Below are 57,671 nucleotides of genomic sequence, written 5' to 3' on the forward strand. Positions count from 1 at the left end.
GCTGAATACCCGTCAGGTGAGAAGAATTTCGGAAATCTCTCGCAAGTATGACAAAGGGTATGTTCACTTTACGACCCGCCAGAATGTTCAGCTTAACTGGCCTCTGCTGGAACAGGTGCCCGATATTCTTGCTGATCTGGCAGAAGTCGAAATGCACGCGGTTCAAACCAGTGGTGCCTGTATTCGAAATACCACTACTGACCAGTTTGCGGGTGTAGCACGTGACGAGATTGTAGACCCAAGACCCTGGTGTGAAATTATTCGCCAGTGGTCAACCTTCCACCCTGAATTTGCTTTCTTACCCCGTAAATTCAAGATTGCCGTGTGTGGCTCTGAAGAAGACCGTGCTGCCTCCATGGTTCATGACATTGGCGTGCATGCTTTCCGTAATGACAGCGGTGAAGTCCGGTTTAAGATTTTGGCTGGTGGCGGTCTGGGCCGAACACCTATGGTGGCCAGTGTTATCAGGGAGTCCATTGAGCCTGAACATCTGCTAACGTATCTGGACGCCATTCTACGGGTCTATAACCGCTACGGCCGACGCGATAACAAATACAAAGCACGGATCAAAATCCTTGTAAAAGCCATGACACCAAAAGTGTTCAGTGAAAAGGTGGAAGCAGAGTGGGAAACCATCAAAGACAGTGCTTCCATACTGCCAGAAACTGAAATCCAACGTGTCAGTAAGCACTTTATCGAGCCTGAATATAAAAACCTGAATGATCAGGATTTCAATGACCTGGCTCTGAAAGCCCCTGCAGGTTTTCAATCCTGGCTTAAGCAGAATGTTTTCCCACATAAAAAGCCAGGTTATTGTGCAGTTACTCTGACACTTAAAGCTACAGGCGATGCTCCTGGCGATGTTTCAGCAGAACAGCTGGACACTATTGCTGACCTGGCTGATCAGTACAGTTTGGGTGAACTTAGAGTCAGTCACGAACAGAATCTAATCTTCGCTGATGTTGAGCAGAGTGTTCTGATTGAGCTCTGGGATAAACTCAATGCAATTGGTCTGGCAACCGCTAACCGTGGCCTGTTAACCGATATGATCTGCTGCCCGGGAGGTGACTTCTGTGCATTGGCTAATGCCCGCTCGATTCCCCTGGCTGAAGAAATACAGCGGAAGTTTGAAGATATCGACTACCTGCATGACGTGGGCGAGCTGGATCTGAACATTTCTGGCTGCATGAATGCCTGTGCCCACCACCACGTTGGACACATTGGTATTCTGGGTGTCGACCGTAAAGGTATTGAGTACTATCAGATTCAGGTGGGGGGCTCTGCTGCCAAAGCAGCTTCTCTGGGCAAGATTATTGGGCCTTCTTTCAAACGAGAAGAAGTCCCCAGTGTTCTTGAGAAAATTTTGAGCGTTTATATCGAGCAGCGTCATGAAGATGAACTATTTATTGATACCTGCCAGCGCATCGGCATAACCCCTTTCAAGGAGCGAGTGTATGGCCAGGCTGCTTAAGAATAACGAAGTCTTTCAGGAAGAGTACCAGCTATTGGGCGCTGAAAACTCTGAGAATGAAAGTGGTACTTTGTTGATTCAGGCTAAGCATCTGAACCAACATCAGACATTATTGCAGCAGAATCAGCCTATAGGTCTGTTTCTAGACAGTGACGATGAACTGGAAGATTACGAAGACCAATTGGAGAAGTTTGAGCTGATAGCCATTAACTTCCCTAAGTTTATGGATGGCAGAGGCTACTCGTTGAGCAGGCTTCTAAGGGATCGTTATCAGTTTAAAGGCGATATCCGTGCCGTCGGTGATGTTCTGGTTGACCAGATTTTCATGATGAAGCGTTGTGGTTTCTCCAGCTACTACCTGAGAGACGACCAGAAAGCAGAAGACGCCATAAAGGCACTGGATACTTTTACTCTGCGCTATCAGGGCAGCAGTGATGATCCGGAACCATTGTACAGAAAAAGAGCTTAAACACATTCATTCAGGGCTGTATTAAGCAGCCCTCCCCCCTCTTCTCATACTCAATCCTGAATAAATCCCATAAGAATAGAGCCCAGTGACACTTCGGGTTACCCGCATTCAATAGCTTGGGTATATACTTGGTCTTTTAGCTTCATCCAAAATGTGGGCTGGAAGAGCCCTATTTATAAACAATTATCTATTTGGCGCGTCTAATGGAAAGTGGTTCCCTGCTATTCTCTTTCTTTCTTATTTTCAGTGGTGCTGCGGTGCTCGCCACAGCCGCCCTGTTTACCCGTCAACCACTTCTGGTCGCTTATATTGTATTGGGTGCTTTCCTGGGCCCCTACGGTATGGAAATGGTTACGGACACAGGGCTTCTCAATGATATTGCCCATGTCGGTATTATCTTCCTGCTGTTTCTGCTGGGGCTCGATATGCAGCCCAGTCATCTTGGGCACTTACTTAAGAAAACAGCCACAGTAGGCATGATCAGTTCAGTCATATTTGCCCTCACCGGTTATGGGCTAGGTCTGGCGTTTGGTTTTAGCCAGAAAGAAGCCGTTATTACCGGCGCAACCATGATGTTTTCCAGTACCATTATTGGCATCAAGCTGTTGCCAACAACAGTACTGCATCACAAGCATACGGGTGAAATCCTGGTCAGCTTGCTGCTGTTGCAGGATTTACTGGCCATACTGGTTCTACTGTTGCTGTATAACTTTGATGGCGGTTTTGCCAACAGTAAAGCAGATGTACTCATGGCACTGGCCGCACTTCCCATGATTATTGCAGCGGCCTTCCTGGCGGTAAGGTATGCCCTCCTACCTTTAATGGCCCGATTTGATCGCTTCCATGAATATATGTTCCTGCTGGCCATTGGCTGGTGCCTTGGTTTTGCAGAGCTGGCTCATGCCCTCAACCTTTCTTACGAGATCGGGGCATTTATTGCCGGTGTCAGTATTGCAACCAGTCCAATATCACAATACATAGCCATTAACCTCAAACCGTTGAGGGACTTCTTTCTGGTTCTGTTTTTCTTCTCAATCGGGGCCAGCTTCAATCTCAGTCTGCTTGATGATGTCTGGTTCCCAGCTCTCATCATGACGGTGGTCTGTCTGCTGCTCAAACCCACAACATTCGGCGTTCTGCTTAGAGCTAATGAAAAGAAATCAACGGCTTGGGAGGTGGGTTTCAGACTGGGACAAACCAGTGAATTCTCAATTCTGATTGCAGTATTGGCAGCGGGACAGATGTTGATGGGCGAAATTGCGGCTCATGTGGTACAAGCAACCGCCATTATGACCCTGATCATCTCTTCCTATGTAGTCGTGTTTAATTACGAGTCGCCCATAGCGGTTTCTGAGAAACTCAGAAGAGATTAAGAAGAAGTTTTGATTTCATATAAAAATCCCCCGAATCAAAGAGATCCGGGGGATTTTTTACTTTCTACAGACTTGTCCGAACTTGAAACCCTCTCAAAACCCGTTCGGGCTGAGCCTGTCGAAGCCTAATAACACAACCCTTCGACAAGCTCAGGGTGAACGGTATTTATATGAATATACGAGACAAATTCATACCGTTGTCCGCGAATAACCTCTTATGAGAAATAACGGGTTTGAGTAGCTCTTTCCCAGATTTTTCCAAAGGTATTATCCAGAGTGGTTTCAGCTGCCAGCCCCAGCTTGCTGGCAAGGCCTTTTTTAACCTCATAGCTGACCTGGACAATGTCAACTTCATCCACCTTGCTGTAGATGTATTCATCACTGGTCATGACTTTATCAATCAGGTTTTTATCAATGGCCTGACGTCCATACCAGATTTCTCCGGTAGCCACGTCTTCAACATTCACCTGGTCACGCTCTTCCTTGATAAAGTCTTTAAACAGTTGATGTGTGTCCTGAATGTCCTGCTTGAACTTGTCACGGCCTTTATCCGTGTTTTCACCCAGAACCGTCAATGTTCTTTTGAACTCACCAGCCGTGTGAAGCTCAATATCCACATCATGCTTTTTGAGAAGCTTGTTGATGTTAGGCAGTTGAGCCATAACACCAATGGAACCGATGATGGCAAAGGGGGCTGCAACAATCTGGTTAGCGGTACAGGCCATCATATAGCCACCACTGGCAGCCACCTTGTCGACAGCAATGGTGAATTTGACACCGCGATCTCTGATCCGTTGCAACTGGGAAGCGGCCAGACCATAGGCATGAACCATGCCCCCTGCACTCTCAAGTTTGAGAAGAACCTCGTCCTTTTCTGTAATCACAGAAAGTACAGCGGTTATTTCTTCCCTGAGGGATTTGACCGCCGAAGCTTTCATATCACCATCAAACTCAAGTACATAGAGTCGTGATTTGGACTCTTGCTTTTTGTCTTTGTCCTTCTTTTTCTCTTTCTCAGCTTTTTTCTTATCTTTAGCCAGCTGTTTCAAACCTTCTTTGTCCAGAATGGCATGCTGAAGATCATCTTTCAGGTGCTGATAATGTTCATTGAGTTTCTTGATTTCAAGATGCCCTTTACTGATCTTTTTCGATTTTTGCCCCATTGCTGCTGCAGCAACAATGACGATCAGCAGTGCCACGACAAAAGTGACCACTTTGGCAAGGAATAAACCGTATTCCGCCAGATACTCCAAGAGAGCCTCCCAACATTCATTACTATGTGACTGACTAAGAATACCTGAAAAAACCAATAACTTTTATTGTGTCACCGTTTTTTGCCATGCTCTTTTTCTGTTTTTAACTTCTACATGGAGGTATGAAAGCCACTGATGCGGACTGATTACAATCAGTCCTTCATTATTCAATACTCTAGAGTTTGCACAGTGTGTATTTTGATTAAACCAACTAGATATATGATTGTATAATATTAATAATCTATTAAATGTCTGGAAATAGTAAACTTAGGGGGCAAGTCAGGGAGTTCCTTACGATTAAACCATTCAGCACTGGCTATTTCTTCCTCCTCTAACAGAATTTCTCCTGATGAATATTCAGCTCGAAAACCTAGCATGAGTGCATGGGGAAATGGCCAGCTTTGACTGAAACAGTATTCAACCCCTTTAACTTCAAGACCCACCTCTTCCCTGATCTCTCTTACCACAGCTTCTTCAGCTGTTTCTCCCGGCTCTATAAACCCAGCCACAACAGTATGCATGGTGGTTTTTCTAAGGTGTCTCTTGTGTTGCACCAACAATATTTCATCACCTCTATGAATCAATACAATGATGCAGGGTGATATTCTTGGGTAATAAGGCATTTCGCAGTTTGAACATGTCATAGCCCACTCCCCTGCTCCGGGCTTACATGCACTACCACACCGACCGCAGAACTTATGGTCTTTTCTTGATCTAAGAATCTGGGACGCATGGCTATACAATCCAACCAGTGACTCTGACTGACTTGCCATAAATTGTCTGGGATCTATAACCGAAGCTCCTGCAGGAGGCTCCTGAAGCTGTATCACTGCAACACTTTGTTTCCCTATATGACCTGTTTGAACAGCTTCAACACTCTGCATCCAGGACTGTTTTTCCCATAAACAGTGTCCGTCAGGGTTTAATGCAATATCACGTCCAGAAAGGACAAAGAAACAGTCAGACAGATTTCCCTCGGGATTCCATCCCGCCGCAGGTGTATAAGCACTCATAAAATTCTCTGCTCACGTGAGTCGCACTGAAAAATAAAGGTATGAAAATATAATGTTGCCACTCATGGAAATAGAAAGGCAATCTGCACACTCTGTATCTGGAGCGGATTGAAGGAATCCAGGTAGTGGATATTCAGCAAATCAGTAAGAGAGTCGGAGCACCATCTGTGCTCCGGAAAAAGTCATTTACCAGTCTTCCTGACCAATTTTCTCAAGCTTTTCCTTGTGCAGTTTCAGCTCTTCGTCAGAAGGACTGATGACTCTCAAGGCAGGACGATCAGAGGACAAACGTCTGATTTTGGTTACGTCCTCCCCGTCTCCATCTCCTGCTCCGCCAAGCAGCAATGATGTCTGGCCACCGGTCATGGCCAGATAAACTTCAGCCAGAATCTCGGAGTCAAGCAAAGCCCCGTGGAAGGTTCGGGCTGAATTATCGATAAAATAACGTTTGCACAAAGCATCAAGGTTGTTTTTCTGACCTGGATGCTTTTTCCTGGCAATCGCCAGAGAGTCGGTGATCTTGCTGTAATCTTCGACCTTACCCAGTGCCGGATCCAGCCACTTGAGCTCATGATTCAGGAAGTTCACATCGAAAGGTGCGTTATGAGCAATCAGCTCAGCATCCTTGATGAACTCAATGAAGTCTTTGGCTACCGCTGCGAACAGAGGCTTATCTTTTACAAATTCATTGGTTATACCATGGACCTGGATAACCTCATCATCCATATGACGTTCAGGGTTGATGTAGACATGGTAGGTATTCCCTGTCAGCTTACGGTCTATCATTTCGACACAACCGATCTCGACAATCCTATGTCCTTGTGAAGGATCAATACCGGTGGTTTCGGTATCCATTATGATCTGACGGGTCATTGTTTTTTACCCTTTATAATCTCTTCAGCACCACGACAGGCCAACTCGTCGGCCATTTCATTCTCACGATGCCCTGCATGGCCTTTCACCCAACACCATTCGACATTATGACGAGCATTCTGGGTATCCAGACGTACCCACAAATCCTGGTTCTTAACGGGTTTACCCGCGGCAGTTTTCCAACCCTTACGCTTCCAGCCAGTCATCCACTCAGTGATGCCCTTTCTGACATATTGGGAGTCAGTGGTAAGGCGAACCTGACAGGATCGTGTTAACGTCTCGAGTCCAACAATGGCTGCCATCAGCTCCATACGGTTATTAGTGGTTTCATCTTCACCACCGTACAAACCCTTCTCTGCAGTGCCGTAGCGCATCACTACGCCCCAGCCTCCAGGCCCCGGGTTTCCTTTACAGGCACCATCTGTAAACAGCTCTACGAGCTTACTCAACGATTCTCTCCCACACGGCTCGAACCGGTTATTGGTCCGCCAACCAGCGGTTGACCCACAGAAGACCAGCTGGGCTTGATCGGAGTCATGCCAGCCACTTCCCGGGTAGCAACAATGATGTAAAAACTGCCAAAAGGCAGCATCCAGTTATGACAGCGCTGTTCCACCAATTCTGATCCCAGCCCTTTTGTCGGGTGATTCGAAGGAAACAGATACGCGCCGTGAATCACTTTTTCAACGCTAAATCCTAACAATGTCAGCCAGTCCCTCATCCGGTTAGGGCTTATAAACTGCACGCCATTAAACAGTCTGCGATAACTGGGCAATACCATACGGGTCAGACTGCACAAGCTCAGTGGATTAAATCCAACTACCAGCATCTTGCCGCCTGGTATAATGGTATTTCCCGCCTCACTCAGCAGACGATGAGGACGATCAGATACCTCCACAATATGGTGCAAAAGCACCAGATCCAGACTGCCTGGTGATACTGGCCAATGATAGGGATCAAGCAGCAGTGAAGAGGCCGGCTCAGTGTTTAAAGGATGAAACTGGAAATTGCGACTCACTTGTGAGCTTGCCAGCAGGTCTGCTGATGGAGACACTGACAATTCGGCGGCATGATAACCGAAGATAAAATTTAACTCATGCTCTATGTGACAGCGCTCAGCCCTGAGTACATACTCTCCAGCACCAGAGGTCATCCAGTTTTGCAGAGCCTGCAGTCTGCAAGGCATCGCAGGCCTGGTCGATTTTTTGAACCTTTGCATCAGGCTTTTTCCATGAATGCTGTTGTCATTTCAGCAAAAATCTCGAGCCAGAATGTTGTCCTGGTCAACTACACATCTTATCTGGCACAACAGGATTCGACCAGCACCAGAGTGTTCTTCAGATAACAATCGTAAAGAAAATAGTACCGACTTTACACGTAAAGTCTGTAAAAAATGATGTTTCTAACAGTTCTTGACGTTAGAATGTCAGTGACCATTATCAGATTTATAGACCCATGATCCAGATTCAGGCTATCCCGGCTTTTCAAGATAACTACATCTGGTTGCTCTCCGAAGACAGCAGCCAGCATTGTCTTGTGGTTGATCCAGGAGACGCGGTAGTCGTTAAAGAAGCCCTGCAAAAACAGGGTCTGGAATTGTCAGGCATTCTCATTACTCACCATCACTGGGATCACACCAACGGTATAGAAGCCTTGACAAAAGACCGTAACATTCCCGTCTATGGTCCTGATAATCCAGATATTTTGGGTGTAACACACATACTTAAAGAATCTGATGCACTCAACATTCTTAACACTCAATTCGAGATTATAACTACTCCGGGACATACACTCGATCATATTGCCTTCTTTGCCAGGCCCAAACAGTCAGACCCCATACTTTTTTGTGGTGACACCCTTTTCTCTGCAGGCTGTGGCCGATTGTTTGAAGGCTCTGCAGAGCAGATGCAAAACTCGTTTTATAAGTTGCGCGCTCTGCCCGAAAACACCCGGATATACTGTACACACGAATACACACTGGCCAACTTGGCTTTTGCCCAGGTGGTTGAGCCAGAGAACCACTCTATCGAAGACTACCGAAACAGAGTGAACCAGCTTCGCGAGCAGAACAGGCCCAGCCTGCCTTCATCACTCAAGCTGGAAATGACCATCAATCCATTTTTGCGTACTGACCAGAACAGTGTCATTACTGCAGTTAAGGAGCACGCCCCGGAAACTGTCTTGTCTAACGATGCAGACGTGTTTGGTGCATTACGTCAGTGGAAGGATCACTTCTAATGACGATAAAAACTGTGTTCCTTCTAGATAAACAATGCTTTTATGTCTGAACCTTTGATCACAGAACAAACGCCTGCACGTATTCCCGCTGTCGAGGTGAAATCCCTGGTCCGCGTTGTCGGTGCTGCCACCCTGATGCTTACATTGGCTGGCTGCCAGTCACTGCCGACTGAAGAAGTGGGAACCACTCCGCCTTCCAAGGCCGAGCAGAAAGTTGCCAAGGGCAAAACCGCTAAAAAGCCGACCAAAAAACGGGTAGCTGAAAAGCCGGCTACCGACCTCTGGGAAAGAACCCGTCGAGGTCTTGCCATGGATCTGACCAGCAATCATCCCAGAGTGCTGGCTGAGCTTCGCTGGTACAAGAAGAACCAGGGCTACTTTAATCGTGTTTCTGATCGTGCCAGCCCTTATTTCTACTTTATTTTGATGGAAGCCGAAAAGCGTGGTGTTCCTCTTGAACTGGCATTGATGCCCATTGTAGAAAGCGCTTTCGATCCATTCGCTTATTCCCATGCAGGAGCATCCGGTCTCTGGCAATTCATGCCTGCGACCGGAGAACACTACGGCCTTAAGCAAAACTGGTGGTATGACGGTCGAAGAGATGTAGTAGCCGCTACCCGGGCTGCACTGGACTATATGGTCAGCCTTCACAAAATGTTCGGAGACTGGGAACTCGCACTGGCAGCCTTTAACTCAGGTCCGGGCCGGGTACTCAATGCCGTTAACAAGAATAAAAAGCTGGGTAAATCCACACGCTTCTGGCATCTTGACCTACCCAGAGAAACCACAGCTTATGTACCCAAGCTGATTGCATTGGGCAAGATTGTTCAGAATCCGTCCAAGTACGGCATCAAACTTAAGCCCATCCCCAATAAACCTCATTTTGCCAAGGTAAAGACCGGTGGCCAGCTCGATATGGCTAAAGCAGCCAAACTGTCCGGCGTACCTCTGAATGAACTTTATCGCCTGAACCCGGGTGTGAATCGATGGTCTACACCGCCATCAGGTCCGCATTATCTGCTGGTACCCATTGCTAAGGCCGAGTCCTTCCGAACAGAAGTGGCCCGTTTGCCTGCAGAAAAACGGATGCAGTGGCGCCGTTACACCGTCAAATCCGGTGACAGTCTGATCAAGGTTGCCAATACGTTCCGGACTGAGCCCAAGCTCATCAAGGAAGTGAATAAGATGAGTGGCAATATGATTCGTATAGGACAGAGTCTATTGATTCCTGTTCCAGCCAAAGATCGCGAAGAGTATTCCCTGACCGCAGGACAACGTCGTATTACCAAGCAGAACACCCAGCGTTCCGGTCGTCACCGCCTTAACTACCAGGTTCAATCAGGCGATAGTTTCTGGAGTATTGCCAAGCAGTACAATACCGGAGTCAAAGAGCTGGCCCGTTGGAACAACCTCTCACCCAGAGATACCTTGCATATAGGCCAGAAACTCGTAGTCTGGACCAAGACCAATGCGTCCCAGGACAGCGTGGTTCGAAAGGTAAACTATAAGGTGCGCAATGGAGATTCTCTGTCCCGCATTGCTGACAAATTTAATGTCGCTGTTGCCCAGATTCGTAACTGGAATACCTTTGACAGCAAATACCTTCAGCCTGGCCAACTGTTAACTCTCTACGTCGACGTAACCCGCGCTTACGATTAGAGTCCTCTATCGCCAGATCCGATAATCCGGATCTGGCCTCTTCTGGTAAACCACTTCCCTGCCCTGTCGATGCTATAGTGTATCGGTTTACTTTTGGCGGGAAGCATCTTTGAAACGGTTGATTCTCACAATTCTCTGGGCATGGATCCCGATAATTTCCTATGGATCAGGGGAAAACTGGCAACATTATTTATCCGTCATGGATGCGCCATTGTACGGAAAAAGCTTCCAGCACTTCCAATACGTTAACAAAGATGCACCTAAAGGGGGTCACCTGCGTCTTGCAGCCCTGGGAACATTCAACACGTTAAATCCATACAGTGCCAAGGGGATTCCCCCCACTCAGGCCAATAATACTTTCCGGTACGGTTTTACTGAATTGAATGAGCCATTGATGGTGGGTACCGGGGCGTATGCTCCGTCCATGGATCATAAGAACACAGTTTATGGTCTCATTGCAGAATCTGTTGCCTACGACCCAGAACGGAGCAAACTCTCTTTCAAGTTAAGAAAAAACGCCCGATTTCATGATCAACATCCCATAACTACTGAAGATGTGGCATTTTCGTATAGAACACTGCTTGAGCGTGGTCACCCTAACTTCAAGCTAACGCTTCAACAAGTTTCGGACGTAGAGATTGAGAGCCCCTATATTATTCATTTCTATCTCAAACCGTCATCCTCAAAAGCGTTACCCATCAAACTCAGTGAGCTGCCGGTGTTACCCAAACACTACTGGCAAGATCGTGATTTCACCAAAACGACATTAACCCCACCACTGTTAAGTGGGCCCTATAAGATTACCCAGGTTAAACCAGGCTCTGTGATCGTCTATGAGCGGGTTAAGGATTACTGGGCTGCCGATCTTCCCGTCAACCGGGGTTTGTATAATTTCGACAGGATTACGCTTAACTTCTATCGAGATCGTCACGTTAGCTTTCAGGCTTTCAAGAACGGTGAAATAGATATTCACTATGAAGGTGAGGCAAAGAACTGGGAGACTGGCTATAACTTTCCAGCCATTCAGCAAGGTAAAATCTCCAAGATCAATATTCCGGATAAAATGCACTACGGCAGACGCTTCTATGTTTTTAATTTGAGGTCGCCATTATTCAAGGATCGAAGGGTCCGACAGGCTGTCAGTATGCTGTTCGATTGGGAGTGGTCTTCAAAGGTGCTGTTTCATAATGCTTATACCCGAGCGGTCAGTTTCTTCCCTGCTCACAACAGTCAGTCAACCAAAGTGCCTGTTAGCGATGAACTGGCTTTACTGACACCTTTCCATAGCATGCTTCCCGCTGATCTTTATTCAAAACCTTTCCAGCACTCAAAAACAAAAGGTGATGGCAATATTACCACGCAAAGAAGACAGGCTTTAAAGCTGTTGAAAGAAGCCGGTTGGCATTATGAACAAGGTAAACTGCTTAACGATCAAAACGAACCATTCCAGTTTACATTTCTGCACTATTCAAAGCTGGCTGACCGTTTCATACTCCCCTTTGCAAACAATCTTGCCAGCGTCGGGATCAAAATGGATTTCAGAGCCATCGATCTTAGCCAGTATCAACGCCGAATAAGACAAAGAGATTTTGATATGGCGCCCGCTGTCTTTGCAGTCCCTTTCTTACCTGGTGAACAACTTAAAGGATTGTTTCACTCCGAGTCTGCTGAACTTGATGGCAGTCATAATATAGTTGGCATTAGTAATCCAGCGGTGGATGCGCTGATTGAAATGGCTTTATCCGCTTCAACAGATAATCAACTCAACACAGCCATGTCAGCTCTAGACCGTGTTCTGCTCTGGGAGCATTACACTATTCCTAACTGGCAAGGCCGTTTTATCCGGATTGCGTACTGGAAACATATCCAGCCACCTGAAACCTTTCCACCCTTTGGCATACGTTTGACTTCATGGTGGATGAATCCGGCGTCTACAAAAGACAGTCAATAAGGAAAATAATGATTATGAAAAAATGGGCATGCTGTTTTCTGAATATGAAGATTGCCTTATTTTCGATTTCTTTGCAGGCTAATAGCCAGAATGTTTACGAAACCAGTCATGTTTTGAGCTTGCACGGTCAACCAAAATATTCATCAGACTTTAAACACTTCTCTTACGTTAATCCTGACGCCCCCCGACAGGGAAAAGTCAGACTGGCAGTGCTGGGCACTTATGACACCTTTGACCTGTTTACTTCTAAAGGCGTTCCTGCTGCTGTGGGCCCTTATATTTATGACAGTCTGATGATCGCCAGTAGAGATGAACCAGGCAGCTTGTACCCACTTATTGCCGAGCAAATCGAATTTCCCAGCGATAACCGCTGGGTGCGTTTTGTCATCAACCCTAAGGCAAAATTTTCTGATGGCAGTCGAATCACTGCCAAACTCATTAAAGAAACCTTCCAGAACTATAAAAATGGGGAATTCTCCAGCTTTAAACTCATCATGCAGGATGTAGAAAAAATCGAAGTTGAAGCAGATAACCGGGTTAAATTAACCCTGAATGTTCCGGAAGATAAAAAGCTACCCTTTCGTTTGGCTCAACTACCCATTATTCACCCCAGTTACTGGCATGAAAACCATAAGGATGAGAGTAAAGTTCAGCTTCCAGTCAGCTCCGGACCTTACACCATCAAAAGCTATGAACTGGGCCAGAAAGTCTCTCTGGTTAGAAACGATCAATACTGGGCTGAAAATTTACCTGTGAATGTCGGTCGAAATAACTTCAAACAGGTCAAGCTGGAGTATTTCCGTAATTCAACCATTTCATTAGAAGCCTTTCTTTCAGGCAATTATGACATTCGTGTTGAAAACCTGGCGAAGAACTGGACCTTTGCCTACAAAGGTAGAGATATTGAAAGCGGTAGAATCATCAAGAAAGACTACCCACGAAGAAGTTTTCAGGTACAGTCATTTATATTTAATACCCGTAAGGCTCCTTTCACAGACCAGCGGGTTCGTGAAGCAGTAAGTCAGGGTTACGATCTCGCCTGGACAAACTCAAATCTGCTGTACGGCATATACTCTGCTCCCAAAAGCCTGTTCGCCACCTCAAAGTTTGCCCATAGAGATGCCCCCAGTAATTCCGAGCTGAAACTACTTAATCCCTACAGAGACCGCTTACCAGAAAAACTGTTTAAAGAACCCTGGACAGGTGTACAAACTGATGGCAGTGGCAATATTCGCAGACAGCTCAGTTACGCCAACAAGCTCCTGAAGCAGGCTGGTTGGGAACTCAGAAACGGCAAAATGGTCAATAAAAAGACCGGTGAGCCACTCAAGTTTGAGTTGATGCTCGCTGTTCCTGAGCAGGAACGCATTGCTATACCCTTTAAAACCAACCTGGAATTTCTGGGTATTGAAATGAACATCGTGTCCATAGATGTCTCTCAATACGTTAGAAGAATACGCAATCATGATTACGACATGGTTCTGCGAACCTTCCAGCAGCCCGACCTTCCTGGCAATGAACAGCGTGAATACTGGAGCAGCACAACAGCAGACGATCATGGTACCCAGAATCTCGCAGGCGTTAAAAACCCTGCTGTCGACGATATGATTAACCACATCATAAAAGCCAACTCTCTGGAACAGCTTGAGACCGCAACGCGGGCTCTTGATCGTATTTTGCTCTGGGAGAACTACACGATACCCCAGATTTATCAGCCATACTGGCGTGTGGCCCATAGAAACAATTACAGCTACCCGGATCATGCAGGTCTTTTTGGTCCTATAGACCTCAGCATCTGGTGGGAGAATCAAAAAGAATGAAACGCCTTTTGACAGGACTCCATCTACTGCTGTTGACCACCCTGGTTATTGCAGAGGATAAAATCCCCCTTAAGCATGCTATCAGCCTTTATGGTGAGCCAAAGTACAGTGCCGGTTTCGAGCATTTTGATTATGCCAAACCTGATGCACCTAAAGGGGGTGAGTTCCGTCAAGCAGCAGTCGGTCAATTTGATACCATCACACCTTACGTAGACCGGGGTTCTGCAGCTGCAGGCAGTCATTTGCTCTATGATACTCTTTTACAAAGATCATGGGATGAACCTCTGAGCAAGTACGGACTGATTGCTGAATTGATTGAACTGGATCCTGATAACAAATGGGTGGCCTTTCACGTCAATCCAAAGGCTCGCTTCAACGATGGCCAACCCGTTACCGCCAGCGATGTTAAATTCAGTTTTGACCTGTTACGAGAAAAAGGTTCAACCTTTTACCGCCACTTTTATTCTGAGATCGATAAAGCTGAAGTGACTGCCCCAATGAGGGTTTTATTTACCTTCAAACACAACAAAAACCGGGAGTTGCCACTGATATTGGGCCAGATGCCAATACTGCCTGAACATTATTGGAAAACCCGGGACTTCACTGCTTCAGGATTCGATGTTCCGGTCAGCAGCGGTCCTTATCAAGTAGAAAAAATAAATGCTGGACGCTCCATCAGCTTTATCAGAAATAAAAACTATTGGGGCAAAGATCTTGCCGTTAACAAAGGCCGTCATAACTTTGATCGTATGATTTATGAATATTATGGCAATCAGTCGGTTTTGTTACAGGCTCTGTTCAATGGTGAATATGATTTCAAAATGGTGACCGAGCCGTCGACCTGGAATTCTCTGTTAACCACCAGCCGTCTTGAGAAAAACAGACTCAAGCAGGAAACCATTCAAAATCATAACCCTCAAACCCTGACCCTGACTTACAACACCCGTCACAAATTTCTAAAAGATCCTCAGGTTCGGGAAAGCATAGGTTACGCTTTCAACTTCCAGCAGCTCAATAAAAACCTGTTTTATGGAATGTACCGTCGCGCCAACAGCTTCTTTGCAGGCACAGAGCTGGCAGCCAGAGGATTACCCACAAAAGAAGAACTGAAATGGCTCACGCCATGGAAAACAGAGTTACCTGCCGCCCTGTTTGAGATGCCCTTTTCTGTTCCTGACAGTCAGCTGGGTTCAGGAGACAGGGTTCACAAAGTAAAAGCGCTCAAACTGCTCAAAGAAGCTGGCTGGCAGATTAAAGGCAATCAACAAATCAACAAGCAAGGAGAGCCACTGGTTCTCAGTGCACTGGTATCCAATGCGGAACATGAAAAAGTATTACTGTCTCTCAAAGACGGTCTGAATCATCTGGGAATTACGCTGAACGTTCAGAGAGTCGATGCTCTTCAAATGGTTGCACGAATCCGTGAACTGGACTTTGAACTGGTTCTGCATGTATACCCTCATACCGCCTCTCCAGGCACTGAACAAGCATCGCTCTGGGGTTCAGATACTTTCATGAAGCACGGAACAAAAAACCTTTCCGGGGCTCACTCTCCTGTTGTTGATCAAATCGCTCAGCTCATACCCTCAGCCACCAGCCGACAAGAACTGCTCTCAATGGTTCATGCATTGGATCGGGTTCTGCTCTGGGGTCACTATGCTCTGCCTCTCTGGTACATGCCTTCATGGCCCGTTGTCTACAGAGACACACTAAAACATCCAGAAAATACTTCAATCTATGCTCTGGATTTGAGTACTTGGTGGTATGAAGCAAAATAATGCTTTCGTTTTAGCCGGGTTGTTAATTGCTATAGCATTTAGTGCTTTAAATACTGTTGCTCAGACTCAAGGAAAAAACGTCTCTCATGCAGTGACTATTTTTGGTACAGCCAAATACCCTGCTGAATTCAAGCACTTTGATTATGTGAACCGTGATGCTCCAAAAGGGGGTGAAATACGCAGGGAGGTTCTGGGCACCTTTGACACCCTCAACCCCTTCTCCGGGAAAGGTGTAGCCGGGTTTGGCATCTATCGCTACACCTTTGACAGTCTCATGGAATTGTCACTGGATGAGGCATACACCAGCTATGGACTGCTGGCCTCATCCATAGAAATCGGTCCCGATATTGAATGGGTTGCCTTCAATATGAACCCTGATGCCCGCTTTCATAACAACCAGCCAGTTACTGCTCATGATGTAGCTTTCACATTCAAACTCTTAACCCGGTATGGCGACATTTCTTTTAGAAACTATTACCGGGAAGTAGAGTCGGTTGAAGCCAGATCTTCATCAAGAGTGGTCTTTAAAGCTCGCAAGAGCGGCATAAAGGAACTTCCAGCCATCCTGTCTGAAATGATTGTCCTGCCGAGATCACAATGGCAAGGGCGTGAGCAGGATTTCAATAAATCTACGATGATCCCTCTCACAGGCTCTGGCCCATATAAAGTCAGCAATACCAAAGCGGGTAAACAACTGACACTGACTCGTGATGATCAGTACTGGGCCAAAAATCATCCAGTGAACCGGGGCCGATTTAACTTCAAGAGCATGACATTCGATTACTATCGAGATGAATCTGCTGCACTCCAGGCATTCAATGCCGGTCACTATGATCTACGATATGAATTTGATATTCAGGCTTGGGAGTATGGCTATAACAAGAAGGAAGTCGATTCAGGGACTATTAAGAAGCTTGAAGTCCCTCTTCTGGGATATTTTGATCAGTATTACTTCTTTTTCAATACCAGAAACCCATTCCTACAAGATATACTTGTCAGACAAGCCATCGATAAAGCCTTTGATTTTACTCGGGTGAATTACACTCTTTTGCATAACAGCTTTACTGAGACTCGCAGTCTCTTCAGTGGCCAGCCTTTTGCCAGCCCTGACCTGCCTGGGCATGATGAAATCGCTTTGCTTAAACCCTTTGAGGAAAGCCTTCCTGAACATTTTTTTACCCCGCTGTCTGATTTGAAAAGTAACAGGAATACCCGTCAACGCCTGTCAGAATCGCTTGAACTTCTGAAAGAAGCGGGTTGGACATTATCCAGGGGCGTTTTGAGAAATCAGCAGGGACAGCCCATGAAGTTAAAATTGCTGATGCAGGATGATGAGAGGAAAAAAATTGCTATCACATTCAAAAAAGCACTTTCCCCATTAGGTATTGAGATTGCCATTCAAACCGTAGACAGCAGTCAGTATCTGAGCAGACTTAGAAAACATGATTATGACATGCTGCTTGAAGTGCTCGTTGCACTGGTTTCACCCGGCAATGAACAAAGAACCTATTGGAGCAGTGACTCATCGAATGAGTCAGAAGGATATAATTATTCGGGGGTTAACGACCCTGCCATTGATTACCTGATTGAAAAACTGGTACAGGCAGAAAATGAAGCGTCAATGATTTCAGTTGCCAGAGCCCTGGATAGGCTTCTGGTCACCCGCTTTTACTTCACTAAAGGCTGGTACAAACCTACCTTCAGAATTGTCTACAGAAATCCTCATCTAAGAAGACCTGTGCATGGCGAGCTTTATGGCAGTGATCTTGATGCCTGGTGGTATCAGCCAGAAGACGAGCATGAAAATGCAAGCGCCCATCATAAAAAGCCGCCAGCAGAATAATCTACTGGCGGCCCCACACAATCATTAAGAGCTTATGCTCTTCCCTTTACAGGGTGAATGGCATCATGAACATCAGCTTGATGTCTTTCTCGTCCTGGAAAGCATTCGGGAATGCAGTGGTGTAGCTGCCTACATCGGTTTTCAGGTCAAAGTAGGTAGCATGCAGAGCCACAGTGGCGCCTTTCAGGTTACCTGTCTGGAAGGTGTAACCCAGATCAACACTGTAGCCAATTTCCTCAAGTTCTTCAGTGGTTACGCTGGTATCCTGAGATTCTGCACCCCAGCCATAGCCAACAGAGAAGCCTGCGGTCCAACCGGCATAACCCATTTCAGTAAAGTCATACCAGGCACCGGCGAATACAGCCTTTTCTCCATCATGGTTAAAGTCAGAACGCTGATCCCACCATACTTCATATGAACCGTTAGACTCGCCGGAAGCGTAAGTTGGACGGAATACGAACGCACCTTTCTGACCTTTTGCACGTGTGTACGTAGCTTCTGCACGATATGTCCAGTTGCCCTTAGCCAGACTGGATGTAATGGCGTGCTGGTAGCCCAGTCCGTCATACAAATCGTTAGCTGTGCCATCGTCAGCTTTGTCATCAATTCCGTAGAACTGGTAGCTCAGACCCAGACCTTTGTTGTTGTAACCCAGCTTGAACTTGTACATATCGACATAGTCTTCACCCTGACCAAAGGCACCCAGTACGCTGACACCATTGTCAAAGTCATAACTGGCGCCCATGCTGTGAACGTAGCTCATGCGTGTACCGTCTTCACGCATCATACCTTCCATGTCATAGGTCCACGGGCTCTTGTATTCATTTGCCCAGAAATAAGCCAGATTCAAACCACCTTTACTGTAAGTGATCTCGCTACCGCTGTAAGTGCCTGGTGCAAAGCTCCAGTTAACACCGAGAACACCTGGACCACTTGGCTGCAGGTAACCTGTACGGGCTTTAACAGCACCAAAATCAAACTTGACGTTAGCTTTGTATACACTGAAGCCGTTGTGGATTTCGCCCTTGTCATTGATCAGGGAGAATTCACTGTACTGTGAGGTACCGGAGTTCCAAAGATCATAGGTGCCAAACACACCCATATCGACACCGAACCAGCCGTTATAGAGACCGGAGTTAAACTCCAGGTTTGCCATCGCTGTGGAGTGATGGATGTTCTCTTCGTAATCTCCGCCCGGGGCGTCTTTACGGTCACGAATTCGTGTGAAGTTGTAGATACCGCCGGAAATGGTGGCATCATCAAAGAAAGGGTTACCAGTCTCTTCTGCTTGTGCACCGGTGGAGACAAAAGCAGCGGCCATTACAGCACTGGCCAGCATGGTCTTCTTGAACATTAATGTTTCCCTGTGTGTACTCGGGCGTGTTATGTGATCGGTTGTGTTTTTGCCCTTCAGATGTAACCGGTTACATTCTGAGGACAAAAATTAGGAACTCTCTGGTTCCCTGTCTTGTGTTTGCGTAAATTCTATATAGGAATCGGTATTTTTAATTGCTCCAGATCAACTTTTACTGATGATTAAAGATATTAATGATTTTCTTTGTCATGAATTGTTCATAATTCAAACAACTGAGTAAGATAAATCGTGTTATTGAGTGATAAAAGCTTGAAATGTGCACTCCTCACCCAAGAATCCTGACAATCAGTCGATGTAAATGGCATTCGATAAGATCAGGCACTGAACAATGCTCGGCAAGACATTTCTTCTCTGGACAATGCTCTTTGCTTTGGGATCACATAAAGGCTGGACTCAGGACACTATTCGCTCCCATGCCCTGAGCATCCATGATGCCCCAAAATACACGGAAGGTTTCAGTCATTTTGACTATGCCAACCCGGATGCTCCCAAAGGAGGGATGCTACGAAAAGCTGCAACAGGCACATTTGACACCTTTAACACGTTTGCTCCCAAAGGAAACTGGGCCGATGGCAGTTATTTCTTATATGACACATTGATGGCAAGAGCCGGAGATGAACCCTACAGCGTTTATGGCCTCATTGCTGAGAGCATTGAGTACCCGAAAAATTTCTCATGGGTCATTTATCATCTAAACCCGGATGCGGAATTTCATGATGGTGAAAGAATAAAACCATCCGATGTCGTATACACATTTAATGAATTGCAACAAAATGGTCCTCCCCATTACCGCCATCTTTACTCCGACGTTTCATCCGTTACAGCGCTCAACCAATATTCTGTAAAGTTCACATTTTCAAGCCCACCCAGTAAAAGCCTGGTCCTTAGATTGTCGCAACTGAGAGTATTACCCGCTCATTTCTGGCAGAGGGAAGAAAACGATTTAACTCAGGCTGACCTGAAACCACCGCTATCTAGTGGTCCCTATAAAATCAAAGAGTTAGAAGCAGGACGTTATGTAACTTATGAGCGCGTGAAACACTATTGGGCGGTGAATTTACCCGTCAATAAGGGGCGCCATAATTTTGATCTTGTTCGCACGGATTATTATCGGGATGAATCGGTTGCCTTGGAAGCTTTCAAGCAAGGCAGTTATGATTTGCGCGTGGATGGTAACCCGAAAAATTGGGCCCAGGGCTATAAAGGAAAAGCGCTAAGTCAGGGTGAAATCATCCAGGAAAAAATTCCGAATAAAACTCTGGGTATGAGAGCCTATGTTTTCAACCTCAGAAAGCCTCTCTTCAATGACCGCCGTGTCCGCAAGGCTATCAGTCAGGCACAGGACTTCAACTGGATCAATAAACATCTGTTCTTTGGTATCTACGAACAAGCCTACAGCCTGTTTTCCAACTCTGAACTGGCAGCAACAGGGCTTCCTTCTGAAAAAGAAATAAAGCTGTTATCACCCTGGAAAAGTGAACTCCCGGAAGCAGTCTTTAACCAGGCTTATGAGCCCGTAAAAACCAATGGCACCGGAGATTGGAGAGCAAACAGGGTCAAGGCTCTGAAACTGTTATTACAGGCAGGCTGGAAACTTGAAAATGGCGTACTTAAGGAAGAAAAGACCGGCAAACCCATGGTTTTCGAGATCCTTCTTTCCCAGCCTGAGTTTGAACGTTTTGTCCTGCCTTTTGCCAATAATCTGTCCATGCTCGGGATCAAAGTGAAAGTCACCACCATTGACACCTCACAGTACATAAACCGTTTGAGGAAGTTTGACTTTGACATGGTGATCCATGGTTTTTATCCAAGTATTGCCCCCGGGACCGAACTCAAGAATTTTTGGGGAAGTGCCAGTGGCAAGAGTCATGCTGGTAAAAACATTTCGGGAATTTCGCTACCTGTCCTGGATACTCTGGTAGAAAAAGCCATTGCAGCACAAAGCCGGGATGAATTAATAATGATCTGCCGGGCCATTGACCGGGTAGTACTTTGGCAATACGCGGTCATTCCACAATGGTACCTCCCGTATTGGCCCATGATTTATCGAAAGGGACTGGCTCATCCAGACAAGGCTCCTCCTTATGAAAACGGCTTATCCACCTGGTGGAAAGTAGCTCAGGAGCCTTAACATGGATGGCCCATCACCACCGGATCGACCTGTACAGACTGACCCTTCAAAAGGCAGTTCTTCAGGGAAAAAGAAGAGGAAAAAAAAGAAAGAACAGTCTGACAACCCGGTTGCAGCTCCTCCTACAGATATGCCCGGAAGGCTTTCTCTAAGCCAGAGACAGAAAGTAGTACTTGAAAAACAATTACATGCCGGAAAGAAGCTTCCAGCAAAGATGGAGACAAAGATAGAACTGAGGACGAGAGCCCCGGCAAGAACCCTTGAAGAATCAGATGACTACTATAAAACCTCGCTAAGGCAAGGTCTCACACTGCTAAAATCGCCCGACAGATTACCTGAAGCTCATTATCTTCTGGCTACCAGTTATTACGGCATGGGAAAGTACAAGTTGGCAGTCCAGAACGCCAGAGAATTACTTGCCAAGCTACCTGAAGATCATTACTTGAGAACCAGTGCTTTTATCATTATGGGGAGAAGCCAGTTAAGTCTCCAAAGACGCTTTGATGAATTTATAGTTAGCTGCTTTCAAAAAGCCTGGGAGGCGGACCACCCAGATGCTGCAAAGTATCTCGTGCTGGCAAGAAGCGGTTTACTGGGCAGTATCAGCCTTCTCAAATGGTGTAACCCTGAGGAAGGCGTTCGAATTCTCGAGCAATACAAAGATAAAAAGTGCCGCTTTGAAGATAAGCAGGCAAAAATGAGAACCCAGACCAGAAGTCTATCGGATGATGACCCTATGAAGCAGGTTTGTCTCCAAATGCTGGCTACAGAAGGCAGAAATGTTGCTGACGCAGCCCCCATAGCACTTACCTACTTTACAGGCGGATTATGTGACTATATGGATGAAGGGGCCACTGAACATTCAACCTCAAAGATTGAACCCTATTTAAAGACTCAAGATCCCCAATCCACCGCAGCTGTGATCTATCTGTATGTCCAGTATTTGAAAACGGGGAATCCAAAAGTCCGAACACGTTTACTTTCAGAAATAGAAAAAAGCCCACAACCTACCGCCAGACTGTTTTGTGCCAGAGCAATGGCTGCAATGGATCCCGTAAAACATCATGATGCCATCGTAGCTCATCTTGATAACATCTACTGCAAGATGACAATACAAGGTTATGAAAATCTCTGTGAGTTCTATATTGCCAGACAGCAACCCGAAAGAGCCATTGAACAACTGACTGAAGGCGAAGCACACCTGCAGGCATTTCTTGATAAGAAGCGACCGTTATATGCTCATGTTCTGGGTCAGCAGTCAAAGCATTCATTTACGGACGGCAAACAAGGAGAAGCCCAGGAACTGGAGTTTGAAGAGCTGGCTGCCGTGAGCAGACACCTGGATCACTGGCATACTAAAAAAGCGTTGCTACTGGATACATTCAAACCGCCTTCCCCAACTCAGGTCGATAAAGAATTACTGGAATCACAATCTGATTCAACGACGGATACATCCACTGCATCAGGAAGTAACAGTGATGACGAGAGTTCAGACGAGAGTACTCCAACACCACAAACCCCTGATTCAACTCAAACAACCAGAGATACATCTGAAAAAGAAGACGTTACAGCCACCTCTGATAAGCCAGTTCTGTCTCCCTCAGCCATGCAGAGGCAAATCAATGAAGCCATGAATTTGATACATTATCAGGCTGAATTTGATCAGGCCCGAGAGCTACTGAGTGAATTACAACCTCCCAAACACACAGTAATCTGGTACCGGCTTCAGCAAGCCAAAGCCTGGTTACTTCTCGAATCATCAAGCCATTACGATTACCTCTCATCTAAATTGGAACCCGGAGAAACGACTGCACAACGGGGTAAGAGATATCTAAAACTGGCTGAGAAAAAAGTCCGACACCTACTCCATAAAATTGAATCTGATATTTCAAAAAGCCTGCCAGAATCAGAGCAACTATCCTCAGCGGCAAGCTTCAGCCAATCAATAGACGAGGCAATACAATATGCCCAGCATCTGAGAAGCCAGGGTCATGAAGCGCTCTTGCGCCAGTACGGAGGTTTATTCTCTATGTTGGGCCATATTCACAAGGCTTATAGAGACAACCCTCTAACCCGACCTGACCACGATATCAGTGTTGGCATTCATTACTACAAAATCGCCAATAGAATTCGGGGCCGTGCTCTATGACCCAGTCATTAAAACTGGGGGTTATTGACTGTGGCCAACGGACTTGTATCGAATAACTTGCCTATCTCCTTCCAGTAGTGTTTTGAACAGATTTTGTAAATGCCTTGCCTGCCTGGCTCCTGGAGTGTTTAAAATATTGTCAGGAATCGAAATAACTCCCCAAGAAGTAATACCTGTAGTCAAGGGGCCGACTATAGTTATAGAGGCAATAGTTATAACAATGCGATCCAGGCGAACCATGAATCATACAATGATGATAAAGAATTCGTTGAAGACAACGTTTTCCCCTGCCCTCCCTATTGCGACTCTTTTTCTCTCACTGACAATCACGCCTGTATCTGTCATTGCGGAAGACGCAATTAACAAGACGCCTTCCCTGTCACTTCATGGTGACACGAAATATTCGAAGGGCTTCAAACACTTTGATTACGTAAACCCTGACGCATCCAAGGGTGGAAGCCTTCGGATGGCTGGCATGGGTACCTTTGACAGCCTGAACCCCTATATTGAGAAAGGTACTCCGGCCTCTGGTATCGGTTTGATTTATGACACACTGATGACCAGCAGCGCCGACGAACCCTTTTCCATGTATGCGTTGGTAGCCCAGTATGCTGAGCCAGCCATTGATAACAGTGGGATTACTTTTCACCTGAATCCCGCTGCCCGCTTTCATGATGGTCAACCGATCACAGCACAAGATGTAGTCTTCAGTTTTGAAACACTCAGGGATAAAGGCTCTCCATTCTACAAGGCTTATTATGGCGATATCGCCAAGGCTGAAGCACTTTCAAAGCGCAGTGTCCGTTTTGTATTCAAGGATAACCGAAACCCTGAGCTGCCCCTGATTATTTCCCAGCTACCGGTCCTTCCCAAACATTTCTGGGAGCAGGAAACAAATAATTTTGAGCTGGCCAACCTGAACAAGCCACTGGGCAGCGGTCCTTATAAAGTTCGATCTGCAGAACCGGGACGAAGTGTTGTTTATGAACGGGTTGAAGATTACTGGGGTAAAGATCTACCGGTTAATAAGGGTCGCTATAACTTTGATACCCGTCGTTATGATTATTACCGGGATAGCAATGTCTCGCTTCAGGCGTTGAAAGCGGGCGAGTACGATATTCGATATGAAAATATAGCCCGCAACTGGGCAACGGCCTATGACACACCTGCCGTAACCAAAGGTAACCTTGTTCTTGAAGCGATTCCAACGAAGGCGCCACAGGGTATGCAAGGTTTCGCCTTCAATCTCCGTCGGGACCTGTTCAAGGATGTTAATGTCCGCAGAGCACTGAATTATGCCATGGACTTTGAATGGCTAAATAAAAACCTGTTTTACAACAGCTATACCCGAACCCAAAGTTACTTTGCCAATTCAGATATGGAAGCCACTGGTATTCCTCAAGGAAAAGAGCTTGCCTATCTGGAACCATACCGCGATCAGCTACCGGATAAGCTCTTCACTGAACCTCATAAACTTCCGGTCACAGATGGCAGTGGCAGAATCCGAAACCAGCTGAATGAAGCCCTCGCCCTGATGGAACAGGCAGACTGGAAACTGGAAAGTGGATCATTAAGAAAAAACGGGAAGCCATTCGAATTTGAGATACTTCTCTATGACTCTTCCATGGAAAAGGTAGCCCTGCCCCTTAAAAAGAACCTTGAAGCTATGGGGGTTAAGGCCACCATCCGAATCGTTGATATCTCCCAGTACATCAATCGCATTCGAAGCTTTGATTACGACATGCTGGTCACTCGCTTTCCACAATCCAGTTCTCCCGGCAACGAGCAGAGAGATTTCTGGGGTAGCGAATCAGCAGACCTTCCCGGTAGCCGCAACATGATGGGCATCAAGAACCCTGTTATTGATGGCCTGATAAAGAATGTCATCAATGCAGAGTCCAGGGCCGATCTGGTAGCCGCCGTTAAAGCCCTCGACCGGGTACTGCTCTGGAATGAATACATGATTCCTCAGTGGTATCTGTCCAGTAACCGTGTTGCTTACTGGAAGCCACTTAACCATCCTCTAAGCAAACCTGATCAGCAACCGCTCTACCAGTTTGATCTCGATAGTTGGTGGAAAGAGCCTGATAACACCAAAGCCACGGGGCCAGCCGCCGATAGCACAGACAAGGAAGAAGCCGAGAAAGGTATGCCTCTCTGGCCTGCCGGAATCTTGCTGGCGATCCTGATCCTGGGCTGGTTCATTCGTCAGTCCAAACGTCAGAAATAATATTTTCCCATGTGAAAAAGATCACATGATTCAGGGAAGCGTTCTCTCAGTTTCACTCCTCGGAGTGAAACCTTAATTTCATTGCTCAGGCTGTATAGCCGTTGGAAATGATCCGACCATGAAGAGCTATATTTTGCGCCGGCTGGCGCTGATGATTCCCACTCTGTTCGGTATTCTATTACTGAACTTTGTCATTATTCAGGCTGCACCGGGTGGCCCGGTTGAACAGATGATTGCCAAGCTGGAAGGCTTTGAAATCAACGCAATCAGTCGTATTGGCGGTTCAAGCAGTGCAGAAATACAACAATTCAGCATGGATGAATCCGGAGAATACCGTGGCCGACGGGGACTGGACCCTGAACTGATCAAAGATATAGAGAAACTCTATGGTTTTGATAAGCCTGCCCATGAACGTTTCTTTCAAATGGTTAGCAACTATGTTCAGTTCGAGTTTGGTGATTCCTTTTTCAGGGATGCCAAAGTCATAGATCTGATCAAGGAAAAGCTGCCCGTTTCTATCTCCCTGGGATTATGGAGCACTCTGCTGATCTACCTGATCTCAATTCCCATGGGTATCCGTAAAGCACTGAAACACGGCAGTCAGTTTGATGTCTGGACCAGTGCCGTGATTACCACCGGCTATGCTATTCCCAGCTTTCTGTTAGCCATTCTTCTGATTGTCCTGTTTGCCGGCGGCAGTTACTGGAACATTTTCCCCCTGAGAGGGTTAACCTCTGAGAACTTTGATCAGTTCAGTATGCTGGGTAAATTAGCCGATTATGCATGGCATATGGTGTTACCTGTGTTCTGTATTGTCATCGGTGGATTTGCCACCCTGACCATGCTCACCAAAAACTCATTTCTGGACGAGATTCACAGACAATACGTTCAAACGGCCAGGGCAAAAGGGCTGGATGACAATCAGGTGTTGTATGGTCACGTGTTCAGAAACGCCATGTTATTGGTGATTTCAGGCTTTCCCGCCGCCCTGATCGGGATTCTCTTTACCAATTCTCTTTTGATAGAAATCATTTTCTCTCTCGATGGTCTTGGCCTGCTCGGTTATGAAGCGGCTATCAATCGAGATTACCCCGTAGTGTTTGGTTCACTCTTTATCTTCACCCTCATTGGCATGGTGGTAAAACTGCTGGGCGACCTGACTTACATGCTGGTTGATCCACGCATTGATTTTGAGGCGAGAGGGTGACATGGATACGAATCAGACGATGAAACCTTCCCGTTTGAGCCCTCTCAACCAGCGTCGCTGGAAAAACTTCAAGAGCAACCGCAGAGGCTTTTATGCGCTGTGGATTTTCGGTTTTCTGTTTTTTACAACCTTATTTGCCGAATTGATAGCCAACGACAAACCTCTGCTGGTCTATTTCAAAGGTGAGCTCTATACCCCTGTCTTCCATACCTATCCGGAAACCACCTTTGACGGTGAGTTTGAACTGGAGATGGACTACCGACAGGAATATGCCCGAGAGTTGATTGACCCCTATGGCTGGATGCTATGGCCACCCGTTCATTACAGTTATGACACCATTAACTACGCCAGAGTAGCGCCTGCCCCCCCTACTCTGGAAAACCTGCTAGGCACCGATGATCAGGGTCGAGATGTTCTGGCCAGGGTTATTTACGGTTTCAGAATTTCAGTTCTGTTCGGCCTGATTCTCACACTCTTCAGTTCACTGGTTGGCGTCGGAGTGGGCGCCATGCAGGGATTCTATGGCGGAAGAATCGATCTCTTTGGACAACGATTTATTGAAGTCTGGTCCGGTATGCCCAGTCTCTATCTATTAATTATCCTTTCCAGCTTTGTGGAGCCCGGCTTTTGGTGGCTGCTTGGCATCATGTTGTTGTTTTCATGGATGGCCCTGGTGGATGTAGTCAGGGCAGAGTTTCTAAGAGGACGAAACCTCGAGTACGTGCGTGCAGCCAGAGCTTTAGGTATGACCGATGGACGATTGATGTTCCGACATATTCTACCCAACGCCATGATTGCCACTGTAACCTTTATGCCCTTTATCCTGACCGGTGCCATTACCACCCTGACTTCACTGGATTTTCTCGGTTTTGGATTACCTGCCGGATCACCTTCACTGGGAGAATTAATTGCCCAGGGCAAGAACAATCTTCAGGCACCCTGGCTGGGTATTACCGCCTTCCTGGTTATGTCCATCATGCTGACACTTCTGGTGTTTATCGGAGAAGCCACCCGTGACGCTCTTGATCCACGCAAATACGTAACAGGTCAATAACAATGGCTACTTCTCTACTCGAAATACAAGATCTTGAAGTCGTCTTTAACCAGGGCGACAGCAGCAATCATGCTGTTAAAAAAGTAAGCTTCCAATTAAACGCCGGTGAAACACTGGGACTGGTAGGTGAGTCCGGTTCAGGGAAATCCATTTCAGCACTGAGTATTCTGCAACTGCTGCCTGAAAACGCCCAGCATCAAGGGCGGATAATGTTCGAGGGCAATAACCTTCTGGATGCTTCCGTTAAGCAGATCCGTCAAGTTCGCGGCAATCAGATCGGTATGATCTTCCAGGAACCCATGACCGCACTGAACCCTCTTCACACCATTGAAAAACAAATCTGTGAAGTCTTGGCCCTGCATTTGGGGATGCGACCACAGCAAGCCAGCCACCGGGCTCTGGAATTATTGGAACTGGTTGGTATTCAGGAGCCTGCAAAAAAACTTTCTGCCTATCCCCATGAGTTGTCCGGAGGACAAAGGCAAAGAGCGATGATTGCCATGGCTCTGGCTTGTGAGCCCAAAATACTGATTGCTGATGAACCCACCACTGCACTGGATGTCACAGTTCAACGACAGATCCTGTCTCTGCTGGCTGAATTACAGAAGAAACTCGGTATGGCCATTTTGTTCATCAGCCATGACCTGAATCTGATTCGTCACGTCTCACATCGTATCTGTGTCATGAAAGATGGTGAACTCGTTGAATCAGGGCAAACAGAAGACGTATTCAGCCAACCCAAACACCCCTACACGATTGAACTGTTAAACGCGGAACCTTCCGGTGCTCCTGAGGAGATAGCCCGATCAGAGCATAAAATCATCGAAGGCCGGGATATCAGGGTCTGGTTCCCGGTCAAGGCCGGCTTTTTCCGCAAAACGGTTGACCATATCAAAGCAGTGACTGATCTTTCCATTGCCGTTGCTGAAGGAGAAACCCTCGGCATTGTAGGTGAGTCTGGCTCAGGTAAAACGACGCTGGGTATGGCTCTGCTGAAGCTTCAGGATTCAGAGGGTGAAATTTATTTTGAAGGCGACGCCCTCCATACAATGTCTCAAAAACAGTGTCGCCCTTATCGACGACAGATGCAGGTTGTTTTTCAGGACCCTTATGGCAGTCTCAGCCCAAGAATGACCATTGCCGACATTATTGGTGAGGGGTTAGATATTCATGAGCTAGCCACCAACAGTGACCGTGATGGTCTGATCATTAAAGCGATGGAAGAAGTAGGCTTGAATCCGCTATGGCGCCACCGATATCCTCACGAATTTTCCGGTGGCCAACGGCAAAGAATCGCCATAGCCCGGGCATTGGTTCTCAAACCCAAGCTGATTATTCTTGATGAACCTACATCAGCCCTTGATCGTACTGTTCAGTCTCAGGTGATCGAGCTGATGCGAAATCTGCAGAAGAAATACAATCTCAGCTATATCTTTATCAGCCATGATCTGGCCGTCGTTAAAGCCATGAGTCATCGTATTCTGGTCATGAAAGACGGTGAAGTTGTTGAACAGGGCTCAACCGATAAGATTTTTCACCAACCTCAAACCGCTTACACCCGTGAGCTGCTTGAAGCAGCCTTCGAGAGCCACCAGTAATAATTGACCTTCCCGGACATCCGGGAAGGTTTTTCCTGACCCATTTCAATGCATTTCCAGTTACTTATTCTCGCCCTTTTCAACTATCTTCACTTCACCTGCAGACGAATCCCGTCGGAGTGAGCAGCATGTCCCTGTTTGAACATTACCAGCAAAGATATGACTCAACCCAGGAAGAAGAGATGAGCCTTCAGGCTTTCCTGGATCTGTGCAAGAAAGAACCCAGCTGTTATGCCAGCGCCGCTGAGCGCATTCTTGAAGCGATAGGCGAGCCTGAAATTGTTGATACCTCACGAGACCCGAGACTGAGTCGTATATTTTCCAACAAACTGATCAAAAGATACCCGGCATTTGACGAGTTCTATGGCATGGAAGAAGCCATTGAGCAGATTGTTTCCTACTTTCAATACGCTGCCCAGGGACTGGAAGAAAAGAAACAGATCCTCTATCTGCTGGGGCCGGTGGGCGGCGGTAAGTCGTCGCTGGCAGAAAAGCTTAAAGAACTGGTTGAAAAAGTACCCTTCTATGCCATCAAAGGGTCCCCTGTCTTTGAATCCCCTCTGGGGCTTTTTAATCCTGAGAAAGACGGTGAACTGATTCTAAAGGAATACGGCATTCCTGGCCGCTGCCTGCGATACATCATGTCCCCCTGGGCGGTTAAACGACTGCAGGAATACAATGGCGACATTACTCAGTTCAAGGTGGTTAAGCTGTACCCGAACCGTCTTAAACAGATTGGCGTGGCCAAAACAGAACCCGGTGACGAAAATAATCAGGATATCTCCAGTCTGGTCGGCAAGGTCGATATACGACAGTTGGAAGAATACTCCCAGGATGATCCCGATGCCTACAGCTTCTCTGGGGCACTTTGTCGCGCCAACCAGGGTATCATGGAATTTGTCGAGATGTTCAAGGCACCCATCAAAGTCTTGCATCCTCTGCTGACCGCTACTCAGGAAGGTAACTACAACAGTACGGAAGGATTGGGCTCCATCCCCTATGAAGGCATTATTCTGGCTCACTCCAATGAGTCCGAATGGCAGGCTTTCAGAAACAACAAAACCAATGAGGCCTTTATTGATCGGGTCAATATCATCAAGGTGCCCTACTGCACCCGAATGAGTGAAGAAATCCGGATTTATGAAAAGCTTCTGGAGCACAGTTCTCTGTATCATTCGCCCTGTGCCCCCGATACCCTGAGAATGCTGGCCCAGTTCAGTGTTCTTTCAAGAATCGTTGAACCAGAAAACTCCTCCATCTATTCAAAAATGCGGGTTTATGACGGTGAAAACCTCAAGGATACAGACCCCAATGCCAAATCCATGCAAGAGTACAAGAATTTAGCAGGTGTCGATGAAGGTATGGAAGGACTTTCTACTCGTTTTGCCTTCAAGATTTTGTCAAAAGTCTTCAACTTTGATCCAACGGAGATCGCCGCCAACCCTGTTCACCTGCTCTATGTCCTGGAACAGCAAATTGAGCAGCAACAGTTCCCTGAAGAACAGGAAGAACGCTACATCGGCTTTATCAAGGCGTATCTGACCCCTCGATACGTTGAATTTCTGGGGAAAGAAATCCAGACAGCCTATCTCGAGTCCTACTCCGAATACGGTCAGAACATTTTTGATCGCTACATTACCTACGCTGACTTCTGGATTCAGGATCAGGAGTTCAGAGATCCTGATACCGGACAAATTCTTAATCGAAGTGCGTTGAATGAAGAGCTGGAAAAAATCGAGAAACCGGCGGGCATTGCCAATCCGAAAGACTTCCGAAATGAAGTGGTCAACTTTGTACTCAGAGCCAGAGCTGACCTGCAGGGTAAAAACCCCAGCTGGCTCAGTTATGAGAAAATGAGAGCCGTGATTGAGAAGAAAATGTTCTCCAATACCGAAGACCTGCTGCCCGTAATCTCATTCAATGCCAAGGCTTCCCATGACGACCAGAAGAAACACGCCGACTTTGTAGATCGCATGGTCCAGCATGGTTACACCGAAAAGCAGGTCAGGTTGCTCTCTGAATGGTACATCAGGGTCAGAAAATCCCAGTAGTCCAGCAAGGGAACGCCATGAGTATCATTATTGATCGACGCCTTAACAGCGGCAAAAAGAGTACGGTCAACCGTCAACGTTTTCTGCGACGGTACAAGAACACCATCAAAGAGTCTGTTCAGGAGCAGATCAACAACCGCTCGATTACCGATATGGAACACGGTACGGACATCACTATTCCCAGAAAGGATGTCTCAGAACCGGTTTTTCATCATGGAGATGACGGTCAAAGACAGCGCGTTCACCCGGGTAACAAAGAGTTCCATTCCGGAGATCGATTCAAGCGACCTGAGGGAGGAGAGGGTCAGGGGTCAGGTGAAGGCGAAGCCAGTAACCAGGGCTCCGGCATTGATGACTTTGTCTTCCAGATCAATCGGGATGAGTTTCTCCAGTATCTTTTTGAAGATCTGGAGCTTCCTAACCTGATCAAAAAAGAGCTGATGAACTCTACAGAATACTCCCTCAAAAGAGCGGGATTCACTACAGCGGGTTCACCAGACAGACTCAATGTCATACGTTCACTGAGAGCGGCACATGCCAGAAGGATTGCCCTTTCCGGCAAGGAGCGATTAGCTATCCGGGAACTCAAGCGTGAACTCAGAGAGCTGGAGGTTCAACCGGATCAGGATAACAAGGAGAAAGAAGAACAGCTGCGTGTGCAGATTGCCGAGTTAAATAAAAAGCTCCGCCGGTTACCGTTTATTGACGACTTTGATCTGCGATTCAATAGCCTCGTCAAAGTGCCTCAACCCTCCAGTAAAGCCGTTATGATTTGCGTCATGGATGTATCCGGCTCCATGACCCGTGAAATCAAGGATATTGCCAAGCGATTCTTTCTCCTGTTGTACCTGTTTCTGGAAAGAAACTATGAAGCCACTGAAGTCGTTTTCATCCGGCATCATACTGAAGCCAGAGAGTGCAATGAACACGACTTTTTCTACGCCAGAGAAACAGGCGGCACCATTGTCTCTTCCGCACTGGTGCTTGCCAGTCAGATCATTCAAGATCGTTACCCCCCTTCAAAATGGAATGTGTACATTGCCCAGGCTTCCGACGGTGATAACTGGGACAGTGATAACAAACTGTGTCATGACGCAATAACCCAGAAGATTCTGCCTCTGGTTCAGTACTTTGCTTATGTTGAAATTGCCAATCGGCATCAGAATCTGTGGCACACCTACAAAGACATTGAAAAAAACTACAGTGAACAGTTTTCGCAGCAACAGATTCATGATCAGAGCGGCATCTACCCGGTCTTCCGGCGTCTTTTTGAAAAGAAAGTGGAATAATCATGACTCGCCAGTACCTTTCAACCGGCTCCGAATGGACCTTTGAGTTACTCGATACCTATGACAGGGCCATTGGCCAGCTGGCAGAAAAATTTGAATTGGATACTTACCCCAATCAGATTGAAGTCATCAACTCGGAACAGATGATTGATGCATATGCTTCTGTGGGCATGCCTCTGATGTATCACCATTGGAGTTTTGGTAAAAAATTTCTGACCAACCAGCAAAGCTACCAACGTGGCCGTATGGGTCTGGCCTATGAAATCGTCATCAACTCAAACCCCTGTATCGCCTACCTGATGGAGGAAAATACCATGACGATGCAGGCACTGGTGATTGCTCATGCCTGCTATGGCCATAACTCTTTTTTCAAGGGCAACTATCTGTTTCGCCAGTGGACCAATGCAGACTCCATTGTCGATTATTTACTGTTTGCCAGAAATTACATCTATCAGTGCGAAGAGAAATACGGTGTGGATGCCGTCGAAGAACTGCTTGATGCCTGTCACGCACTGATGAACCAGGGCGTCAATCGATACATGCGCCCTTCCGCAATTTCAGCAGAAATGGAGAAGAACCAGGCACGGGAAAGAGAAGAATATATCCAGAGAAACATTAATGATCTCTGGCGGACCGTTCCAACCCGAAAGGAAGATCCGGCCAAAGTCAGAAAGCGATTCCCAGCCGAGCCGGAAGAAAACATTCTCTACTTTGTTGAAAAAAACGCACCGCTTTTAAAAACCTGGCAACGGGAACTGATCCGAATTGTCCGGAAAATAGCCCAGTATTTCTATCCTCAGCGTCAGACACAGGTTATGAATGAAGGTTGGGCAAGCTTCTGGCATTTCACCCTCATGCATCAACTCTACCGCGAAGGTCTGATTAACGAGGGTTATATCCTTGAGTTCCTCCACTCACACAGCAGTGTCGTGTTCCAGCCCGATTTTGATGATCCACGCTATTCAGGCATTAATCCTTACACACTGGGTTTCAATATATTCAGGGATATTCGCCGGATTTGTGAACACCCGACCCAAGAAGACAAAGTCTGGTTTCCGGATATAGCAGGCAGTGACTGGCTCAAAACCCTTCATCACGCCATGGCTCAGTACAAGGATGAAAGTTTCATTCTGCAGTTTCTTTCACCCAAAGTAATGCGTGATATGAGGCTGTTCTGCATTGATGACGACGACCGACAATCCTTCCTTGAAGTCAGCGCGATTCATGATGAAACTGGCTACCGGGCTTTAAGGGAGTCTCTCTCCAACCAATACAATCTGGGAAACCTTGAACCCAACATTCAGGTCTATGATGTTGATGTCAGGGGGGATCGCTCTCTGACTCTGATTCATACCATGCATAAAGGGCAGAATCTTCACTCCGATACAGCCATGGAAATTCTCAAACATCTGCATTTGTTGTGGGGATTTGATGTGAAACTGAATTCAGTGAATTCAAAAGGCGAGATAGAGCACAGTTACTGTACGTCAGAAACAAAATCAGTAGCTTGAAAAAGGAAAAGCCCTCAGAAATTAGCTGAGGGCTTCAGAAGAGACGAAAAGTTCTTCTTTTACTGAACAGGCAGAGTGTTGTGATGGTTGCCAGTCATGTGCTGCAGGATACGATTTACCTGGCAGCTGTAACCGAACTCATTATCGTACCAGACGTACAGTACACAGCGGTTGCCATCAACGATAGTTGCCTGACTGTCGACGATACCGGCATTGCGATTGCCTACGAAGTCACTGGATACCACTTCCAGAGAGTTTACGTAGTCAATCTGCTTCTTCAGATCTGAGTACAGAGCCATATCACGGAGGTATGCGTTCAGTTCTTCAACTGTTGTGTCCTTGGACAGGTTCAGGTTAAGAATGGCCATGGAAACATTCGGCGTTGGAACACGAATCGCGTTACCCGTCAGCTTGCCTTTCAGTTGCGGCAGTGCTTTTGAAACGGCCTTGGCAGCGCCGGTTTCGGTAATAACCATGTTCAGCGCAGCACTACGCCCACGACGGGAACCTTTGTGATAGTTATCAATCAGGTTCTGGTCATTGGTGTAGGAATGGACTGTTTCAACATGACCGTTTTCAACACCGAACTTGTCACAGATTGCTTTCAGTACCGGGGTAATAGCATTAGTGGTACAGGAAGCGGCAGAAATAATCTGGTCTTCGTCGTTAATAATGTCGTGGTTAACACCAAATACGACATTCTTCAGATCGCCCTTGCCAGGAGCTGTCAGCAGAACTCTGGAGGAACCTTTGGACTGCAGGTGCAGGCTCAGACCTTCCTGATCACGCCATACACCTGTGTTATCAACGATGATGGCATCATTAATACCGTAATCGGTATAATCTATGGAATCCGGAGAGTTGGCATAGATAAACTGAATAGCTACACCGTTGGCATAAATGATGTTGCTTTCTTCATCAACGGTAATGGTGCCATTGAAAGAACCGTGCACAGAATCACGTCTCAGCAGGCTGGCACGCTTTTGCAGATCATTCTCAGCCTTACCTTTACGCACTACGACAGCTCTCAGGTTCAGACCAGAACCACCTGCTCTTTCAACCAGGATGCGAGCCATCAGACGACCGATACGACCAAAGCCATACAGAACAACGTCTTTTTCTTCGTCGGCATGGCCATTCTTGCCATCCACCAGCTCGGAAACCTGACCACGAACGTACTCTTCCAGAGACTGATTTCCGCCGTCTTTTTCGTAGCCTGAAGCCAGCTTACCGATATCAATACGACCAGGGGCCAGATTCAGTTTGCTGAGCAATTCGATCACAGGAAAAGTTTCACGCACACACAGTGCAGAACCTTCTACCTGACGTACATATTTGTGAGACTTGAGGATATCAATCACGGAACGATTGATGATTGAACGACCATAGATCGAGGTGATGACATTATTTTCCCGATACAAGCGGCCGATCAGAGGAATCATGGATTCGGCTAAGGCTTCTCGTTCTTTCCAGTCCTGAAAATGGTCTTTTCCCACGGTTCCAATCCTGTATTTTTATGCGCTCAAGGCTGTTAATTAGCTCAAGGCTGTTTACTTCTGGTAGACTGCCGTCTGTAGCACGACGGTACCCAAGACGACAAATGTCTGTGGCTGGTCTGCCCTTCGGCTTCAGGGGTATTATCCAGAGTTCAGCCCCACTTGGCAACAAAGTACAACAAACATTAACATCAACTTCTCCGACCAACATGACAAAAGCCATTTAACCTTTTGTTTTTTCAGTCTTTAAAGCTCGTTAATGTTTGGTAACTCGTGGTGAAAAATCATCCAAAACCAGTCCAATTCTCTTTTTCTCTCCGCTGTAATCGACTGCCAGAGTGACTCTGCGTTTCTTCATTGCACTTTTAAGCAAACGATTCACTGCAAACCTTCTGATGGCCCCGGCTTTTTTGAGACGTACAATGGGGTTTCCCAGTTCCACACCACGCTTTGTCTTGGGCACCATAACTTCCAGATCTGCCGATGACCCCATTAGAAATTTCCAAAACCAGGATAATTTGCCAAACAACTGATCAAGATTAGTTTTAAGCTCGAAGACTGCTTTTGCTGTATTGTCAGTATCAAGAATAAAGCTGGGGTTATCGCTGAGACCCTCTGCAGATCTGAGTTCTTCAACAGTCAGGGCTTCCATAACTTCAGTTGTGACATGAACAGCCTCTTCTTCAAACAAGGTTGCTGTTTCATCAACACGAACTTCCGGCTCTTTCTCAATAGGAGCCTTTACTGTTGAGGCAATACTTTCATGCTCTTGAAGCGTTATTTCCGATACCTTAACCGGCTCAACCAGTACTTCTGAAGGCTCATCCAATAAGGTTTCAATGGACACCAATTCTTCTACTACTGAAACCTCACTGATGGGTAACGTCTCCACATGGGTTGTTTCCAATTCAGAGTCACTGTCAAAGTCACTCACTACTCCTGAATCCCCGCTGGATGAAGACACAGACAACGCATCCTCTTCAGGTTCGAGAACAATTTCCGATGTGTCTGGAGCTCGTTGCTCACCTTGAACGCCAAGCACACTCATGGCCAGAAAATGCATCAGTTTCCTGAACTCTAGTGTTTCAGGCTTGAACAGTTTTCCTATGACTTCTTCAAAACTACCTGCTTTAACCTCTCCCCCTAACAGCTGGGTCGAGGTTTTGGCCAGTTCTTCCGGATCAACCTCATAGCTCTCACTGCAATACTCTTCACCATCACGAACCAGCATGACGTCACCAAAATTAAGCTGTAACAGTTCATCAATCCTGGGATCTTTTCCTTTTGTTGTGGCAGCTGATCTGGCTTTTGTCTGATCTTCGGCAGGCCACAAATCACTAAGCATTGCACTGAGTTTTTGCACTCTGCGAACATCCAATGGAAAATCCAGCTTGAGCGTGTCCCTGATAAATGTTCCAAGAGGAGACATCACTCTTATCTGCCCTCCCTTTAATGAGACCGGGAAGACGCGACTGTCTCCAGAAACATCATTTTCAAACAACAATCGTCCCTTCATCTCTGGTATCGAGATGGTTAAATTCCCGGACTCATCAAGCTCAACACCGGTAATAGCGGCCTCCATTCCTTCTACATCAAGATGAGCAAAACGGCCTATGGGGATTCTTTGCATGGGGCATTTTAAAACGACAGGGTCAGCTTCAGTGGCATGGCTTTCTGCATCCCTCAGAGTCAGGAAAGCATTAGCAAGGTTGGTATAGCCTTCGACCCATTCATTTCGGTCACTTTTTCGCCACTTATCATTAACCGCGATGAGACTTTTGTAGATTTTATTAACTTCATCATTTTCATTCTGTTTTGTAGAAGCTAACTGTTTTTCCTGCTTTAGCTCCTCCAGTGTTTTGATCAGTTCTGCCTTCAAAGCAGAATGACTGTCATCACTGCTAACATGCGCAATGTCATCCTCTAGCTGATGAATAACTTCCTCAAATCTACCGATCTGATTTCTACGTTTTTCAGCTTCAAAAGTCAGGGTGGCACTCTGGGTACTCATCCTTGTTTGCAACTGATCATCAGCCATACCTTTAAAACTGCTCACCACAGGATTGAGCAACTCCAGGATAATATTCACGCCCTGACGACTGAGAATACTGTTCACCTGTTGTGTTTCTTCATCATCGATATTCAGTGCCGACACTTCAAAGTCGATGTAATCCTGCATTTCCGGCTTCTTGCCATTGAGATCCTGAATGACTTTTTTTGCTCTTTTATCAAACTCCTCTGTCATGCCTTGAACTCGAAACGGCAGCTTTAACAGTGAGCACTTCATTAATTGATCCACCAGCTCCGCCAATGGCTCTTTAATGACCACTTTCATGCCGCCATTAAGTCTTACCGGGCCAGTAACATCACCATTTTTGTTCAAAGCGGTGCAACGACCACTGCATTCAGCGATATGCAGTGTCACTGTTCCGTCTTCATTTCTGTGAAATGTCTCTATGGCTACCCCTAAATCCTGCACTGAAACCTCATAGTGATCCTGATCTGCCATTTTCAGGTCACCCAACTTCATAAGTCGTACTTTTTCTGAAGCCTTTTCTGAAGGGTCACTTTGATAGACCTGTCTCAGACCACCAATAAACTTGGCACCCGCATACGCAGCAGCTTCAGTTAACTGCCTTGTTTGATCCGTTTTGTGATTAAACTGCTCCAGATCCTTTTGCAAAAGCTGCTGTCGTGTTGTAGACCACGAATCCCGCGCTTCTAGCTCGGCAATCTCCCTGTTCAATCCGATGGATGCTTTTAAGGCTGTCTGATAATTTTGCATCTGTTTTGCAGACATAGCCCCAAGAGAAACTCTGAGTCTGACAAGTTGCGAATTAACTTTTGTCAGCTCTTTTCTGGCGGCATTGAGTCTTTTTGAATCTCTGGACTGACCTGCCTTTGAATCTTCAAGATTCTTTTTGATCAGTTTTCTGGTTTTCTTGGATGACGAGTCCATCCCCATTAATGCCAGGGGTGTCAAAACATTGGCTATGGTACTGACAGAACCACCAGACAATGACTTTGGCGTAATACCTCGTTGCTTAAGGGTTTGAAAAGTTGTTTCTGGAGGCGTATGAGTCAGCTGTTTTTCAAGGTCCTGCTGTTCACTGACCTGCCTGAGGTTGTGACTGCCCTGCTTCCTGATCGACTCAGTTAATGATGACGTTACTTGTCCTGATTGACCTGTCGGTTCCGTCTGCATGGGAATTATTTTTTTAGTGGGTCTTGCTATTAACTATAGGAAAGAGAACAGCGTCAGGCTTCACTCCCAGGCAGATAACCGGGCAAGAATGATTCGAGAAGCTTCATTAAATTTTCTGCACCTTCTCCATCCGGATTCATCACCTCCCCATTGACTTCCATTGATGAAACACCCATTTCCTTAACACCCAGCACCTCGACCGTTCTATCCAATGAACCGGCTTCGTTCATCAATTTCTCTTCATATTCTTTAGAGAGGGCCATCATCTTTCCAGGCAATTTATGGAAGCCACAAGTCATCATTTCACTGATCTGTTCACTCAGAGGGGGGTTAACGGTCAGCCGAACACCACTGAGTTTGACTGAACCCAGAGGCTTATCGCCAATAACGACATCACTGGCTGAGCATTCGTCCAATGCCAAAGTCAAACTGCCATCCGAGTTTTTAGCAAAATCACTGATCACCACTTTCATATCTTTTGCAGAGAGCTCAGTATGACCATTGGCAGACATTTTGAGATCGCCCAGATCCAGCTCAAAATCTCGACCCGCGCTACCATGATCACGGGTTTCCTGATAGACCTTTCTTAACCCCCCCAATAGCTTGGAGCCTGCTGTAATACCCGAGCGCAATGATTCAGCGTATTCCTGCTGAAGATCAGCCTCCATTTCAGCCTTGCCCAAAGCCTCTTTCATACTGGCCAGACCTTGCTCAACCTGAGGCTTTTTGACCCTTAAACCGTCGAGCTGCTCCTTTTTTGATGCTACTTTGGCCTGCATCTCGCTGTATTCCTGCATCCTTGCAGGGCTCATATCCCTCTTGTCCGTTCTGACCTTCTCCAGTTTCTTTTCCAGCTTGAGGATATCTCGTTCAAGTGACGCCGTTTTCTTGTTAATACCACTAAGTTCTTTCTGTAATCCCGAATGCTCACTTTTTATCTTCTTGAGATGTCGCTGACTGGAGAAAGTCATCCCTTTCTCAACCAGAGGGGCTGCGACCTTGGAAACCGTGGAAATAACGCCCTTATTGCTGATTTTTACCCGTTCAGCTTTACGGCTCAATATTGAAGTATCAGAGGGGCCTTCAGGGTTTTGAAAACCGGATACCCTGTTAGGCTCAGAATGTCTGGCCTGAACTTTACGAAGATTATGAGAACCCTCCTGCTGAGTTGCAGCAGGTTGGAAGACGGTAGAACCCTGGCCAGCCTGGCCGGTCGATTGAATGGGCATTTATTGAATCAAAATAGCTATTCCTAATAACACTATATGACATTCAATATAAACAGGCTGAAGGACAGCCTATGCTGCCGCTATTTCATGGTATAAAGAACCCTGAAAGGCTACAATGGCCGGTCTAGCGTATCCAGGACTAGTAAGCTTTCATGTCGCAGGCCAACTTGAATTCATCTTCTTTTCAGCTTCCTGAACAATCAGGCTATAACGTCTACTGGGGGCAGTTGAGTCAATCTTCCAGCTCGTACGCCATTGCCAGTGCAGCCCGATCTACCCGACGTCCCCTACTGGTGATTACACCGGACTCTTCACAGGCCAATGCGTTGGAAGAAGAACTCAGCTTCTTCTTAAGAGACGATGAGCAGTCACAGATCCTGCACTTTCCTGACTGGGAGATTCTGCCTTATGATGCTTTTTCACCCCATCAGGACATTATTTCCCAGAGGCTGGAAACCCTTTACCGGCTGCCGCGCAGTGAAAAAACAATACTGATCATATCCGTATCCACGCTGCTGCATCGTCTGTGCCCTAGAGAGTACCTTGAGTCCAACTGTCTGGTGCTTAAACGCGGTGAAACCTTTGTCATTGAAGACAAGCGCAAACAGCTAGAGCAGGCAGGCTACCGTTGCGTTGAAACCGTCTATGAACATGGTGAGTTTGCTATTCGAGGCTCGCTCATGGACATTTTCCCCATGGGCTCACTTACCCCTTTCCGTATCGACCTGTTTGATGACGAAATCGATACACTAAGAGTGTTTGACCCAGAAACCCAGCGGTCAGTGGATCAAGTGGATCATATCGAGCTGCTTCCGGGCCATGAATTCCCCATGGATAAAGCTTCAAGGGATCGCTTCCGGGCGATGTTCCGAGAAGCCTTTGATGTCGATCATCGTGAATGCCCTGTTTATCAGGATATCGGTCAGGGGCTCGCCAGTCCCGGCATCGAATATTACCTGCCCCTGTTTTTCGAACAGACAGCCACACTGTTCGATCATCTGTCACCGGAAACCACCATCATCCAGTATGAAGGTGTCCAGGATGCAATTGAACATTTCTGGCAGGATCTTACCGACCGCTATGAGAACCGCAGGGTCGATCCCAACCGTCCCTTATTACCTCCTGCAAAGGTTCTGATGCCTTCTGAAGAGATCAACCGGTCTCTAAAACATTATCCTCGTATTATTCTTTCTGCCGGAAAAGTGGAATCGTCCGGAAGTTTTAATCTTGACCATCAGCCGTTGCCAGAGCTTACGTTGAACGCCCGGGCTGATCATCCACTTAAGCCGTTAGAAGATTTGATTGCCACTGGGCCAAGAATTTTATTGGTAGCAGAAAGTGCCGGACGACGAGAAGTCTTATTGGAAATGCTGGCCCAATCCGATATTCGCCCTGACAACTTCAACAGCTGGGCAACGTTCCTGAGCCGAAGAGAACCCCTCGGAATCACTGTAGGCACACTGGAGTCAGGCATTTTCCTGACTGAGCAGAATATTGCCCTGATTCCTGAATCTCTTCTGCTTGGCCAAAGGGTCATGCAGCGTCGCAGACGCAAAGGCGCGACAGAAACAGAAACCGATCAGACGATTCGCAACCTTACTGAGCTGAGAGAAGGCGCTCCCGTTGTTCATATAGATCATGGTGTCGGTCGCTACAGGGGCTTGCAAACACTGTCCGTGGACGGTCAGGAGACTGAATTTCTGACCCTTGAATATGCGAATGAAGCCAAACTCTATATTCCTGTAGCCTCTCTTCATCTCATAGCCCGCTATACAGGCACCGATGATGAACTGGCTCCTTTGCACCGTCTTGGCAGTGAGCAATGGACCAAAGCACGTCGCAAGGCTGCAGAAAAGGCTCGGGACGCAGCGGCAGAATTGCTTGATATCTATGCCCGTCGTGAAGCTCGTAAAGGCTTTGCTTTTTCGGAGCCCGATCAGCAATATCATGCCTTCAGTGCAGGATTCCCTTTTGAGGAAACACCTGATCAGCAACAGGCAATTGTCAATGTCATTAAAGACATGTCACAAGGTCAACCCATGGACAGGCTGGTTTGTGGCGATGTTGGCTTCGGTAAAACAGAAGTAGCCATGCGAGCGGCTTTCCTGGCGGTTCAAAGTGGTAAGCAAGTAGCCATTCTGGTGCCCACCACCCTGCTGGCACAACAACATTATGAAAGCTTCCGCGATCGCTTTGCTGACTGGCCAGTAGAGATTGATGTAGCTTCCCGATTCAAATCGGCCAAGCAGGTTCAGGGTCTCAAAGAAAAAGTCACTGAAGGTAAACTTGATATCATTATTGGCACCCACAAACTGATCCAGGGTGATTTCAAGTTCAAGAACCTGGGATTGTTGATTATTGACGAAGAACATCGCTTTGGTGTCCGCCATAAAGAGATGCTCAAATCCATGCGCTCCGAGGTCGATATTCTGACCCTGACGGCCACGCCTATTCCTCGAACTCTGAATATGGCCATGTCTGGCATTCGTGATCTTTCCATCATTGCCACCCCTCCTGCTCGACGACTCTCGGTAAAAACCTTTGTGCGGCAGAGCGACAAGCTGCTGGTAAAAGAAGCCATTCTTCGTGAATTACTCAGGGGTGGGCAGGTTTATTATCTGCACAATGAAGTCTCCAGTATCGACAAGGCCGCGGCCGACCTGCAGGAACTCATTCCTGAAGCCCGTATTGCTGTTGGACATGGTCAGATGCGAGAGCGGGATCTGGAACAGGTAATGTCGGATTTTTACCACAAGCGGCATAACATTCTGATTTGCACCACCATAATCGAAACGGGCATTGATATCCCCAATGCCAATACCATCATCATTCACCGATCCGATAAGTTCGGTCTGGCACAGTTGCATCAGCTAAGGGGTCGTGTAGGACGATCTCATCACCAGGCCTATGCCTACCTTCTTACACCATCACCAAAATCGATGACCAAAGACGCCCTGAAAAGGCTTGAAGCCATTGCTGAAGCTCAAGATCTTGGCGCTGGCTTCATGCTGGCTTCTAATGACCTGGAGATTCGTGGTGCCGGTGAACTTTTGGGCGAAGAACAGAGTGGCCAGATTCAGAACGTCGGCTTCACTCTTTACACTGAAATGCTTGAAAAAGCCGTTGAGGCCATTCGTAATGGTGAAACTCCGGATCTGGATAAACCCCTGCAACAAGGCAGTGATGTCAATCTTCGCTTACCCGCTCTGCTGCCAGAAGACTATATCCATGATGTCCATAACCGTCTGATTCTCTATAAGCGCATTGCTGCAGCTAAAAATGATGAAGACCTCAAGAACCTTCAGGTCGAACTGATTGACCGCTTTGGACTGCTACCTGAACAGACCAAAAACCTGTTCCGTCAGACCCGCCTTCGTCTCAGGGCAGAAAAGATGGGCATTGTTAAAATTGATGCCGGTGCAGGAAGTGCCCGCATAGAGTTTAACAGCCAACCGGATATCGATCCTATTGCCATCATTCAGCTCATTCAGTCAGAACCGCACCTATACAGACTGGAAGGCAGCAACGTGTTGAAGTACAGTGGCTCCATGGAGAAAGCCGAAGCACGATTCAAGCTCCTGGAGCAATTAATGGATCGACTGGCCGCTTGAGCGAAGAGAGCAGCCTCTTTAAGGCTGCTCCATGACAGAAGATTTTACGAGACTGCATGACTATTTTTTTGAAGTCCACCACTCCGGAACCTCAGGCGGATCAAATGGAGAGACCGCAGGGTATCGAATTGAGCAGGAGTTATATGAACAAGCCACTTTCAGGAATACAGAAATCACTGACCGCCCTGCTCCTTAGTGCCGTGTCAATGTCTATCCTGGCCAATACAAAAACAGAGAGTACCAAGAAAGACGATACTCGCTGGTATCAGGCTGACATGATTGTATTTCTGAATGAACAGAGTATGAATGGCAGTGAGAAATGGCCAGCCATTACGCCGCATTCTTTGCCTGCCAATTCTATCAAATTAAAGTCATATGACCCTTCAGGCACCCACAAGGAATCTTCTAGCGACCTCACCAGTTTCCTTGATCAGCCGGATAAGAAAACATCCATTGACCTGGAGCGAGACGCGTTTGTTTCGCTGCCCTATCAATCACACCTGTTACAGAAAGAAGGTAATACCCTGTCCAGAAATGGCAGTTATCGAATTCTGGAACAGAAGGCCTGGCTGATGCCCATCAAGGAAGGTGAAAGCACCGTGCCTGTTCGTATTCGCAGTTACAATACCCAAAGCCGAATGCCCAGCATGCTTGAGGGTACGATTACTGTAAGCTCCAGCCGCTTCCTGCACGTCAATGCAAATTTCTGGTACAGCGAGCTGGCCTGGGAAGGTCTTGCTAACAATATGGGAAGTCTGTCGCCATCGGCTTCAAGCCCTGAACAAAAACCTATGGTCGACAAAGAACTTCAACTGGTCACAACTCCGGGCGGGCAACCTATGAGAATCTCCCGAAACTTTCAACTTAATGAAAGCCGGAGAATCAGAAACAGCAAACAGGTTCAATATCTGGACAGTCCTGTCATCGGTGTACTGTTCAAACTGACGCCTTATGAGCGACCCGATAAAGAGCTACTGCCAGAAATGACTCCTGACTCTGAGGAAAAATCACCAGAGCTGGGAATCTTACCTGGCATTATCAATCAGGAAGGATAACCCCCCTCTTTATAGAAGGCGGCAAGTGAAAGATATCTACAACAAAACATCTTGCTGCCTTTTAAATTCCCTTATAGAAACTTCTCCAGAAATTTAATAACAAAGTTATTTGAAAATATATCAGACATATTTAAACGCACAAGAATTTCTTTCTAACCAATTAGTCTTACCAAATTAAAAACAAATATCTATTTAAAATTTTTTTGTCGTTTATTGAAACCATTCTCATTTTCATTCCGTAATAATTATTTCAAATTTTTAAAAAGTTTAAGGAGTAAACTATGAATACATCAAACGGACTACCCGTATCCATTCAAGTAAACATTCCTGGAAATCCGTTCTCGCAAAAACTTCCCCTTTTAAATAACTACTCAACCGTTAATCATGGCAGCAGGACTGTTAATCAAATTCAGGGGACAGAAAGACATATGGGACTGATAGAAAGCGGAATTGCTGTTATTCGACCCGGTGTTATTATAAACCCATCTGCGCAATCCAACCTCACTGTTGATTTAACCTCAGAAGAATTCTTAATGGATGAAAGGTCCGAATCAGAGACAGGACATAGATATCCATTAAGAAAAAGAAGAATAGAACATCGAGAATTAGAAGAAGGAACTTTAACCCAGTCAAAGCAAATGAAGTTCACTAAACCGTCGGAAGTACATAGTCCATTAAGAAAAGATGAAACAAATAGTCGAGACTTTGACTCAATGCTTGATGACCTTGAAGATCAATACTTAAAAGAAAAAGCTGACTCTGAACAGGATGGAAGGGTTAAACAAAAAAGCAAACCGGGTATCAAAAAAACAAGATTAACAATAAGCGCACGTGAACTGGCCTCTCTAAGAGCTGACTCGAAAAGGCTTAATGATCAAACCAGCTCAATGCAAAAAAGAATTGAAGAACTAGAAGCTGAAAAAGTCACACGTGAAGAAAAAGTAGCCGACCTTCGAAAAAAAGTAAGCTCACTGGTGAGTGATCAATTATTGCATAGCAGCTATGTTGAAACGCTTAAAGCTGAACACAAATCAGCGTCTGAGAGAATTAGTACTGAAGCTATATCACTACAACAGAGAATTAGAGAACTTGAAGCTGAAAAAGTCACAGGTGATGAAGAATTAGCAAGTCTCCGAGAGACTGTAAGCTTACATAGCAGTCAGGTTGAAGACCTTAAAGCGGAAAACAGCACAGCTCGTGAAACATTCGATGGCCAAACACTCTCATTACAAAAAAGAATTCAAGAACTTAAGTCTGAAAAAGATTCCGTAACGGATCAAAATGAAGGATTGAAAAAAGAACTCACAAAGACAACCACTCTGTTTGTTGAACACATGGAAAAAATGAAGTCAGACCTCAAAGCTCATTACCAGTCACAAATGGACGAGAGAACAAAAGAAAAACAGGTGGGAATCGATCAGTGGCAGGAGAAAATAAAAGCAGAACAAGAGCAGTATAAAGCCCGACTCAAAGAGCAAACTCTGGCTCAACTGATCGATTCAAATCCACAACTTCTCATGAGAAATGCTTTTTTCCAACAACAAGTTCAGGAACAGGTCTATCTATTTGCTAATCAGTTCTACCAGAAAGTTATGCAGGCAGAAGCCCATAGAAGTAATCCAGCAGCAAACAACCGGGGAACAGCTCCGCAGGCTCATACACAATTTACGGTCCAGAGTGGAGGAGCTAACAGCGCAACTATGGATTCACTCGATCCATCATTAGAAACATTATTGCATGAAGTACAGAACTCCGGGTTTCCTATTGAGCAGATATTGAACGGGAGCTGGTCACAGCCTCAGCCACCCACAGGTCTGGAATATCCAACATCTCTATTCCAACAACCTGTAGAAAATACGAGTACAAAGGTCTCAATGGACACTCTTCAACAGGTACCTGATGCTGATGATGTATTTTTAGATCCAAGAACCCTCCCGTCTGATATCTCTGGAGAGATTCTGATGTCAGATACAGACTCAGAGGGAGAAAAGGAGAATATGGATTCTCTCATGCGTCGTCCATCGTTCAAAAAGATACTGGACGATCTTTCAAACCAAACTCAAGCCTAAATAGAATGCCTTAGGTCACTGCGGCCATAGTCCCTGTATTTAACATTCAATAAGGAACTATGGTTGCAGATTTAAAAATGATCAAAAGGTCTAAACCCTTCTGTTAATGCCTTAGCTCTTTCTTCATGATAAAACTGTTCTTACCCTCATCCGACTCATAAGACACCTGATCCATCAGCTTGTTAACGATATGCAAGCCACGGCCGCTGCATAACCAGGTTTCCGGATGCTCCGGATCCATTGCAGGTTCAGCCTTATCCTCAATCACATCGTCGGGGATACTCTGCCCCCAATCACTGACGGCAATGTTCATCATGGTGTTATCCAGATCAACACAGACTTCTACCGGGTGACCCGCTTCATTGTCATAGGCATGCTCGATGGCATTGTTCACAATCTCTACCAGACAAAGCTCCAGTCGATTAATTTCCACCGGCGACAGAGTCGTCATGGCACAGACACCTCTGACAGCCATAGCAATCATGGTGGTATTAGACAGTTGACTGTCTATCTCCAGTTTTAGCACCTGCGACATGTCAGCCCCCCTTCACAGCCTCATCAACCGAGCTGTGCAGCTTGAACAATTTGTCCATGGATGTGAGATCAAAAAGATCCTTAACCGCAGGCTGGGCAGACGCCAGACTGAAAGTGCCATTACCCGATAGTTTCTTCAAGCCAGCTACCAGCGCCCCCAGTCCACTGCTGTCCATAAAACGGACTTCAGCCAGATCAATGACAATAGCGGTCTTGCCATTATCAATCAGATCGAACACATAGGTTTTAAAGGCTTCAGCTATGGAAGCATCCAATCGGGTTTCTTCAATCTGAACCACAGTAAAGTGGCCTTCATCACGGTGTTCAAACGCCATGCCATCCTCCTGGCTGTTATCACTTTACCCTTTGGGAAAGTGAAGTTGCTGCAAGTGTTTGAAACTTGCATACAAACTAGGGTTTCCATTCCAGTAACAGGTAGGTTACGTCGTCATCAAAACGGTCAAGCTCACTCCAGTCTCTGACATTTTTCTCTACCCGGTCAATAACTGATTTCAAATCTTCGTCCAATGAATCCTTCAGACATTCCAGTAAACGAGACTCACCAAACTGCTCACCTTCCGCATTTTCACATTCGGTCACGCCATCTGAGTATAAGAACAGACGGTCACCCGGTTGGAACTGTAGCGTACATGATGTGTATTCCATATTTGGCATCATGCCAATAGGCACACCGCCGCCCTTAACAGGCTCGACAACACTTTTCTCACGGCGAATCCATAAAGGAGGTGGATGTCCGGCCTGAGACAGGGTCACTTCACCGGTACGACTATTAATCAGTCCATATGCAATTGTGAAATACAACATCGACTCAGGCGTCACCTGAAATCGATTATTGAGTGAGGCTAAAACTTTTTCAGGCGTCCGCACAGAATAATACGGCGCTTGGTCGAAGGTTTCCTTGACTATGGAGCCCCTGCCCGATGTTTCTGACAAAATATTATTGAGGGTAAATGAAAAAAGCGCTGAGGGTATTCCATGACCTGCAACATCAAGCTGATAAAACCCGAGTGTTTCACCATCGATAGCCTGATAGCCGAACATATCACCACCCAGAATCTTACTGGGTTTAAAGAACCAGTCGAAGGAAACATGTTGAATCGTGGCAGGCTGAGCCAGCAGGACTTCCTGGGCCCGTGCTGCGGATTCCAGATCTTTCTCTACAGTTTCAATAGCCTGAACCAACTGTTGCTTTTGTTGTTCCAGCTGCTTTTCCAACTCAATAATACGGATACCGGCTTTCAGGCGAGCAGACAACTCATCAAAATTAACAGGTTTGGCAAGAAAGTCATCCGCACCATGATTCATCCCTTCAACAACGGCTTCATGATCAGTATTGCCAGTGAGAAGAATAAAATAAAGATAACGACCAAGATCCGTTTTCCGGACTTGTTTGAGAAGCTCCAGACCATCCATCTCTGGCATCACCCAGTCGCTGATAATGATCCTGACTTCCTGATGCTCCTTCAGAATCTCCAGGGCTTGTTTGCCATGCTCTGCTTCAAGAACAGTATGTCCCTGCTTTTTCAGCACAACGGATAACATCAAACGCTGGTCACGGGCATCTTCAACAATAAGAATATTCATGTAGCCCTTATCGGCCTGCTACTGACTCTGTTTAACCGCCTTTCTTTTCCTGAATCACTTTAACAACCGGATAAGCAAAGTCGGCACCAGCATGTTCTACTGCAGAGGCGATCAACAGCATCACACTTTCCTGAACCCTGACAAAATCCACCCTGCCTTTCGGTACTACATGAACACGGATCTGGCACTCTAATGAGGAATCACCGTATTTAAGAAATCTTGCGTAATGGGGTTCAGAACAATCCAGTTCGGGATGTTGCAAAAAGCCGGCAATAATATGGTTCATTATGTTCGGGATCTTTTCCAGATCCTCGTAGCGAATACCAAAATTTTCAATAATTCTGCGATTACGCATTCGGGATGGATTTTCGATCACGATACTCGTAAACACCGAATTCGGAACAAAGACAGGACGACGATCGAAGTTCCTTATCTGTGTCAGACGCCAGCCAATATGTTCAACATGGCCTTCAATCTGCCTGTCCGGCGAACGAACCCAATCGCCCTCTTTGAACGGCTTATCCAGAATCAGCATCAAGCCACCGAAGAAGTTCGCCAGCCACTCACGAGCAGCCATACCCACTATCAGACCACCTACCCCACCAAACGCTAATAACGCAGAAAGTGAGTAGCCCAGCTTTTGTGCAAGAATGAGAACAGCAAGAGTGACTAATAAAATATGAAAGAAGCGAGACAATGTTCTTGCTGAATCAAGGTCATGAGGTTTAGCTCCCGAGATCAGAGCAATATCAGGAAGCTGCCGGACCAGCCGTAGAAGAACCCAGAATGGAAACAAGACTGAGACAGATGTTTCTGACACTGCAAGCCAGTCAAACACCTCCAAGTCACTGTGATTAAAAAACCAGTGAGCCAGATAAAAAAGACAGAATACCCAAGGTAGTACAAGAAGCGGAGGGCGCAGCGCTTTGGCAAGACTGGTCCGAATCGATTGATTTTCAGATTTTGCCCATCGGCCCAGCCAGTAATGACTCAGCCATGAAGCCAACAAAGCGATGACGGGAGCTGATAAAAGATGAACCGTTTCGTCTTTAAGAAGCTCTTCCCAAAGCATTTTATGCCCCTCACGCAAGAACGACCCGATGGCTGTGAGGGCAGATTGCCTCTGCCCTTTAAGTTATATCCATACAAAAGAGTCATTTCTTGAGTTTTGCAGCACTTTTACTTTGAAATAACCTCCACAGGATTGTTGAGTAGCTCCTAACAGGTACTTAGATTATTTCTGAAGCAATTTATGCTTTATTTCCAAAGCCAGTTGATGGGTATTAAACGGCATCTGCCAATATCGATCATGGCGAAAAGACTGCGTCTTCAAACAACCCGCTATCATCAGGTCTGCAATGAAGCGAGAACAATTGCAAGACAGCGCACGGTATGGGGTTCGCGTCAACTGATTGAACCGCTTGAAAAGCGCTTGCTCATCAAGCCCATCAATGATTACAACATTACTTGCTTGCAGCCGGCCACGATTATAAAAAACTAAGTCAACCTTCAAGAGATTGCTATGAACTTGATGGAGAGAGGGCTTATAGTCATGTCGATAGCTTAAATAGACAGGTTTCCCCAATTCAGGATTCCATACCAACATGGCTGTATGTAAGCCACTGCCGTGGTTCAGTATTATCGACCTACCCGGCTTGCAAGCTTTCATAAGATCCTTAACTCTACTTTTTAAATGAGGCAGTTGCATATAACTGCTATCAACCTTTTCAGGCCATAACAAATATCTCACCCAATGGTAGATACCACGGAAGAAATTAATACTTGAAGGCTTGTCCTGATTGGATTCAATGTCTTCAGACTGAGTAAGGCTTTCAGAACGCTCTTTTGTATAATGCTCTTTCTTTGAATCATTAGAATGAAGCTCTGTCGATCCGTTTGAATCAGAGTATTTTAATGGTTGGATCTCTAGACTGGAGGAATCTCCCAAGCCCTCAGGGTGAGTCTTGTATTGCCCACCTGGTGTCTTCGAACTGTTATCGACTGACAGATTCTGAGTACGTGGAGCATCTTCTGGTAACTGAACCCACTCATCCTGACCAAGAGCTTTATCTATAGACTTTTGATCAACACTGCGTCCCTGATATTGACCAGTTTTATCCTTATCTAAAGCCTCGTCCGTTTTTTGATCAGACGTAACGCCATAAAGTGAAACATGATTATTTGAAGGGTCGATCTTAGGCATCCATTCAAAGTCCAGGTTAATCCCTTAACCCTGACTTTAGACCACGCTAAATTAAGTAGACATATCGCTGCTAGCGTTCGCTATCAATTCTTCCGGCAGATCCAGCGTCTGGGTTGGGAAGGCAATATCAGCATCATGGGAATGAATAATCTCCATGACCTTTACCAGAACATCCTGCTTAACCCGGTGAAACTCCGCCCAATCGGTGGTACAGGTGAAGCAGTAGATAAAGAAGTCGAGACTGGAAGCTCCAAAACTGGTGAAATTCACCATCAGAATTTTATCCTTGGTGATCTCATCATTATTCTGAAGATACTGTCTGATTTCGTTGATAATAGTTTCCAGCTTGGCTCCATCCTGATACCTCAAACCAATCGTTTCCTTGATACGACGGTTCTCCATCCTGGAAGGATTCTCAACAGAAATGTTGGCAAAAGTAGCGTTCGGTACGTACAGAGGACGCTTGTCAAAAGTCCGGATGCGGGTCTGGCGCCAACCAATATATTCTACGGTACCTTCAATATTCTTATCCGGCGAACGAATCCAGTCCCCCACACGAAAAGGTTTATCCAGGTAGATCATCAATCCACCAAAGAAGTTGGCCAGCATATCCTTGGCCGCAAAGCCTACAGCCAGACCACCTACACCACCGAATGCCAGAAGACCTGAAATACTGTAGCCAAGTGACTGTAAAACAACGAGAACACAGGTAATGATAACCACAATTCTGATCAGTCGCCCTATAGCGACGACCGTCGTAGGATCATTGGGTTTGTTACCTGTGAGAGTTGGATTCAGAAAGTTGCGTTCCAGCTGACGTATAAACCGGATGATGCTCCAACCGACCAGCGTTATGATGATGACATCCCTGAGATTACTCAGGCCGTCGATCAGTACTGAATCCGTCGCTTTTGAGATGACATCAATGGACCAGCAGATACCTATGACCCAGATGAGCATGTTCACAGGCTTTCTGAGCGCCTTGATAACGGCATCATCCCAGGGGGTTCTAGTGGCTCTTGCGCCTCGGGCAAGATGAATAAACACCTTCGATGACAACAGGTTAATCACACCTGATATCAATAAAACTATGAACACCTGGATAACCCACTGGGGGATATCCAGGTCCTGAAATACAGGTAAGGAAAATGACATGATTTTACTTCCAGAAAGAAAACGGCAAGTAATTAACTGAAGCGTTCAGCAAGATGATCGAGACGATCTTTACAGCTCAGATAACGATCCATAGCCACCAGTTCATCCAGTGGTCGCCCTCCTTTTGCCTTCAGTGGTGAACTATCAGCAGTAAAGGAAGATTGCTCAAGCCAGGGTAATACTTCTTTTACACCCTCACGGTTACTTAGCAATAACAGATCACAGCCAGCATGCAGAGCTTTTTCGACCCTGAGAGTATAACTTCCTGCTGAAGCCGCACCCTCCATAGTCAAACAGTCACTGATCACCAGACCATTAAAGCCTACTTTATTTCTGAGAATATCCTTCAGCCAGATGGACGAGAAACCACAAGGCTGATCATCGACTTCTGAGAATACGATATGCGCAGGCATTACAGCTTCTACCCCTTGTTCTATTAAGGATAAAAACGGAATCATATCCTGCTTCTGAATCATTTTCAGAGTGCGGTTATCCTGCGGTAATGTCAGATGAGAATCTTCACTGACACTGCCATGCCCCGGGAAATGTTTTGCAACGGATGCCATACCCGAATCATGGACACCGCTGCACCAGGCAGAGGCCAGTTTGATGACGGTTTCAGGATCAGTGCCCAACGCTCTGTCACCCACTATATCCGTCAACCCGAGATTGAGATCCAGGACCGGCGCGAGACTGAGATCAAGGCCACAAGACAGGAGCTCTTCCGACATTAGCCAGCCACAGTCTTCAATCAGTTCCAGGGCTCTCTGGGGGTCTCTGTTAAAGTAACGAACATAACTCTCTGCAGGGGGCAGTCGGGTAAAGTCCTGTTTGAAACGCTGGACCCGACCTCCCTCCTGATCAACCATTAACACCAGATCCTGACGAACACTTCTGATGTCACTCACCAGATCACACAATTGGTTTCTATCATGGAAGTTTCTGGCAAAAAACAATACCCCGGCAACGCCAGGATGCTGCAGTAAATCCCGTTCTTCAGGCTGTAGTGACTGACCTTCAAGATCAATGATCAGAACACCCTTGTTATTATCATTGGTGGTCATTGCGTTGCGAGATTCACCCGTATTCATTCTTTAGCTGTTCTCCTGCTCAATGAGCGAGATGGAGGCTGCAATTGCCAGTAACTTCTACTCCGGCAGGATATCAATAGTTGTACCTGGCAAAACCCGGTCAAACAGATCGATCATATCGCCACCCTGCATTCTGACACAGCCACGGGACCCTGGCTCACCCATGATGGCAGAGTCCGGTGAACCATGAATATATATATATCGTCGCATAGTGTCGACATCGCCAAGACGATTAAAGCCAGACTCAAGACCACTTAGCCAGAGAATACGGCTCAGAATCCAATCTTTTCGTTCAGGGTATTGTTGTTGTAAATCGGGTGAATACACTTCGCCAGTGAAACGCCTTCCCACAAAGACAGCGTGCAATGGCATACCCTCACCGATTTTTGCGCGGATAACATGTTTACCTAAAGGGGTTTGCCAACTGCCTTCCTGCTGACCAGTTCCTTTACTGGCAGTGGAAACCGAATAAAGAATGTCTTCTTTACCCTCTTGAATCAGTTCCAGAGTTTGAGAGGCAATTCGAACATTAATATGCACAGCTGAATCCCGTGTTGTCTGGTAGAAGAAGTTATTTCTCAAAAGAGAAGGTGCTGAAAAATATCAGCCTGGAAATCTATTATCGGCCAGAATCATAGGTGGCATGAGCTCGCAGGCCAGCTGCCATGAACGGCACCATTCTTCTCATAATGGCTTCAAGACTGTCGTCAATATCGTAATCTCGTTTAGCCATGGCAAGTAGAGTATCAGCGCCAGACATGGAGAATACTGCTGAACCCAGAATGAAGTACGTGCGCCAGAATTTGTCGGCAGTTGGCAGATCAGGACAAGCCGTGAACAGCAACTCAAAGTATCGGCTGAATACCTTTCCATAGGTTTCTGTGAGATAGCGTTTAAGATGGCCCTGACTCTGAGTAAATGCCAATCCCATCAGACGCATGAAGATTGAAATATCGTCAGGCCTTCTAGGCTTAGCTGCGAGGATATGATCAACCAGTATTTCCAGAACACCTTCCAGGTCAGGCTGTTCATTCATCTCAGTCAATTCATCCAGACTCTCGTCAAGACCTGCCATGAAGGGATCCAGAAAGCGCGCAAAGACGGCTTGTATCAGAGCTTTTTTAGAGCCAAAATGATAATTCACCGCAGCCAGATTCACTCCCGCCTGGCTGGTAATGGTTCTCAGGGATGTTTCTGCAAAGCCATGCTCGGCAAAGAGCAGCTCGGCGGAATCCAGTATTCTCTCAACAGTTGATGGTTGTGCCATGATACAAGGAATTTTTTAAGGTTAATAAACGACTGTTTCAAACCTACGTTTCAAACACCGAACTGTCAAGGTAACTCCCCTCTCAACCTCAAAATACCTTTGCTTCCAGTGATTTCATAATCCCTTCAGACGACATTATCCCTAATGGGGCTACACTCTGACATGCTCACAACATTTATCACTACTATATAGAAGAAACTTTCCTGTGCTTCAGGATGAAAGTTCATCACCCACACAGATAAAGCGATTGTCGATAATAACTTGCCACAGTAAAAATACTGTATATAATTACAGATACTGTATAAAAACACAGACCTAAACATTATGATCAAACTGACACGACGACAGTCTGAAATTCTCGACCTGATCAAATCCCATATTGATGAGACAGGTTTCCCACCTACCCGGGCAGAGATAGCCAAAACCTTTGGCTTCCGCTCCCCCAATGCCGCTGAAGAGCACCTGAGAGCCCTGGCCAGAAAAGGTGCTATTGAGATTACTCCAGGCGCTTCCCGCGGTATTCGTATTCCTGACAGCCAGCAAGACGGGCTTCCCATTATTGGCCAGGTAGCTGCCGGTAACCCCATCCTTGCCCAGGAACACATTGAAGACCATCTGAATCTCAACCCCGGCTTCTTCAACCCTTCTGCTGACTTCCTGCTTCGGGTAAAAGGCATGAGCATGAAGAATATCGGTATTCTTGATGGCGACCTTCTGGCTGTTCACAAAACAACGGACGTTCGTAATGGACAAGTGGTGGTTGCACGGATTGAAGATGAAGTGACAGTCAAACGTTTTGAGAAGCAGAAAAACAAAGTCCTGCTACACCCTGAAAACGAAGATTTTGACACCATTGTCGTTGACCTCACCCAGGACTTCTTTGCCATTGAAGGACTGAGCGTTGGAGTCATTCGCAACCAGTCATAGTTCGTTACTGAGTCATTGATTATTATTTTACTGTAGTGAGCCAGGCCCAATCACACTTCATCGCTACGACCTTGTTGCGACTGGGCTTTGTCAGGAGGAAGGAGTCATGCTGTACAGAACAAGCACTGAAAGGCACATTTTTTCATCCAGCTGCCTTCAGAAAAATACAGTTTGCATTAACCGCACTCACCTGAAAAAGAAGATCACACCTGTGGTCAAAAAAGAACCGGAAAGAGCCAGCATTAACGAGCTGATTCTCTCAGGCCAGCCATGGCAGGCAGAGCAACTTCTAACACCGATGCTCAACCAGTTATCAAACGACAGTGAACGCTGGTTGACCGTAATTCTGGCTGACAAGACCGATCAGAGAACCTTACAATGGCTAAAGACCTGCGGACTTGATAACAGTAAAGTACAGATTTTCAGCTCTAACGACGTCAATCAGACTCTGGAGCTCACGCAGAAAGCACTCGCTTCAGGCACCAGCCACACTGTAATCAGTTGGCTGAGAGACCTGGACAAGAGATGGTTATCTAAGCTGGAAAACGCTGCTCGGAATGGACAGTGTCAAGGGCTTGCTATTCGCAGCAGGCAAGCAGCATGAATGCCTACAGCGCGATCTAAAGCCCAGGAAAAAGAGTCAGTGCAGTACTCTGTTTTCAGGAATTTCTTCTTCAGATTGCGGACGTGTGATTTCAGCAACTTCTTGCATGCCAGCATCAAACATGGCTTTAGCCACTTGCAGATGCTCTCCCTCAAGGTAAACCTTGGCCTCTTCAGAAAACTTCATGGTCAGCAGAGGCTCACCTTCTTCATCACTGCGTCGCAGAACAATCTCGCCTGTTGGAAGTTCCACAATTTCCAAAAACGATGCAGCCATATTTCGTTCCATAAATAGCGTGTCAGAGAGGAGAAATTCTGCAGCATTGTGCTCGATGATGCAATAGGTCACTGCATTACGACAGAAAAGTCGTTAAAAGAACTGTTAAAAATGTGCTGTGTGCACCTGCTCAGGGGCAGGTACACAGCCAGATATCCTTGCTTATGCTTTCAAGGACAAGGCGAAATCAAGAACCTTAGCTCCATTCATAGTGCCATAGTCAACAGGACTGATTGATTCTACAGGCACTTCATACTCAGCCGCACGCTGCTTAAGGTCATTCAGCATGTATTTTACCTGAGGCCCAAGCAGAACCACGTCAAAACCGGCAACCTGCTCGTCGAAGTGAGTTGCGCCAAAAGCTTCGATCTCGACTTCCTTACCCTGACTTTCAGCCGCTTCACGCATCTTCTTAACCAGCATACTGGTAGACATACCTGCGGAGCAGCACAGCATAATTTTAGTCATAGGATACCTCTAACAAATGGCAATCGCTTTAAAGAAACATTTGCAGAACTTCCAAAATGACACAGAAGCTCCAAAACCTTTCCACAAAGATTCAGTGTTTGAACAACTATAGCCAGAATATATCCCACAAAGGAATTAAATGTAACCGGTTTCAGTGGTACTGAATATCGAAATTGATCAGGTGTTGACCTTAATCAATAAATACTAATAACTGTTTGTCTGACTCAGAACTATAGGTATAAAAGGAACTGAAGCATAATCGTGAGAAACTGAAGGACCCTTTAATCATGATCTCAGTGATAAGAGATCATGAACGTCTAATCCTGATAAAGAGTTTACAAACCTTACCACTCAAGATTGAAATTTCTGAAATGCCCCACCAGATCCTTGAGAGAACCAAGAAGGGCTCTGCCACTTTCAGGACTTTTGACACCAGCAGTTGACTCACCGCCATCTGAAACGATCATTACAGTATTGATTCTACTCGGTGATGATTGGATATCATCATTCAGAACAGAAAGTTTGCTATGAGCCTGCTGT

44 protein-coding genes (1 of these 44 running past the window's edge) are annotated in these 57,671 nt (G+C 46.3%); 23 read left to right on the forward strand and 21 right to left on the reverse strand.

Going from position 1 to position 57,671, the window contains the following annotated elements; all coding sequences use genetic code 11:
* From WG89_RS22265 to WG89_RS22275, 3 genes are all read left to right on the forward strand, one after another.
* Nucleotides 1-1,471, forward strand: a 1,471-nt coding sequence (locus tag WG89_RS22265; protein WP_062269911.1) for a nitrite/sulfite reductase, incomplete at its 5' end; no start/stop codon positions are given.
* Entirely contained in the window at nt 1,455-1,940 is a 486-nt protein-coding gene (locus WG89_RS22270) for a DUF934 domain-containing protein (RefSeq protein ID WP_062269912.1), read from the forward strand. The genes WG89_RS22265 and WG89_RS22270, both read left to right, overlap by 17 nt.
* Nucleotides 1,941-2,143: 203 nt before the next feature.
* Entirely contained in the window at nt 2,144-3,313 is a 1,170-nt protein-coding gene (locus WG89_RS22275; RefSeq protein ID WP_062269913.1) for a cation:proton antiporter, read from the forward strand.
* Between the two features lie 215 nt (nt 3,314-3,528).
* On the opposite strand, the gene sohB is transcribed toward WG89_RS22275, so the two are convergent.
* The 5 genes from sohB to WG89_RS22300 all read right to left on the reverse strand — a co-directional run bounded on the left by sohB (nt 3,529) and on the right by WG89_RS22300 (nt 7,638).
* Nucleotides 3,529-4,566 carry a protease SohB gene (gene sohB, locus WG89_RS22280; protein WP_062269914.1) on the reverse strand — a complete coding sequence of 346 codons (1,038 nt, stop codon included), beginning with the start codon at nt 4,564-4,566 and terminating at the stop codon, nt 3,529-3,531.
* Between the two features lie 233 nt (nt 4,567-4,799).
* The gene (gene nudC / locus WG89_RS22285) at nt 4,800-5,579 is read right to left on the reverse strand and encodes an NAD(+) diphosphatase (protein ID WP_062269915.1); all 780 of its coding nucleotides are present in this window, start codon (nt 5,577-5,579) and stop codon (nt 4,800-4,802) included.
* A gap of 186 nt (nt 5,580-5,765) precedes the next feature.
* A complete protein-coding gene (dnaQ, locus tag WG89_RS22290; protein ID WP_062269916.1) occupies nt 5,766-6,452 on the reverse strand; it encodes a DNA polymerase III subunit epsilon in 687 nt (228 codons plus the stop codon).
* Nucleotides 6,449-6,901, reverse strand: a complete 453-nt coding sequence (rnhA, locus tag WG89_RS22295) for a ribonuclease HI (RefSeq protein ID WP_062269917.1) — start codon at nt 6,899-6,901, stop codon at nt 6,449-6,451. The genes dnaQ and rnhA overlap by 4 nt, the downstream gene beginning before the upstream one ends.
* Complete coding sequence (locus WG89_RS22300; RefSeq protein ID WP_172806892.1) at nt 6,898-7,638, reverse strand: class I SAM-dependent methyltransferase; 741 nt, start codon at nt 7,636-7,638, stop codon at nt 6,898-6,900. The genes rnhA and WG89_RS22300 overlap by 4 nt, the downstream gene beginning before the upstream one ends.
* Before the next feature lie 269 nt (nt 7,639-7,907).
* On the opposite strand from WG89_RS22300, the gene gloB reads away from it, so the two are divergent.
* The 6 genes from gloB (at nt 7,908) to WG89_RS22330 (ending at nt 17,741) form a co-directional block, all read left to right on the forward strand.
* Nucleotides 7,908-8,690, forward strand: a complete 783-nt coding sequence (gene gloB / locus WG89_RS22305; RefSeq protein ID WP_062269919.1) for a hydroxyacylglutathione hydrolase — start codon at nt 7,908-7,910, stop codon at nt 8,688-8,690.
* Between the two features lie 42 nt (nt 8,691-8,732).
* A complete protein-coding gene (locus tag WG89_RS22310; RefSeq protein ID WP_062269920.1) occupies nt 8,733-10,349 on the forward strand; it encodes a lytic transglycosylase in 1,617 nt (538 codons plus the stop codon).
* Nucleotides 10,350-10,458: 109 nt separating this feature from the next.
* Entirely contained in the window at nt 10,459-12,300 is a 1,842-nt protein-coding gene (locus WG89_RS22315; protein WP_153301757.1) for an extracellular solute-binding protein, read from the forward strand.
* 14 nt (nt 12,301-12,314) lie between these two features.
* Nucleotides 12,315-14,120, forward strand: coding sequence for an extracellular solute-binding protein (locus WG89_RS22320; RefSeq protein WP_172806893.1), 1,806 nt, complete (start codon nt 12,315-12,317; stop codon nt 14,118-14,120).
* Nucleotides 14,117-15,898, forward strand: coding sequence for an extracellular solute-binding protein (locus tag WG89_RS22325; protein ID WP_079253991.1), 1,782 nt, complete (start codon nt 14,117-14,119; stop codon nt 15,896-15,898). Before WG89_RS22320 ends, WG89_RS22325 begins: the two co-directional genes overlap by 4 nt.
* Nucleotides 15,885-17,741, forward strand: a complete 1,857-nt coding sequence (locus WG89_RS22330) for an extracellular solute-binding protein (protein ID WP_062269923.1) — start codon at nt 15,885-15,887, stop codon at nt 17,739-17,741. The genes WG89_RS22325 and WG89_RS22330 overlap by 14 nt, the downstream gene beginning before the upstream one ends.
* A 46-nt stretch (nt 17,742-17,787) precedes the next feature.
* On the opposite strand, the gene WG89_RS22335 is transcribed toward WG89_RS22330, so the two are convergent.
* Nucleotides 17,788-19,095 carry an OprD family outer membrane porin gene (locus WG89_RS22335; RefSeq protein ID WP_062269924.1) on the reverse strand — a complete coding sequence of 436 codons (1,308 nt, stop codon included), beginning with the start codon at nt 19,093-19,095 and terminating at the stop codon, nt 17,788-17,790.
* A 349-nt stretch (nt 19,096-19,444) separates the two neighbouring features.
* Between WG89_RS22335 and WG89_RS22340 the strand changes: the two genes are divergently transcribed.
* From WG89_RS22340 to WG89_RS22380, 9 genes are all read left to right on the forward strand, one after another.
* A complete protein-coding gene (locus WG89_RS22340; RefSeq protein ID WP_062269925.1) occupies nt 19,445-21,247 on the forward strand; it encodes an extracellular solute-binding protein in 1,803 nt (600 codons plus the stop codon).
* 1 nt (nt 21,248) lies between these two features.
* On the forward strand, nt 21,249-23,396 hold the full coding sequence (locus WG89_RS22345) for a tetratricopeptide repeat protein (RefSeq protein ID WP_062269926.1): 2,148 nt from the start codon (nt 21,249-21,251) through the stop codon (nt 23,394-23,396).
* A gap of 250 nt (nt 23,397-23,646) precedes the next feature.
* On the forward strand, nt 23,647-25,626 hold the full coding sequence (locus tag WG89_RS22350) for an extracellular solute-binding protein (protein WP_172806894.1): 1,980 nt from the start codon (nt 23,647-23,649) through the stop codon (nt 25,624-25,626).
* Nucleotides 25,627-25,744: 118 nt separating this feature from the next.
* A complete protein-coding gene (locus tag WG89_RS22355; RefSeq protein WP_062269928.1) occupies nt 25,745-26,833 on the forward strand; it encodes a microcin C ABC transporter permease YejB in 1,089 nt (362 codons plus the stop codon).
* Nucleotide 26,834: 1 nt separating this feature from the next.
* Nucleotides 26,835-27,887, forward strand: coding sequence for an ABC transporter permease (locus tag WG89_RS22360; RefSeq protein WP_245662959.1), 1,053 nt, complete (start codon nt 26,835-26,837; stop codon nt 27,885-27,887).
* A 2-nt stretch (nt 27,888-27,889) separates the two neighbouring features.
* Nucleotides 27,890-29,485, forward strand: a complete 1,596-nt coding sequence (locus WG89_RS22365) for an ABC transporter ATP-binding protein (RefSeq protein WP_062269929.1) — start codon at nt 27,890-27,892, stop codon at nt 29,483-29,485.
* A gap of 128 nt (nt 29,486-29,613) precedes the next feature.
* Nucleotides 29,614-31,536 carry a PrkA family serine protein kinase gene (locus WG89_RS22370; RefSeq protein ID WP_062269930.1) on the forward strand — a complete coding sequence of 641 codons (1,923 nt, stop codon included), beginning with the start codon at nt 29,614-29,616 and terminating at the stop codon, nt 31,534-31,536.
* Nucleotides 31,537-31,553: 17 nt separating this feature from the next.
* A complete protein-coding gene (locus tag WG89_RS22375) occupies nt 31,554-32,825 on the forward strand; it encodes a YeaH/YhbH family protein (protein WP_062269984.1) in 1,272 nt (423 codons plus the stop codon).
* A 2-nt stretch (nt 32,826-32,827) separates the two neighbouring features.
* Entirely contained in the window at nt 32,828-34,336 is a 1,509-nt protein-coding gene (locus tag WG89_RS22380; RefSeq protein WP_062269931.1) for a SpoVR family protein, read from the forward strand.
* A gap of 59 nt (nt 34,337-34,395) precedes the next feature.
* On the opposite strand, the gene WG89_RS22385 is transcribed toward WG89_RS22380, so the two are convergent.
* The 3 genes from WG89_RS22385 to WG89_RS22395 form a co-directional block, all read right to left on the reverse strand.
* Nucleotides 34,396-35,778 carry a glyceraldehyde-3-phosphate dehydrogenase gene (locus WG89_RS22385; RefSeq protein ID WP_245662961.1) on the reverse strand — a complete coding sequence of 461 codons (1,383 nt, stop codon included), beginning with the start codon at nt 35,776-35,778 and terminating at the stop codon, nt 34,396-34,398.
* A 310-nt stretch (nt 35,779-36,088) separates the two neighbouring features.
* Complete coding sequence (locus WG89_RS22390) at nt 36,089-39,037, reverse strand: hypothetical protein (protein ID WP_153301759.1); 2,949 nt, start codon at nt 39,035-39,037, stop codon at nt 36,089-36,091.
* 53 nt (nt 39,038-39,090) lie between these two features.
* On the reverse strand, nt 39,091-40,266 hold the full coding sequence (locus WG89_RS22395; protein WP_062269934.1) for a hypothetical protein: 1,176 nt from the start codon (nt 40,264-40,266) through the stop codon (nt 39,091-39,093).
* Between the two features lie 152 nt (nt 40,267-40,418).
* Between WG89_RS22395 and mfd the strand changes: the two genes are divergently transcribed.
* From mfd to WG89_RS22410, 3 genes are all read left to right on the forward strand, one after another.
* Complete coding sequence (mfd, locus tag WG89_RS22400) at nt 40,419-43,877, forward strand: transcription-repair coupling factor (RefSeq protein WP_062269935.1); 3,459 nt, start codon at nt 40,419-40,421, stop codon at nt 43,875-43,877.
* 143 nt (nt 43,878-44,020) lie between these two features.
* A complete protein-coding gene (locus tag WG89_RS22405) occupies nt 44,021-44,932 on the forward strand; it encodes a CsiV family protein (RefSeq protein WP_172806895.1) in 912 nt (303 codons plus the stop codon).
* Nucleotides 44,933-45,213: 281 nt separating this feature from the next.
* Nucleotides 45,214-47,001, forward strand: a complete 1,788-nt coding sequence (locus tag WG89_RS22410) for a hypothetical protein (protein ID WP_153301760.1) — start codon at nt 45,214-45,216, stop codon at nt 46,999-47,001.
* 103 nt (nt 47,002-47,104) lie between these two features.
* Here the strand turns inward: WG89_RS22410 and WG89_RS22415 are convergent, their stop codons facing one another.
* The 9 genes from WG89_RS22415 to WG89_RS22455 form a co-directional block, all read right to left on the reverse strand.
* Nucleotides 47,105-47,536, reverse strand: coding sequence for an ATP-binding protein (locus WG89_RS22415; protein WP_062269938.1), 432 nt, complete (start codon nt 47,534-47,536; stop codon nt 47,105-47,107).
* A 1-nt stretch (nt 47,537) separates the two neighbouring features.
* Nucleotides 47,538-47,870, reverse strand: coding sequence for an STAS domain-containing protein (locus tag WG89_RS22420; RefSeq protein WP_062269939.1), 333 nt, complete (start codon nt 47,868-47,870; stop codon nt 47,538-47,540).
* 76 nt (nt 47,871-47,946) lie between these two features.
* Complete coding sequence (locus tag WG89_RS22425) at nt 47,947-49,140, reverse strand: PP2C family protein-serine/threonine phosphatase (RefSeq protein ID WP_062269940.1); 1,194 nt, start codon at nt 49,138-49,140, stop codon at nt 47,947-47,949.
* 31 nt (nt 49,141-49,171) lie between these two features.
* Nucleotides 49,172-50,212 (reverse strand): mechanosensitive ion channel family protein, encoded by a 1,041-nt coding sequence (locus WG89_RS22430; protein WP_062269941.1) that lies wholly within the window; start codon nt 50,210-50,212, stop codon nt 49,172-49,174.
* A gap of 162 nt (nt 50,213-50,374) precedes the next feature.
* Nucleotides 50,375-51,343 (reverse strand): hypothetical protein, encoded by a 969-nt coding sequence (locus WG89_RS22435; protein WP_062269942.1) that lies wholly within the window; start codon nt 51,341-51,343, stop codon nt 50,375-50,377.
* A gap of 51 nt (nt 51,344-51,394) precedes the next feature.
* A complete protein-coding gene (locus tag WG89_RS22440) occupies nt 51,395-52,498 on the reverse strand; it encodes a mechanosensitive ion channel family protein (protein ID WP_062269943.1) in 1,104 nt (367 codons plus the stop codon).
* 32 nt (nt 52,499-52,530) lie between these two features.
* Nucleotides 52,531-53,589, reverse strand: a complete 1,059-nt coding sequence (gene nagZ, locus WG89_RS22445; RefSeq protein ID WP_062269944.1) for a beta-N-acetylhexosaminidase — start codon at nt 53,587-53,589, stop codon at nt 52,531-52,533.
* A 57-nt stretch (nt 53,590-53,646) separates the two neighbouring features.
* A complete protein-coding gene (locus WG89_RS22450; RefSeq protein ID WP_062269985.1) occupies nt 53,647-54,129 on the reverse strand; it encodes a L,D-transpeptidase in 483 nt (160 codons plus the stop codon).
* A 79-nt stretch (nt 54,130-54,208) separates the two neighbouring features.
* A complete protein-coding gene (locus WG89_RS22455; protein WP_062269945.1) occupies nt 54,209-54,856 on the reverse strand; it encodes a TetR/AcrR family transcriptional regulator in 648 nt (215 codons plus the stop codon).
* A 324-nt stretch (nt 54,857-55,180) separates the two neighbouring features.
* On the opposite strand from WG89_RS22455, the gene lexA reads away from it, so the two are divergent.
* Both lexA and WG89_RS22465 read left to right on the forward strand, forming a co-directional pair.
* Nucleotides 55,181-55,783 (forward strand): transcriptional repressor LexA, encoded by a 603-nt coding sequence (lexA, locus tag WG89_RS22460; protein ID WP_062269946.1) that lies wholly within the window; start codon nt 55,181-55,183, stop codon nt 55,781-55,783.
* A 106-nt stretch (nt 55,784-55,889) separates the two neighbouring features.
* The gene (locus tag WG89_RS22465) at nt 55,890-56,387 is read left to right on the forward strand and encodes a SulA-like leucine-rich domain-containing protein (RefSeq protein ID WP_062269947.1); all 498 of its coding nucleotides are present in this window, start codon (nt 55,890-55,892) and stop codon (nt 56,385-56,387) included.
* Nucleotides 56,388-56,423: 36 nt separating this feature from the next.
* Here WG89_RS22465 and WG89_RS22470 read toward each other — a convergent pair whose 3' ends face one another.
* The 3 genes from WG89_RS22470 to WG89_RS22480 form a co-directional block, all read right to left on the reverse strand.
* Nucleotides 56,424-56,663: a hypothetical protein gene (locus WG89_RS22470; protein WP_062269986.1), complete on the reverse strand. Its 240-nt coding sequence runs from the start codon at nt 56,661-56,663 to the stop codon at nt 56,424-56,426.
* A 162-nt stretch (nt 56,664-56,825) separates the two neighbouring features.
* A complete protein-coding gene (locus WG89_RS22475; RefSeq protein ID WP_062269948.1) occupies nt 56,826-57,131 on the reverse strand; it encodes a PTS sugar transporter subunit IIB in 306 nt (101 codons plus the stop codon).
* 344 nt (nt 57,132-57,475) lie between these two features.
* On the reverse strand, nt 57,476-57,671 hold the 3' portion of the coding sequence (locus WG89_RS22480; protein WP_172806896.1) for a DUF6586 family protein. 311 nt of this gene lie beyond the right edge of the window; 196 of the gene's 507 nt are visible here — the last part of the coding sequence; its start codon lies beyond the right edge, outside the window; its stop codon occupies nt 57,476-57,478.

The sequence above is a fragment of the Endozoicomonas arenosclerae genome (assembly GCF_001562015.1).
Taxonomy (GTDB): domain Bacteria; phylum Pseudomonadota; class Gammaproteobacteria; order Pseudomonadales; family Endozoicomonadaceae; genus Endozoicomonas_A; species Endozoicomonas_A arenosclerae.

Coding starts and splice junctions, on each gene's coding strand:
- WG89_RS22270 (WP_062269912.1), top strand. CDS start 1,455: ATGGCCAGGCTGCTTAAGAATAACGAAGTCTTTCAGGAAGAGTACCAG.
- WG89_RS22275 (WP_062269913.1), top strand. CDS start 2,144: ATGGAAAGTGGTTCCCTGCTATTCTCTTTCTTTCTTATTTTCAGTGGT.
- nudC (WP_062269915.1), bottom strand. CDS start 5,579: ATGAGTGCTTATACACCTGCGGCGGGATGGAATCCCGAGGGAAATCTG.
- dnaQ (WP_062269916.1), bottom strand. CDS start 6,452: ATGACCCGTCAGATCATAATGGATACCGAAACCACCGGTATTGATCCT.
- WG89_RS22300 (WP_172806892.1), bottom strand. CDS start 7,638: ATGCCTTGCAGACTGCAGGCTCTGCAAAACTGGATGACCTCTGGTGCT.
- gloB (WP_062269919.1), top strand. CDS start 7,908: ATGATCCAGATTCAGGCTATCCCGGCTTTTCAAGATAACTACATCTGG.
- WG89_RS22310 (WP_062269920.1), top strand. CDS start 8,733: ATGTCTGAACCTTTGATCACAGAACAAACGCCTGCACGTATTCCCGCT.
- WG89_RS22320 (WP_172806893.1), top strand. CDS start 12,315: ATGAAAAAATGGGCATGCTGTTTTCTGAATATGAAGATTGCCTTATTT.
- WG89_RS22325 (WP_079253991.1), top strand. CDS start 14,117: ATGAAACGCCTTTTGACAGGACTCCATCTACTGCTGTTGACCACCCTG.
- WG89_RS22330 (WP_062269923.1), top strand. CDS start 15,885: ATGAAGCAAAATAATGCTTTCGTTTTAGCCGGGTTGTTAATTGCTATA.
- WG89_RS22335 (WP_062269924.1), bottom strand. CDS start 19,095: ATGTTCAAGAAGACCATGCTGGCCAGTGCTGTAATGGCCGCTGCTTTT.
- WG89_RS22340 (WP_062269925.1), top strand. CDS start 19,445: ATGCTCGGCAAGACATTTCTTCTCTGGACAATGCTCTTTGCTTTGGGA.
- WG89_RS22345 (WP_062269926.1), top strand. CDS start 21,249: ATGGATGGCCCATCACCACCGGATCGACCTGTACAGACTGACCCTTCA.
- WG89_RS22350 (WP_172806894.1), top strand. CDS start 23,647: ATGATGATAAAGAATTCGTTGAAGACAACGTTTTCCCCTGCCCTCCCT.
- WG89_RS22355 (WP_062269928.1), top strand. CDS start 25,745: ATGAAGAGCTATATTTTGCGCCGGCTGGCGCTGATGATTCCCACTCTG.
- WG89_RS22360 (WP_245662959.1), top strand. CDS start 26,835: ATGGATACGAATCAGACGATGAAACCTTCCCGTTTGAGCCCTCTCAAC.
- WG89_RS22365 (WP_062269929.1), top strand. CDS start 27,890: ATGGCTACTTCTCTACTCGAAATACAAGATCTTGAAGTCGTCTTTAAC.
- WG89_RS22370 (WP_062269930.1), top strand. CDS start 29,614: ATGTCCCTGTTTGAACATTACCAGCAAAGATATGACTCAACCCAGGAA.
- WG89_RS22375 (WP_062269984.1), top strand. CDS start 31,554: ATGAGTATCATTATTGATCGACGCCTTAACAGCGGCAAAAAGAGTACG.
- WG89_RS22380 (WP_062269931.1), top strand. CDS start 32,828: ATGACTCGCCAGTACCTTTCAACCGGCTCCGAATGGACCTTTGAGTTA.
- WG89_RS22385 (WP_245662961.1), bottom strand. CDS start 35,778: ATGATTCCTCTGATCGGCCGCTTGTATCGGGAAAATAATGTCATCACC.
- WG89_RS22390 (WP_153301759.1), bottom strand. CDS start 39,037: ATGCAGACGGAACCGACAGGTCAATCAGGACAAGTAACGTCATCATTA.
- WG89_RS22395 (WP_062269934.1), bottom strand. CDS start 40,266: ATGCCCATTCAATCGACCGGCCAGGCTGGCCAGGGTTCTACCGTCTTC.
- mfd (WP_062269935.1), top strand. CDS start 40,419: ATGTCGCAGGCCAACTTGAATTCATCTTCTTTTCAGCTTCCTGAACAA.
- WG89_RS22405 (WP_172806895.1), top strand. CDS start 44,021: ATGAACAAGCCACTTTCAGGAATACAGAAATCACTGACCGCCCTGCTC.
- WG89_RS22410 (WP_153301760.1), top strand. CDS start 45,214: ATGAATACATCAAACGGACTACCCGTATCCATTCAAGTAAACATTCCT.
- WG89_RS22415 (WP_062269938.1), bottom strand. CDS start 47,536: ATGTCGCAGGTGCTAAAACTGGAGATAGACAGTCAACTGTCTAATACC.
- WG89_RS22420 (WP_062269939.1), bottom strand. CDS start 47,870: ATGGCGTTTGAACACCGTGATGAAGGCCACTTTACTGTGGTTCAGATT.
- WG89_RS22425 (WP_062269940.1), bottom strand. CDS start 49,140: ATGAATATTCTTATTGTTGAAGATGCCCGTGACCAGCGTTTGATGTTA.
- WG89_RS22430 (WP_062269941.1), bottom strand. CDS start 50,212: ATGCTTTGGGAAGAGCTTCTTAAAGACGAAACGGTTCATCTTTTATCA.
- WG89_RS22435 (WP_062269942.1), bottom strand. CDS start 51,343: ATGCCTAAGATCGACCCTTCAAATAATCATGTTTCACTTTATGGCGTT.
- WG89_RS22440 (WP_062269943.1), bottom strand. CDS start 52,498: ATGTCATTTTCCTTACCTGTATTTCAGGACCTGGATATCCCCCAGTGG.
- nagZ (WP_062269944.1), bottom strand. CDS start 53,589: ATGAATACGGGTGAATCTCGCAACGCAATGACCACCAATGATAATAAC.
- WG89_RS22455 (WP_062269945.1), bottom strand. CDS start 54,856: ATGGCACAACCATCAACTGTTGAGAGAATACTGGATTCCGCCGAGCTG.
- lexA (WP_062269946.1), top strand. CDS start 55,181: ATGATCAAACTGACACGACGACAGTCTGAAATTCTCGACCTGATCAAA.
- WG89_RS22465 (WP_062269947.1), top strand. CDS start 55,890: ATGCTGTACAGAACAAGCACTGAAAGGCACATTTTTTCATCCAGCTGC.
- WG89_RS22470 (WP_062269986.1), bottom strand. CDS start 56,663: ATGGCTGCATCGTTTTTGGAAATTGTGGAACTTCCAACAGGCGAGATT.
- WG89_RS22475 (WP_062269948.1), bottom strand. CDS start 57,131: ATGACTAAAATTATGCTGTGCTGCTCCGCAGGTATGTCTACCAGTATG.